Annotated in this window: 55 protein-coding genes and 1 tRNA gene (1 of these 56 running past the window's edge); 29 read left to right on the top strand and 27 right to left on the bottom strand. The window is 48.7% G+C overall.

What is annotated here, in order from left to right; genetic code table 11:
• Positions 1–80: 80 nt before the first annotated feature.
• The 5 genes from NDI33_RS02300 to NDI33_RS02280 all read left to right on the top strand — a co-directional run bounded on the left by NDI33_RS02300 (position 81) and on the right by NDI33_RS02280 (position 8,305).
• Positions 81–251: a hypothetical protein gene (locus tag NDI33_RS02300; RefSeq protein ID WP_190410951.1), complete on the top strand. Its 171-nt coding sequence runs from the start codon at positions 81–83 to the stop codon at positions 249–251.
• A gap of 247 nt (positions 252–498) precedes the next feature.
• The gene (locus NDI33_RS02295) at positions 499–792 is read left to right on the top strand and encodes a hypothetical protein (protein ID WP_190529254.1); all 294 of its coding nucleotides are present in this window, start codon (positions 499–501) and stop codon (positions 790–792) included.
• A gap of 27 nt (positions 793–819) precedes the next feature.
• Complete coding sequence (locus tag NDI33_RS02290) at positions 820–1,254, top strand: heavy metal-responsive transcriptional regulator (protein ID WP_190410953.1); 435 nt, start codon at positions 820–822, stop codon at positions 1,252–1,254.
• A complete protein-coding gene (locus NDI33_RS02285) occupies positions 1,251–2,345 on the top strand; it encodes a WD40 repeat domain-containing protein (RefSeq protein WP_190678525.1) in 1,095 nt (364 codons plus the stop codon). Before NDI33_RS02290 ends, NDI33_RS02285 begins: the two co-directional genes overlap by 4 nt.
• 92 nt (positions 2,346–2,437) lie before the next feature.
• A complete protein-coding gene (locus NDI33_RS02280; RefSeq protein WP_190678523.1) occupies positions 2,438–8,305 on the top strand; it encodes a PAS domain S-box protein in 5,868 nt (1,955 codons plus the stop codon).
• 6 nt (positions 8,306–8,311) lie between these two features.
• Here NDI33_RS02280 and NDI33_RS02275 read toward each other — a convergent pair whose 3' ends face one another.
• From NDI33_RS02275 to NDI33_RS02260, 4 genes are all read right to left on the bottom strand, one after another.
• A complete protein-coding gene (locus tag NDI33_RS02275; protein ID WP_190426623.1) occupies positions 8,312–8,512 on the bottom strand; it encodes a hypothetical protein in 201 nt (66 codons plus the stop codon).
• Between the two features lie 22 nt (positions 8,513–8,534).
• Positions 8,535–8,618, bottom strand: a tRNA-Leu gene (locus tag NDI33_RS02270).
• A complete protein-coding gene (locus NDI33_RS02265; protein WP_190410957.1) occupies positions 8,597–9,472 on the bottom strand; it encodes a M48 family metallopeptidase in 876 nt (291 codons plus the stop codon). Before NDI33_RS02265 ends, NDI33_RS02270 begins: the two co-directional genes overlap by 22 nt.
• A gap of 363 nt (positions 9,473–9,835) precedes the next feature.
• Positions 9,836–10,255 carry a hypothetical protein gene (locus tag NDI33_RS02260; RefSeq protein WP_190410958.1) on the bottom strand — a complete coding sequence of 140 codons (420 nt, stop codon included), beginning with the start codon at positions 10,253–10,255 and terminating at the stop codon, positions 9,836–9,838.
• A gap of 9 nt (positions 10,256–10,264) precedes the next feature.
• On the opposite strand from NDI33_RS02260, the gene NDI33_RS02255 reads away from it, so the two are divergent.
• On the top strand, positions 10,265–10,435 hold the full coding sequence (locus tag NDI33_RS02255; protein WP_190678521.1) for a hypothetical protein: 171 nt from the start codon (positions 10,265–10,267) through the stop codon (positions 10,433–10,435).
• A gap of 24 nt (positions 10,436–10,459) precedes the next feature.
• On the opposite strand, the gene NDI33_RS02250 is transcribed toward NDI33_RS02255, so the two are convergent.
• Positions 10,460–10,816 carry an iron-sulfur cluster assembly accessory protein gene (locus NDI33_RS02250; protein ID WP_190426631.1) on the bottom strand — a complete coding sequence of 119 codons (357 nt, stop codon included), beginning with the start codon at positions 10,814–10,816 and terminating at the stop codon, positions 10,460–10,462.
• 298 nt (positions 10,817–11,114) lie between these two features.
• Here NDI33_RS02250 and NDI33_RS02245 point away from each other — a divergent pair, with 298 nt between their 5' ends.
• From NDI33_RS02245 to NDI33_RS02235, 3 genes are all read left to right on the top strand, one after another.
• Positions 11,115–12,767 carry a hypothetical protein gene (locus tag NDI33_RS02245; protein ID WP_190678520.1) on the top strand — a complete coding sequence of 551 codons (1,653 nt, stop codon included), beginning with the start codon at positions 11,115–11,117 and terminating at the stop codon, positions 12,765–12,767.
• Between the two features lie 137 nt (positions 12,768–12,904).
• Positions 12,905–14,374 carry a 9,9'-di-cis-zeta-carotene desaturase gene (gene zds / locus NDI33_RS02240; protein ID WP_190678518.1) on the top strand — a complete coding sequence of 490 codons (1,470 nt, stop codon included), beginning with the start codon at positions 12,905–12,907 and terminating at the stop codon, positions 14,372–14,374.
• A 49-nt stretch (positions 14,375–14,423) separates the two neighbouring features.
• A complete protein-coding gene (locus NDI33_RS02235) occupies positions 14,424–14,870 on the top strand; it encodes an SRPBCC family protein (RefSeq protein WP_190678516.1) in 447 nt (148 codons plus the stop codon).
• 93 nt (positions 14,871–14,963) lie between these two features.
• Here NDI33_RS02235 and NDI33_RS02230 read toward each other — a convergent pair whose 3' ends face one another.
• From NDI33_RS02230 to NDI33_RS02215, 4 genes are all read right to left on the bottom strand, one after another.
• Positions 14,964–16,619 (bottom strand): site-2 protease family protein, encoded by a 1,656-nt coding sequence (locus NDI33_RS02230; protein ID WP_190678514.1) that lies wholly within the window; start codon positions 16,617–16,619, stop codon positions 14,964–14,966.
• 27 nt (positions 16,620–16,646) lie between these two features.
• Complete coding sequence (locus NDI33_RS02225; protein ID WP_190678512.1) at positions 16,647–16,886, bottom strand: 2Fe-2S iron-sulfur cluster-binding protein; 240 nt, start codon at positions 16,884–16,886, stop codon at positions 16,647–16,649.
• Positions 16,887–16,959: 73 nt separating this feature from the next.
• A complete protein-coding gene (cobQ, locus tag NDI33_RS02220; protein ID WP_190410966.1) occupies positions 16,960–18,465 on the bottom strand; it encodes a cobyric acid synthase CobQ in 1,506 nt (501 codons plus the stop codon).
• 171 nt (positions 18,466–18,636) lie between these two features.
• Positions 18,637–19,044 (bottom strand): Npun_F0494 family protein, encoded by a 408-nt coding sequence (locus NDI33_RS02215; protein WP_190426582.1) that lies wholly within the window; start codon positions 19,042–19,044, stop codon positions 18,637–18,639.
• A 248-nt stretch (positions 19,045–19,292) separates the two neighbouring features.
• Here NDI33_RS02215 and NDI33_RS02210 point away from each other — a divergent pair, with 248 nt between their 5' ends.
• Complete coding sequence (locus tag NDI33_RS02210) at positions 19,293–19,733, top strand: peroxiredoxin (RefSeq protein WP_190426580.1); 441 nt, start codon at positions 19,293–19,295, stop codon at positions 19,731–19,733.
• A gap of 95 nt (positions 19,734–19,828) precedes the next feature.
• Here NDI33_RS02210 and NDI33_RS02205 read toward each other — a convergent pair whose 3' ends face one another.
• From NDI33_RS02205 to NDI33_RS02190, 4 genes are all read right to left on the bottom strand, one after another.
• On the bottom strand, positions 19,829–20,218 hold the full coding sequence (locus tag NDI33_RS02205) for a hypothetical protein (protein ID WP_190678510.1): 390 nt from the start codon (positions 20,216–20,218) through the stop codon (positions 19,829–19,831).
• Positions 20,219–20,360: 142 nt separating this feature from the next.
• The gene (locus NDI33_RS02200) at positions 20,361–21,257 is read right to left on the bottom strand and encodes an ABC transporter permease (RefSeq protein ID WP_190678509.1); all 897 of its coding nucleotides are present in this window, start codon (positions 21,255–21,257) and stop codon (positions 20,361–20,363) included.
• 62 nt (positions 21,258–21,319) lie between these two features.
• Positions 21,320–22,339 (bottom strand): ATP-binding cassette domain-containing protein, encoded by a 1,020-nt coding sequence (locus NDI33_RS02195; RefSeq protein ID WP_190435082.1) that lies wholly within the window; start codon positions 22,337–22,339, stop codon positions 21,320–21,322.
• Between the two features lie 242 nt (positions 22,340–22,581).
• Positions 22,582–23,343, bottom strand: coding sequence for an exonuclease domain-containing protein (locus tag NDI33_RS02190; protein ID WP_190678507.1), 762 nt, complete (start codon positions 23,341–23,343; stop codon positions 22,582–22,584).
• Between the two features lie 226 nt (positions 23,344–23,569).
• Between NDI33_RS02190 and NDI33_RS02185 the strand changes: the two genes are divergently transcribed.
• Positions 23,570–24,763, top strand: a complete 1,194-nt coding sequence (locus NDI33_RS02185) for a pentapeptide repeat-containing protein (protein ID WP_190678505.1) — start codon at positions 23,570–23,572, stop codon at positions 24,761–24,763.
• Positions 24,764–24,933: 170 nt separating this feature from the next.
• On the opposite strand, the gene NDI33_RS02180 is transcribed toward NDI33_RS02185, so the two are convergent.
• Positions 24,934–25,920 carry a heme o synthase gene (locus NDI33_RS02180; RefSeq protein WP_190678503.1) on the bottom strand — a complete coding sequence of 329 codons (987 nt, stop codon included), beginning with the start codon at positions 25,918–25,920 and terminating at the stop codon, positions 24,934–24,936.
• A 112-nt stretch (positions 25,921–26,032) separates the two neighbouring features.
• Entirely contained in the window at positions 26,033–26,959 is a 927-nt protein-coding gene (locus tag NDI33_RS02175; RefSeq protein ID WP_190678501.1) for a heme A synthase, read from the bottom strand.
• A gap of 609 nt (positions 26,960–27,568) precedes the next feature.
• Between NDI33_RS02175 and NDI33_RS02170 the strand changes: the two genes are divergently transcribed.
• The 4 genes from NDI33_RS02170 (at position 27,569) to NDI33_RS02155 (ending at position 32,303) form a co-directional block, all read left to right on the top strand.
• A complete protein-coding gene (locus NDI33_RS02170) occupies positions 27,569–28,660 on the top strand; it encodes a cytochrome c oxidase subunit II (RefSeq protein ID WP_190678499.1) in 1,092 nt (363 codons plus the stop codon).
• Positions 28,661–28,791: 131 nt separating this feature from the next.
• Positions 28,792–30,555, top strand: coding sequence for a cytochrome c oxidase subunit I (gene ctaD, locus NDI33_RS02165; protein WP_190410977.1), 1,764 nt, complete (start codon positions 28,792–28,794; stop codon positions 30,553–30,555).
• A gap of 89 nt (positions 30,556–30,644) precedes the next feature.
• The gene (locus tag NDI33_RS02160) at positions 30,645–31,274 is read left to right on the top strand and encodes a heme-copper oxidase subunit III (protein ID WP_190410978.1); all 630 of its coding nucleotides are present in this window, start codon (positions 30,645–30,647) and stop codon (positions 31,272–31,274) included.
• A gap of 201 nt (positions 31,275–31,475) precedes the next feature.
• A complete protein-coding gene (locus NDI33_RS02155) occupies positions 31,476–32,303 on the top strand; it encodes a pentapeptide repeat-containing protein (RefSeq protein WP_190410979.1) in 828 nt (275 codons plus the stop codon).
• Between the two features lie 65 nt (positions 32,304–32,368).
• Here NDI33_RS02155 and NDI33_RS02150 read toward each other — a convergent pair whose 3' ends face one another.
• Positions 32,369–34,264, bottom strand: a complete 1,896-nt coding sequence (locus tag NDI33_RS02150) for a DnaJ domain-containing protein (protein WP_190678497.1) — start codon at positions 34,262–34,264, stop codon at positions 32,369–32,371.
• Positions 34,265–34,704: 440 nt separating this feature from the next.
• On the opposite strand from NDI33_RS02150, the gene NDI33_RS02145 reads away from it, so the two are divergent.
• Positions 34,705–35,001 (top strand): HNH endonuclease, encoded by a 297-nt coding sequence (locus NDI33_RS02145; protein WP_190678495.1) that lies wholly within the window; start codon positions 34,705–34,707, stop codon positions 34,999–35,001.
• 11 nt (positions 35,002–35,012) lie between these two features.
• On the opposite strand, the gene NDI33_RS02140 is transcribed toward NDI33_RS02145, so the two are convergent.
• Entirely contained in the window at positions 35,013–35,891 is an 879-nt protein-coding gene (locus NDI33_RS02140) for a tetratricopeptide repeat protein (protein ID WP_347275946.1), read from the bottom strand.
• Positions 35,892–36,267: 376 nt separating this feature from the next.
• Between NDI33_RS02140 and NDI33_RS02135 the strand changes: the two genes are divergently transcribed.
• Together NDI33_RS02135 and NDI33_RS02130 are read left to right on the top strand one after the other, a co-directional pair.
• Complete coding sequence (locus NDI33_RS02135) at positions 36,268–38,313, top strand: elongation factor G (RefSeq protein ID WP_190678491.1); 2,046 nt, start codon at positions 36,268–36,270, stop codon at positions 38,311–38,313.
• 106 nt (positions 38,314–38,419) lie between these two features.
• Positions 38,420–38,608 (top strand): DDE transposase family protein, encoded by a 189-nt coding sequence (locus NDI33_RS02130; protein ID WP_190430219.1) that lies wholly within the window; start codon positions 38,420–38,422, stop codon positions 38,606–38,608.
• 49 nt (positions 38,609–38,657) lie between these two features.
• Here NDI33_RS02130 and ctpC read toward each other — a convergent pair whose 3' ends face one another.
• The 4 genes from ctpC to NDI33_RS02110 form a co-directional block, all read right to left on the bottom strand.
• Positions 38,658–39,941 (bottom strand): carboxyl-terminal processing protease CtpC, encoded by a 1,284-nt coding sequence (gene ctpC / locus NDI33_RS02125; protein WP_190410985.1) that lies wholly within the window; start codon positions 39,939–39,941, stop codon positions 38,658–38,660.
• 256 nt (positions 39,942–40,197) lie between these two features.
• The gene (ispG, locus tag NDI33_RS02120; protein ID WP_190678489.1) at positions 40,198–41,424 is read right to left on the bottom strand and encodes a (E)-4-hydroxy-3-methylbut-2-enyl-diphosphate synthase; all 1,227 of its coding nucleotides are present in this window, start codon (positions 41,422–41,424) and stop codon (positions 40,198–40,200) included.
• 410 nt (positions 41,425–41,834) lie between these two features.
• Complete coding sequence (locus NDI33_RS02115) at positions 41,835–43,280, bottom strand: phosphoglucomutase/phosphomannomutase family protein (protein ID WP_190678487.1); 1,446 nt, start codon at positions 43,278–43,280, stop codon at positions 41,835–41,837.
• Between the two features lie 147 nt (positions 43,281–43,427).
• Positions 43,428–43,787 carry a hypothetical protein gene (locus NDI33_RS02110; protein ID WP_190411053.1) on the bottom strand — a complete coding sequence of 120 codons (360 nt, stop codon included), beginning with the start codon at positions 43,785–43,787 and terminating at the stop codon, positions 43,428–43,430.
• 241 nt (positions 43,788–44,028) lie between these two features.
• Between NDI33_RS02110 and NDI33_RS02105 the strand changes: the two genes are divergently transcribed.
• The 7 genes from NDI33_RS02105 (at position 44,029) to psaI (ending at position 52,432) form a co-directional block, all read left to right on the top strand.
• Positions 44,029–44,868 (top strand): photosystem II manganese-stabilizing polypeptide, encoded by an 840-nt coding sequence (locus NDI33_RS02105; RefSeq protein WP_190410988.1) that lies wholly within the window; start codon positions 44,029–44,031, stop codon positions 44,866–44,868.
• Positions 44,869–45,285: 417 nt separating this feature from the next.
• Complete coding sequence (locus tag NDI33_RS02100; protein ID WP_190410989.1) at positions 45,286–46,062, top strand: RNA polymerase sigma factor SigF; 777 nt, start codon at positions 45,286–45,288, stop codon at positions 46,060–46,062.
• A gap of 211 nt (positions 46,063–46,273) precedes the next feature.
• A complete protein-coding gene (locus NDI33_RS02095) occupies positions 46,274–47,251 on the top strand; it encodes a hypothetical protein (protein ID WP_190678485.1) in 978 nt (325 codons plus the stop codon).
• A gap of 38 nt (positions 47,252–47,289) precedes the next feature.
• Positions 47,290–47,571 (top strand): hypothetical protein, encoded by a 282-nt coding sequence (locus NDI33_RS02090; protein ID WP_190678483.1) that lies wholly within the window; start codon positions 47,290–47,292, stop codon positions 47,569–47,571.
• A gap of 153 nt (positions 47,572–47,724) precedes the next feature.
• A complete protein-coding gene (hisS, locus tag NDI33_RS02085) occupies positions 47,725–49,008 on the top strand; it encodes a histidine--tRNA ligase (protein WP_190678481.1) in 1,284 nt (427 codons plus the stop codon).
• Positions 49,009–49,130: 122 nt separating this feature from the next.
• On the top strand, positions 49,131–52,220 hold the full coding sequence (locus tag NDI33_RS02080; protein ID WP_199302585.1) for a hypothetical protein: 3,090 nt from the start codon (positions 49,131–49,133) through the stop codon (positions 52,218–52,220).
• 95 nt (positions 52,221–52,315) lie between these two features.
• Positions 52,316–52,432: a photosystem I reaction center subunit VIII gene (gene psaI, locus NDI33_RS02075; protein WP_190410993.1), complete on the top strand. Its 117-nt coding sequence runs from the start codon at positions 52,316–52,318 to the stop codon at positions 52,430–52,432.
• Positions 52,433–52,548: 116 nt separating this feature from the next.
• On the opposite strand, the gene NDI33_RS02070 is transcribed toward psaI, so the two are convergent.
• From NDI33_RS02070 to NDI33_RS02045, 6 genes are all read right to left on the bottom strand, one after another.
• Complete coding sequence (locus NDI33_RS02070; RefSeq protein WP_190410994.1) at positions 52,549–52,668, bottom strand: photosystem II reaction center protein J; 120 nt, start codon at positions 52,666–52,668, stop codon at positions 52,549–52,551.
• 47 nt (positions 52,669–52,715) lie between these two features.
• The gene (locus tag NDI33_RS02065; RefSeq protein WP_190410995.1) at positions 52,716–52,838 is read right to left on the bottom strand and encodes a photosystem II reaction center protein L; all 123 of its coding nucleotides are present in this window, start codon (positions 52,836–52,838) and stop codon (positions 52,716–52,718) included.
• A 13-nt stretch (positions 52,839–52,851) separates the two neighbouring features.
• Complete coding sequence (gene psbF / locus NDI33_RS02060; RefSeq protein WP_190410996.1) at positions 52,852–52,986, bottom strand: cytochrome b559 subunit beta; 135 nt, start codon at positions 52,984–52,986, stop codon at positions 52,852–52,854.
• A 369-nt stretch (positions 52,987–53,355) separates the two neighbouring features.
• Positions 53,356–53,601 (bottom strand): cytochrome b559 subunit alpha, encoded by a 246-nt coding sequence (gene psbE, locus NDI33_RS02055; protein ID WP_190410997.1) that lies wholly within the window; start codon positions 53,599–53,601, stop codon positions 53,356–53,358.
• A 110-nt stretch (positions 53,602–53,711) separates the two neighbouring features.
• The gene (locus tag NDI33_RS02050; RefSeq protein WP_190410998.1) at positions 53,712–54,716 is read right to left on the bottom strand and encodes a photosynthesis system II assembly factor Ycf48; all 1,005 of its coding nucleotides are present in this window, start codon (positions 54,714–54,716) and stop codon (positions 53,712–53,714) included.
• A gap of 99 nt (positions 54,717–54,815) precedes the next feature.
• On the bottom strand, positions 54,816–55,151 hold the full coding sequence (locus NDI33_RS02045; RefSeq protein ID WP_190410999.1) for a rubredoxin: 336 nt from the start codon (positions 55,149–55,151) through the stop codon (positions 54,816–54,818).
• 319 nt (positions 55,152–55,470) lie between these two features.
• On the opposite strand from NDI33_RS02045, the gene ndhC reads away from it, so the two are divergent.
• The 4 genes from ndhC to NDI33_RS02025 form a co-directional block, all read left to right on the top strand.
• Complete coding sequence (gene ndhC / locus NDI33_RS02040; RefSeq protein WP_190411000.1) at positions 55,471–55,833, top strand: photosynthetic/respiratory NAD(P)H-quinone oxidoreductase subunit C; 363 nt, start codon at positions 55,471–55,473, stop codon at positions 55,831–55,833.
• Positions 55,830–56,576 (top strand): NADH dehydrogenase subunit K, encoded by a 747-nt coding sequence (locus NDI33_RS02035; protein WP_206753379.1) that lies wholly within the window; start codon positions 55,830–55,832, stop codon positions 56,574–56,576. Before ndhC ends, NDI33_RS02035 begins: the two co-directional genes overlap by 4 nt.
• A complete protein-coding gene (locus NDI33_RS02030; RefSeq protein WP_190411002.1) occupies positions 56,569–57,108 on the top strand; it encodes an NAD(P)H-quinone oxidoreductase subunit J in 540 nt (179 codons plus the stop codon). Before NDI33_RS02035 ends, NDI33_RS02030 begins: the two co-directional genes overlap by 8 nt.
• 470 nt (positions 57,109–57,578) lie before the next feature.
• A protein-coding gene (locus NDI33_RS02025; RefSeq protein WP_199302594.1) for a DNA phosphorothioation system restriction enzyme crosses the window boundary here: on the top strand, positions 57,579–57,671 show its start. The gene runs 1,305 nt beyond the window's last position; the window shows 93 of its 1,398 coding nt (coding positions 1–93); the start codon lies at positions 57,579–57,581; its stop codon lies beyond the right edge, outside the window.

Below are 57,671 nucleotides of genomic sequence, written 5' to 3'. Positions count from 1 at the left end.
CTCAAGGCTTAGCACCTCTACAATAGAAGACAATCTATAACGAATTGTAAACCTCTGAAGGGGCAAGGATTGCCAAAGCCATGACACAACTTCAACCTACGACCACTCCTAAGCTGGAAGAACCCAAGTTAGGCTTCAATGATTACGCAGAGCGATTGAATGGTCGAGCCGCAATGATCGGCTTTTTGCTAATGGTGCTCATTGAATATGTCACGGGTCAAGGAGTGCTATCCTGGCTGGGCTTGCAATAAAAAAGCGCTCTTCTTTTGCCTAGTCCTTCGGAATCGGCAACCCGTACAGGCTTTCCTCGGTCTAGCACAACAAGTACAAGAATTTGTCTCAGGATACAGGATGTAGGGTTCTGCCCTTGCCGAAGGGTGGGATGAAGGATGAAGTTTAGAATCCAAAAATGATTCTGACTTCTGCCGCCTGACTCCTGACTCCTGAATGAGATAACCTGAAATTAGATTAAAGAATAACGGAATAGAGCAAGTCGTGATGAATGCTTTGTGGCCTAGATTTTTAAAGTCAGCCTATCGTAAAGAGCCAATTTCCAGCTTTGTGGTAATCGTTGGTACTGTAGATGCAGTGATTGGCGGCGTAGATGAAAGCTGGGGTTTGTTTAGTTTCGGAGTGTTGACAGTAGGGGCAGCGATCGCTCTGCGTTGGTGGCAAACCCAGGGTAAAGAAGTCGAACCAATCCCCCAAACGGCAAAACACTTTCTTCCCCCCCCAACCTCTCGTCCTGTCCTGCCCATGCTAAGTAACTCCAAACACCATCCAAAACCGTAACCCTTTGGGTGGGAGCTTCCGAAAACCATGATTGGCACTTCTGTTTCAATTGAATGGCTTAAAATCGGTGAAGTTGCCGCTCGGAGTGGTCTGCCTGTCAAAACCATTCGCTATTACGAAGATATTGGTCTGTTAGCACCGACGGTGAAGCGGACACCTTCCGGCTATCGTCTTTTTAATCGTGAGATTGTTAATCGACTGGCATTCATCAAGCGATCGCAAGCACTCGGACTCACTCTCAGCGAGATTCAAGAAATTTTAACAGTTCACGATCGGGGGCAGTTACCCTGCGGTGCCTTGAAGCAGCTTCTGCACGCGAAAGTAGAGGCGATCGCAGAACAAATTGAATCGTTAGAAATCCTCAAGAGCGAACTAGAAGGGTTAATCTCTGGTTGGCAAGACCGACCGCCCGCTCACCACATCGATCATACTATCTGCCCCAATATTCAATCAGCACCATGAAACCTCCGGCTCGGAAGGCAAAAGTCAAAAGGCATTTATACAAAGAAAAAATTCTGAGTTTTGCATTTTTATCTTTTAGCTTTTATTGTTTCGCCCTTCCCAGTCAGCCTCTCCCAGCCGCCGCCAAAACAATAATCCAGGAAGCTGAAGCTGTTCCGTCTGAGGCCCCCCAAAACCTGCCTCCTGAAGCTTGGAGAAACGTTCAACTCCTCCGCACTCTCAAGGGTCACAACGCGACAATTGATTCCTTGACCTTCACCCCTGATGGAAAATTTCTGATCAGCGGGGGGAGCGACAATGACGGCAGAATAAAATTTTGGTGGGTGAGAAGTTGGAAAGAAGTGGGTAGCCTCAGGGCGCATAGTCAGGCAGTGATGACCCTTGCGATGAGTCCTAATTCAGAAATTCTGGCGAGTTGCAGCAATGACTCCTCGCTGAATTTATGGAATTGGAAGACTGGAAAATATACCCGGACTTTTCTGGATCATACGAGTAATATTCTGTCAGCGGCGATTACCTCGGATAGTGAAATGCTGGTGACGGGTGCTTTGGATGGGATTCGAGTCTGGAATTTGAGAACGCAGCGCCCGATTTACAACCTGGTGCGTTTCGATAACCAAACTTATGCAGTTGCCCCAAATCCCAATGGGGAGATTCTAGCAAGCGGCGGCAAAGATACTGCGATTAAGGTCTGGGATCTCCAGAATGGAAGATTTCTTGACTCATTGTCGGGACATAGCGGTGCAATCAGTACTTTAGCGTTCACGCCGGATGGAAGTAGGCTGATCAGTGGCAGCTACGATCGCACCATCAAAGTCTGGGATTTTAATAGCGGACGATTGCTTTACACCCTTTCAGGGCATACAGGTTGGATTCGGGCGATCGCGATCGCTCCTTCTGGACAAGTTATGGCTACCGCGAGTCAGGATGGCGTCCGCTTGTGGAACTTGAGAACGGGCGAACTGATTGCTTTGCTGGTCGGACATTCCGATTGGGTGAAATCGGTTGCCTTTAGTCCTGATGGGCGAACTCTGGCGAGTGGGGGGTTTGACAGAACCATTAAAATTTGGCAAGTCGGCTCTGTTCCCTAAACATTCATTAAGTGTGCGATCGCGGCAACTTTTAGTTCGGTTTATGGGAAAACTAAGTTCAGTTCCATCTGAGACGAAGGAAGTAAACCAAAGTGTTGACTCACAATCGCGACAAAGGAAAGAGCCTAAACGGATACGAGTGGGCAGAGGCGGGTTTCTTCAATCTCTCGCTGGATCTGCTTTGTATCGCCGGACTTGATGGCTACTTCAAGCACCTGAACCCTGCCTGGGAAAAAACTCTGGGTTTTACGAAGGAAGAACTCTTAAGCCAATCGTTTATGGAGTTGGTTCACCCGGAAGATTGGGAAGCAACCATCACCGAAGCGCAGAAGCTTGCTACAGGCGCGGAAACAATCTCTTTTGAGAACCGCTACCGATGCAAAGACGGCTCCTATAAATGGCTATTATGGACTTCTGCTGTCTCCACTGAAGAAGGTTTGCTGTATGCAGTGGCTCGTGACATTAGCGATCGCAAAGCTGCTGAAGAAAAACTCCTCAATTTAAGAGCTGTCTTGGAGAATGCCGTCGAAGGAATTTCCCGGCTAGACACTCAAGGGCGCTACGTTACCGTTAATAAAGCCTACGCCAATGCAGCGGGTTACGAACCTGAAGAAATGATTGGCATGGAATGGCAGCGAACGGTTCATCCGGAAGAGATCGACAAGCTGATCGCTGCTTACCACAAAATGTTGGTGGATGGCAAGGTAGAAGCTGAAACGAGAGGCATCCGTAAAGATGGCTCTATTTTTTATAAGCAAGTGGTGATGATCTGCGATTACGACCAAGAGCAGCGATTTATCGGTCATCACTGTTTTATGAAAGACATCACCGAACGTCACCGAACCGAACAAGAGCGATCGCAATTAGCTAATCACATCCAATTGCTGCTGCAATCGACCGGGGAAGGCATCTACGGCATAGATTTACAGGGACGTTGTACCTTCATCAACAAAGCGGCGGCTCAGATGCTGGGATACCAGCCGGATGAAGTGATGGACAAGGATATGCACGAGTTAATCCATCACAGTCGCCCCGATGGCTCCTTCTATCCCAGTGTTGAGTCTCCGATTTTTTGTGCTGTTCGCAACAGGAACAGTTGCCGAATCGACAACGAAGTTCTATGGCGGCGGGATGGAGCTGCTTTTGCTGCCGAATATTCGGCTTATCCGATTTTTGAGGGAGAGGAAATCAAAGGGGCTGTTGTCACCTTCGTTGATATCAGCGATCGCAAGTTAGCAGAGTCAGCACTCAAACAGGCGAATGAAGCCCTCGAAATCCGAGTCGAGGAACGCACCGCCCAATTAAGGCATACCCTCCAGCAGCTAGAAGACGAAATAACTGAGCGCCAGCGGGCAGAGAAAGCTTTATACAAAGAAAGAGAATTCTTAAATGCATTGCTGAATAACTTGGCAGACGGCATTGTCGCTTGTGACGCCAATGGAGTTTTAACGCTATTTAATCGAGCGACACAAGAGTTTCATGGGTTGCCGGAACAAGCTCTTCCTGCCGAGCAATGGGCTGAACATTTCGATTTATATCTGCCTGATGGGAAAACACTGATGAAAACGGAAGATATTCCGTTGTTTAGAGCGTTTCGGGGAGAGACGGTTCGGGAAGTAGAAATGATCATCGCCCCGAAGCAAGGAAAAATCCGCACCCTCCTCGCTAGTGGACAAGCGATCGTTGATGCTCAGGGAAAAAAACTAGGTGCAGTTGTGGCGATGCACGACATCACCGAGCGCAAGGAAGTAGAAGCGGCTTTACAACAGAGTGAGTTACGACTCAACAGTATTCTAAATTGCCTTAAAGATTTGGTGTGGTCTATTTCAGCCACCACCTATAAAACGCTGTTTATGAACCCAGTGGCTGAGAAGTTTTATGGGCGGTCTTACTCGGAGTTCTTCAACAACTCCAACCTCTGGCTGGAGGTTATTCATCCAGAAGATCGCGAACTCGCCCTTGCCTATAACCACAGGGTTATGCAAGAGGGCAATGGTGAACTGGAGTACCGAATTATCCGACCCGATGGCGAAGTGCGATGGGTTTACAGTCGAGCCTGGATGATTTATGACGAGTACGGTACTGCTACCCGCATGGATGGTCTGTCCACCGATATCACAGATCGCAAGCAAGCCGAGGCAGCTCTGAGCGAAAGCGAGTCGCGGCTCAACAGCATCCTAAATTCGCTGAAAGACGTGGTGTGGTCTGTTTCAGCCAGCACCTTTGAAGTGCTTTACCTCAACCCAGCGACCGAGAGTGTTTATCAACGCCCAAGACAAGATTTCTTTGACAACCCCCAAGTGTGGTTTGATAGCATTCACCCCGAAGATCGCGATCGCGCCTTTGAATACAACCGTCAGGTTATAGTCGAGGGCAGCGGTGACATAGAGTACCGAATTCTCCGACCCGATGGCGAAGTTCGTTGGGTTCGTGACAAGAGCCGGGTGATTTACGATGAAACCGGGAAAGCTATTCGTATAGATGGTTTAACTTCTGACATTACCGAGCGTAAACAGGCAGAAAAAGCTCAGGCAAGACTGACCGCAATCTTAGAAGCAACACCTGACTTCGTAGGCATCGCCAATGCAGAAGGACGCGCCTTATACGTCAACAAGGCCGGTCGCCAAATGATAGGAATTGGCGAGAATGAGGATATTACAACGATGTATATCCCCGATTTCATGGCAGCTTCAGTCATCGACGGGATTCTGAACGAAGGGTGGCAGGCTGTTGTCAGAGAAGGTATTTGGAGTGGCGAATCAGCGTTGCAGCACCGGGATGGCAGAGAGGTTCCTATCTCCCAGGTATGGATGAGCCATAAATTAGAAAATGGGGAGGTTGAATTTTTCTCTACGATCGCCCGCGATATCACTCCTACTAAGCGGGCAGAGGAAGCCATCCGCCAAAGCGAAACTAGACTTGCAGAAGCTCAAAAAATTGCCCATATCGGCAGTTGGGAATTCGATCTGGCGACTGGAGAAATCGCTTGGTCGGAGGAACTATTCCGCGTGTGGGGTATGGAGCCGAACCAACCCGTACCGACTTACGAAGAGTTGGTGCAAAAAATTTATCCGGATGACCGGGAAGTTTTTGTAAAAGCAGTTGAGCTAGCAATTACTGAAGGCAAGCCCTACGAATTCGACAATCGCACTTTGCGCCCTGATGGTTCGATTGGATATATGTTCTCCAAAGGGCAACCGATTATCAACTCTGAGGGTCGGGTCATCAAGCTATTTGGAACAGGACTAGACATCACCCAGCGCAAGCAACAAGAAGAAGCCCTACGACAAAGCGAAGAACTATACCGCGCCCTTGCCCGAAATTTCCCCGACGGTTCGGTGGCTTTATTTGATAAGGACTTGCGCTACCTGCTGGCAGATGGAAGCGAATTAGCCGCCATCGGGCTTTCCAAAGAACTTATGGAAGGAAAAACCCTATGGGAGGTTTTTCCTCCAGACACCTGCGAAACTGTGGAACCGATGTATCAAGCAGCATTAGCTGGTGCCATGACGGTTTCTGAAATCCCCTATGGCGATCGCACCTATCTGTTGCAAATTCTGCCTGTCACCAACCAGCAGGGAGAAATCTTTGCGGGGATGACGTTGACGCAAAATATCAGCGATCGCAAACAGGCAGAGGAGGCGTTGCGGCAGCGGGAAGAACAATTGCGCCAGATTCTTCAGAATATGCCAGTTATGATGACTGCCTTCGATGCAGACGGAAACATCACTGTCTGGAACCGCGAGTGCGAAAGGGTTGCAGGCTACAGTGCTGCGGAAATTGTTGGCAATCCCAAAGCACTGGAGTGGGTGTATCCAGATCCCGCCTATCGCACATCAATGCTGACCATATGGGCTGAACTTGGCAATAACTACCGTAACTGGGAATGGGAAATCACGGCTAAAGATGGAAGTGTCAAAACAGTAGCATGGTCGAATATCTCCGAGGGATTCCCCATTCCCGGCTGGACCACTTGGGGCATTGGTGTGGACGTAACCGAACGCAAAGCCGCTGAAGAAGCTCTAGCAGAGAAAGCTTGCTTAGCCGCGTTTCGTGCGGATGTAGACACTGCGCTGACTCAGGGCGATCGCTTGCAGGTGATACTGCAACGCTGCACCGAGGCTGTAGTCCAACATCTCGATGCCGCGTTTGCAAGGCTATGGACGCTTAACAGAGAGGAGAATGTATTGGAGTTGCAAGCGAGTGCGGGGATGTATACCCACCTTAATGGCTCTCATAGCCGCGTACCCGTTGGTCAATTCAAGATCGGCCTAATTGCCCAAGAGTGCCAGCCCCACCTGACCAACTCTGTGATTGACGATCCTCGTGTTGCTGATAAAGATTGGGCAAAAAGAGAGGGCTTGATCTCCTTCGCTGGTTATCCCCTGATTATCGAAAACCAGATATTAGGGGTTATCGCCATGTTTGCCCGGAAACCGCTTACCGAAGCTACGCTGGGGGCGCTAGAATTTGCAGCGGACGAGATTGCTTTAGGTGTTAAGCGCCTACAGGCAGAGGAGGCGTTGCGACACTCGGAAGCACGATTTAGACAACTCGCTCAACGCGAGGCACTGCTCAACCGTTTGTCCAGCGATATCAGGAACTCCCTTGATGTCAGTACCATATTAGGAACGGCTGTGCAGGAGATCCGCAATTTGTTGCAGATTGACCGATGCCTGTTTCTTTGGTATCGACCATCAGCAGAACAACCAGTCTGGGAAGTGGTAAAAGAAGCGAAGATACCTACCCTGCCTAGCTTGCTGGGTCAATACCCAGCCCCAGCAAGTTCGCTAACTCAGAAGTTCACCAACTTGGAAATCCTCCAAGTTGACGATCTTGCAAACGCCAGCGATCCAGCCGAACAGGAACTCTATAGTGCTTCGGGCTACAATGCTATCCTATCGCTGCCAATTCAAGCTCCTTCTGGTGAGATTGGTGTGGTCAGTTGCATCCATCATCGTGGTTCTCGGTCTTGGAGTGGCTCGGAGGTGGAACTGCTGCAAGCGGTAACTGACCAACTCGCGATCGCGCTTTTCCAAGCCGAACTCTACACGCAAGCTCAAGACTCTGCACAGCAAGCTCAAGAAAAAGCTCACCAGCTACAGCAAACTTTGCACCAGTTGCAACAAACTCAAAGTCATCTGATTCAAAGTGAAAAGATGTCCAGCCTCGGTCAGATGGTTGCTGGTGTTGCCCACGAAATCAATAATCCTGTCAACTTCATCCACGGCAACCTCACCCACGCAAATCAATACAGCCAAGATTTACTGAATCTCCTCCAACTCTACAAGCAGCACTATCCCAATCCAGTTCCGGAAATTCAAGATGAAATCGAGGCGATTGACCTTGATTTTGTGGTAGAAGACCTCCCGAAAATCCTGGGTTCGATGAAGATGGGGACTGACCGCATCCGTCAGATTGTTCTGTCGCTGCGGAATTTCTCGCGCTTGGATGAAGCCGCCATGAAGGCAGTGGATATTCATGAAGGGATTGATAGCACCCTCCTGATCTTGCAAAATCGACTGAGAGCCGCCCCCAACTATCCCAGCATTGAAATTGTTAAAGAGTATGGCAATCTACCGCTGGTGGAATGCTACGCGGGACAGCTCAATCAAGTGTTTATGAACCTGCTCAACAATGGGATTGATGCCCTAGAAACGCAGCCCGAACCGAGAATCATTACCATTCGGACTGAAGTGGGACGTGGGAAATCCCTTCCTGACCCTTATGTTTTGATTCGGATTGCTGATAACGGCCCAGGGATGACCGAGCCAGTAAAAGCTCGCCTATTTGATCCCTTCTTTACGACTAAACCTGTAGGGAAAGGTACAGGTCTGGGATTATCCATCAGTTATCAAATTGTGGTGGAAAAGCACGGTGGCACTTTAAAATGTGTCTCCAAACCAGGACAAGGAGCGGAGTTTTGGATTGAGATTCCCATTTCTCAAGGTCTAACTTAACTGGAATTATGCATAAAAAAAGAGAGGGAAGTTAATCTTCCCTCTCCTCGAATCTTTACTATTTTCAGATTCACCCTGGTCTTTTAGCTTCTTCCGCAACATCTTCTGTTGCTTTCTAATCTGTCTCGCCCTAGCGGAGCCACCTTTCCCTTTGTCGTTTCGTCCCTCTCGGCGGGGAGATTCCCACCGCTTGAGTCGTTGAGTCATGGTCGTTCTCTTGTGTAAAGAGTGGGCAGGGAGAGAATCGAACTCTCACGATCTCACGATCGTCAGATTTTGAGTCTGATGCGTCTACCAATTTCGCCACCCGCCCTTGGGTTTAGCTTCACTATTATAGCCTATCGAATGCTGTTGTAGCAAGGCTTGATATTCTTGACTGCTAGCCCAACGGTCAATTTCCCGCGCCCGCAGGACGGGTACTGGGTGGCTGAGTTGGGCTGTCTGCGCTTGTTTGAGCATTTCACCCAGCTGATTTTTACTGATATCGTCGTAAGCTCTGGCTTGATCTAAAAAGGCTTCCAGATTCAGCTGCGGCGCAAGAATGGGTGAACCTCCAGCCAGTTTCATTAAGACGGAACTGACGACTTTAGAGTCTTGAGTGGCGAGAAGTGCAGCGCGGTCGCAAGTAAATTCTGCACATCGCAGCCACTGTAGCATCTGTCCCCTCAAAGTTTCAGCGATCGCTGCACCCCAAGTCGGAATTAATCCTGCTGCTAACACCATAATATTGACGGGTGTTAGGTACACTCCATGCTCGCATTTTAGGTGTCCCAGTTCGTGGGCGATGACTGCCTGAATCTCTTCGGGTGTCAACAAATCGATTAATGAGGTGTGCAACACAATAAATGGCTGCTTTCCTCGCATGGCAAAGGTGTAGGCGTTTGGCGTGGGTGAGGAACGGACGTACAGTTGCGGGGGTTCCAAATCTAATATTTGGCAAGCTTCTAACAGCAGTTTATGCAGATGAGGTAGCTGTTGTTCGCCTACGAGGACGCCCGCCGCTATATTTTCCAAATAAAAAAACTGTTCTGCGAGGGGACCAAGCAGATTTCTGACCAGGATATCCATTCCCGGCAGTTGTTTTAAGGCGTTAGTCGCTTCTAAATCTAAGGGATGGCGAAATTTATCTGCCGAGAGACCAATTAAGGGTGTCCTTGAAGGCAACATGGAGGAAATCTCAAAAAAAAGAACTAAAACAAAAGAATTGATTGATGCGGTGCTAATCTCAGGGCGATCGTGAGATTAGATATCCCAAATTAGTATAGCGAGGGCGCTTTGTTTTTGTTTCCAAACGGCGCACCTAACTATGTTTTATTAATGCGATTTACAAAACATTGTACCTATTTTATCTTCCTCTTCGTCCACAAATGGTATACTTTTATAATGAAACATTTCTGCTTTTTTCTAGTAGCTAATATTCCATTATTTAAAATATATTATTCAGATATAATTAAATAATTATATCCTGAAAAGCCCTAACTTCTTCAATATTTTACTTTCAAAGTTAGGGATTCTGAGGACAATTTCCAATTAGGTAAACAACCAGTTTTTTACCCGATTTAAACCCTTCCAGTCGGGTTTTCTCGCTAATCCATCCTCAATACTTTCTTGGATATCGGGGCGTAATTCTGGATTAATCGCCAGAGATCGCTGAGCCTCTTCAATGTGTTGCCGGACGCCGGTTTTCCCTTCTTCAAGCATTGCCAGAACTAGGTTAATGTGAGCCTGGGGATCTTGGGGATTTAACTTAACAGCTTTTTGAGCGGCTTTGTAGGCCAGAGTGGCTTGATCGTCCAACAGATACAGCCACGACAGGCAAATCCAGGCAGCAGTGAGTTTAGGGGCGCGATCGCAAATATCCTTGAAAACAGGAAGCAAAGTATCCGGGCCTTCTCCCGCTTTATAGCGTTCTAGGCCATTGTCAAAAAGGTCGTTAATTGGCTCGGTCATTTCTGAAAGATGAAAGATGTTAGCGATCGCGTAGCGGATGGCGGGCTAGATAGCGACGCTCTCTTCGCCGGATGCGTTATTTTACGGGGCAATGGGGGGTTGAATCCACCCTTATCTGGAAAGCAGGCGGGATACCTGCTTTCCAATCAGAAGTTCTTACAAACTGTACGCCAAGCTTGAACTTAGACACCAAATGCAAATGACTTAGACTCCAAATGACTTACCGCAGCCACAGCTTTGAGCAGCATTGGGGTTTGTAAATTGGAAGCCACCGCCAATCATGGCATCGCTATAGTCCAGCATCAGACCATAGAGGTATAGCATACTCTTGGGATCGCAGACAATTTTGAAGCCATCGTAGTCATAGACTTCATCGTTTTCCCGAATTTGACTAGGCTCTTCAAAATCCATCATGTACGACATTCCAGAGCAGCCACCTTGGCGGACGCCAACTCGCAGGCACAGATCCTTGCCTTGTTTCTCCCGCAGAGAGAGAACGTGTTTGAGGGCAGATTCGCTTAACTGGATGCCGCGTTTTTGCGATTGAGTAGCTTGTGTCATGGCGCTCTCGACTCCTAATTTGGTGTTTTATCTAGACGACTTGAGGAAGCCAGTCCACTAGGTCAATTTTATCGAAGATTCTTAACTTAACCGCAGACCGGCGAAGCGAAAAGCTTTTTATTATTTATGTTAACGATTAGGCGTTGGGGTTAGATAGAGCGATCGCGCAAGGATTGTATTGTGGTGCTTTCATCACTGCCAAGCATTAGTTTATAGGAGGACGGCAGAGGGGCGATTAGTATTTAAAATGAGGATCTGCAAAGCGCACGGTGTGTTGTTCCCCCAGTTGGCATAGTCTATGTCTGTTCTCACTCGCTCCACGTCTCGTCGGCTGCAAACTTTACAACAAATTCCTAGCGTCTGGGAAGGCGATCGCCGTCGATTATCTGCTGGGATGGCGCAAAGCTTAGAGTCGGATACTCAGACAGACAGCGAATGCATTGTTTGGGTGGATGGCGTCGAAGGAATGGTTCGAGCGATGGATGTCGTGACTTCCGAGACTGGGCCGGAAGCCGTTGTTCGCGCCCTGCTGCGAGCAATGGAACATCCCCACAGCCCTGCCAAGCCATCCCGTCCTCAGAAAATTGTAGTCCGACACAGAGAACTTCAGTTCTACCTGCGGGGTGTTCTTCAGGATCTAGACATTGCTGTTGATTATGTACCAGAACTGCCCCTGATTGACGAACTATTTCGCGGGTTCCAAGAAATCACCAGCACTCGCCCCCCCAAACTACCGCCTGAATATGCCGAGTTACTGGTGCAAAAAGCTTATGAGATTTGGGACGATGCACCTTGGGAACTGCTTGCCGATCACCAGATTATCTCAATTGAGCTAAATCAGTGGGATGTGGAGACGCTGTACGCCTCGGTGATGGGGATGCTGGGCATGGAGTACGGCATTTTGTTGTATCGCTCTCTGGACTCTCTGAAACGGTTTCGCTCGTCGGTTTTGGCAAAAGAGTCTTTTGAGGAGCTAGAAGAAGCATTTTTAGGGCAAGATTGCTTGTTTGTCACCTTCGAGCAGGCTGAAGATTCCTTAGACGAAGATGAAGAGGACGAAGGCATTGATTTAGCTGACTTGCCGCTTTCAGAAATTCAACCCAATTTCGGAAATGTGCATCCGTTAGAGGGGATGCGACCCTTTTTATATGAGGAAGAAGCGATCGCAGTTTACGTGGCACTCGAAGCCCTCCATCGCTTTTTCCGAGCATCCAATCGCCAGCTGGCAGCAGAGAAATTCCCTACCTTGAGCAAACGCTACCGCATCGCCGCGCCGCTAGAGGCGGATCTGCAAAAATCGATTCCTGTTAAGGTGGCAACGGTTCCCGATGTGGCGACGGAACTGTTTGACATGGCAGAGGTGGCAGGGTTGGCAGAGGAGGAAGACAGCGATCTCGAAGAGATGATGCTGCCCCTGCGGGATGACTTAGTGCCCAAAGATTCTTTCCTCAGCTTGGGGATGATGACTTGGGAGAAAGTAGAGTTGCTGCGTAAAACCGTTGATTGCTATCAAGCGAAGGAAGCGATCGCGGCGGGAGAGGGAATGCCAGTGGTTTTGATTCAAACTTCCCGTCCCAAGGCAAAGGAATTGATTGAGCAAATCCAAAGCGCGGGAGGGTTGAAGGGAATTTGCTTTAATCCGGGAGAAGATCCTTTTGAAGGCGATCGCTATGACTTGGGGATTCTCCAAACAGAAAATGGCAATATGTACCTGTTTGGTGAATTTCAAGAAGACGATCCGATTCATAGCGAAGCTCGTCGCAAATGGGATCAGCGTTGTAAGAAAACCAAAGGCTACTGCGGCTTGATTGTGGCTAGGGGGCTAAAAGGCGCATCTAGGGGAAATCCTCAGCTAGGCGACATGATGGCTTTATTTGAAGCGCGATCGCTCTCTAGTAAAGATTTAGGATTGGGGTTGCTCCAGCTGATGCCTCAGTTTGAATTCGAGTAAAGCGGCAAAGGGCTAGAGGAGATGGGGACGCCATGAGCGATCGCCAATACCCAATTCCTTAATCCAGGCGATGAAAATCGGTAATCTTCTGCTGTCACCTGTTAAACTTTGTAAAGAAATTGAGAAGGACAGATGGCATGCGGGTTGCAATCGTCGGGGCAGGATTGGCTGGAATGGCAGCGGCAGTCGATTTAGTCGATGCCGGTTGCGAAGTCGAAATCTTTGAGTCTCGTCCGTTTGTGGGGGGTAAGGTCGGCAGTTGGGTGGATGCCGACGGCAATCACGTTGAGATGGGATTGCACGTCTTTTTTGGGAACTACTACCAGCTATTTGAATTGATGAAGAAGGTGGGGGCAGGTGACAATTTGCGCCTGAAAGAACATATCCACACCTTTATCAATCAAGGAGGCGTCACAGGTGCCTTGGATTTTCGCTTTATCACGGGTGCGCCTTTCAACGGATTAAAAGCATTTTTTACAACATCGCAGCTGTCATTGCAGGATAAAGTACAGAATGCGATCGCCCTTGGCAGCAGTACCATCGTGCGCGGCTTGGTAGACTTCGAGGGTTCGATGAAAACAATTCGCGCTCTCGATAAAGTTAGCTTTGCCGATTGGTTTCGCAGTCACGGTGGCAGTAATGGCAGCATCAAGCGGATGTGGAACCCGATTGCTTATGCACTTGGATTTATTGATTGCGAAAATATTTCTGCTCGTTGTATGCTGACCATCTTTCAGATGTTTGCTGCTAGAACCGAGGCATCGGTGCTGCGAATGCTGGAAGGTTCTCCCTCCGAGTATCTGCACAAGCCGATTATTGAATACATAGAAGCCCGAGGCGCGAAAATTCATACTCGTCGCCGGGTACGAGAAATTCAATATACTGGCGAAGGCAACGAGACGCGAGTGACTGGCTTACTGGTTGTTAAAGGCGAAACTGAAGAAACCATCACCGCCGATGCTTATGTCTGCGCCTGCGACGTGCCCGGAATTCAGCGCGTTTTGCCGCAAGCATGGCGTCAATGGTCGGAATTTGACAATATTTATAAGCTGGATACAGTGCCCGTCGCGACAGTGCAGCTGCGGTTTGATGGCTGGGTGACTGAGTTGCACGATGCCGAAGAAAGACACCAAGTGCATCATGCTGCCGGAATTGATAATCTGCTTTATACAGCAGATGCCGACTTTTCCTGCTTTGCTGACTTAGCTTTAACGAGTCCCTCTGATTATTACCGCGAAGGACAAGGTTCGCTGTTGCAGTTGGTGCTGACGCCGGGAGATCCGTTTATCAAGGAAAGTAACGAAGCGATCGCTCAACACGTCCTCAACCAAGTACACGAGCTATTCCCTTCCTCCCGCGACTTGAACATGACTTGGTACAGTGTGGTGAAGCTGGCTCAGTCTCTCTATCGCGAAGCCCCTGGCATGGACCCCTATCGTCCTCCTCAGAAGACGCCGATTGCAAATTTCTTCCTTGCGGGTAGCTATACGCAGCAAGATTACATCGATAGTATGGAAGGGGCAACTCTGTCTGGGCGTCAGGCAGCAAAAGCGATTTTAGAAAATGTGCAGGAAATAAAGGGTAAGAGCCAGCTGTCGGCGGTTTAGACGAATAAACCGCAAAAACGCGGCTATAGCGAAGGAAGAAAAGAAGTAAATGGCTGAGTGGCTAGAGCATAGCGTGCAGGTAGAGGTGCCGGTTCCCATTGACGAGGTGTGGAAACTCTGGTCCGATCTGGAGCAAATGCCTCGATGGATGAAGTGGATTGACTCGGTTACAGTTCAGGATAATGACCCAACCTTGTCGCGCTGGAAACTTGCCACGGGTGGCTTAGAATTCACTTGGCTTGCCCGTATCGTGAAAAAGGTGCCTAACCAGATTATCCAATGGGAATCTGTTGGTGGATTACCCAATCGGGGTGCGATTCGCTTTTATGACCGGCACGGCAGTAGCATTGTTAAGCTAACGGTGGCTTACGCCATTCCAGGCTGGCTGGGCAGATTAATGGATAATCTCTTCCTGGGGCGCGTAGTCGAATCCACGATTCAAGCTGATTTGGATCGGTTTCGAGAATACGCGATTAAATCCCAAGGGAATACTTAGTAGTAATCACCCCTTCTTAAAAGCTGAGAGAGATTTTAGAGGGAGATATTAAGAAAAAGACGCAAATGCGATCGCATTTTCCATCTTCGCGGTTCAAGAACTTTGCGGTAGCAGCGTGACAAACGCAATCACCAATCCGCCAAATAAGCACATCAAATACACGCCTAACAACAACAGCCTGGTTCCCCAACTGGAATGGGATTCCCGACAGCGTTGGGCAATATCTTTGACCATTCTGTACTTCTGAGCAAAGGGTAGGGAACTGTAACCAGACTTGTTAAGCGTATGGAAAATAGCCATCAGTACGCTATCAGAATCGTCAGTTGATTGGGGCAGTTCTCGCCGCAGGATCTTCAGAATCTTGGCACTGCGAAAGCTAGCAGGGATGCTAAACGCAATTAAAAATCCGAGGAAAAGAAAAATACCAGTCCCCGGACTCATGCCGATAAAAACTAGCAACCCGACGGCGAAAAGTTTGAACAAAACATCGGTGTAGGGATGGCGGGAAAATATTAATAAATCTAGGATGCGTCCTCCATCCAAGGGCAAGATAGGAAGTAGATTGAAGTAGTTAATAATGACCAGAAAGCTGATTACTTCTTGCAACCCTAGGGAACGCTGGAGAGAATCGGGAATTGCCAGCGCGATCGCAACTCCTAAGATTATCCCTGGAACCGGCCCCGCCAGCAAAACTAGAAATTTTTCCCGAATCGTAGCATTTTCTTTGCGTCCGGAAGCCGCAGCACCAAATAAGGGCAAGAAGAAAATCGACGTATCTTTATAGCCGCATCCTCTCATTGTCAAAAAGTGTCCTAGTTCGTGCAAAAACAGGACGCCGACGAGAATCAGCAGTGTCTGCAAGTCGAAAAATGGCGTGAACGAGATAGCAAACACGACCAAACTGCCAAGCAATAACCACGACTTTATCCCCTTCCTGGCGCGTCCCCGTTCGATTCGTTCCATCCGGCGGAATCCCTCCACTTCTACCGCCGAAGGAATCTCCACATACCGATAGGGTTCTGTTTTTGCCTTTTGCGTCCACTTTTTGACCAGAGTTGTATACTTGCCGCTATCCCGTCCCAGCTGAATCGCTGTTTTCATCGCAGCACCGAGCTTAAGTTCTAGCAGTTCCGTTCCTTTAATCGGTGACAGCTGCCCTGATTTCACCAGGCTGTCTATGTAGGTGACATGATGCGATCGCAATGTCTCAATAAATGCCTTTGATGACATCGCGACGGGCATTTTTGTAAGCGCCAAATGCTCAAGCTTGTCTTGATGGACTTGCCACTGTTCCTGGGTTTCCACCGCGTAAGGATCTTGGAGAATGGTATTGGGTATTTTCCCAATCACGCCGTAAACTTGTCCATTCATCGTGTGTAACAGAACACCATCCTCAAAGAAAGTAAGAAACTCGATTGTAAACAGCCTCACCGATTCCGGTAGGCTACGAATGTTTACATTAGCGAATGTTTTAAATGCCTCGTTGTATAGCACCATCCCCCAGCTTTTCGAGGCATCCAGGTAAATGTCATTAAAGCTGAAATAGGAATGGAACTGAAACCCTAGCTTTTCAAGTTCTGGTAACGGAATCTCAAATAACTCTTTGATATAAGCAGGGATTTCCTCGCCGCTCCGAATTTCGTAATTGATGTACTGTAGAGTCAAGCCTAAAAGTCGCTGAAAAAAAATCAAGTAGCGGCACGCTACTAGCAACCCATAGACTGCTAATCCGTAAAGCAAATATTCCATTAACGGCCCAACCCTGTGTATAGTTTGCTACCAGGTGGGGTCAACGTAGAGATTGATTGTTAATTGTTCGCACCCTGCCGGTACTGCTGTGATACAAGCACAGATGGTATGTCCGTCCGCTACCTCCACTTCGCAGGCGTGACACGAACCCATCAGGCACCCGGTGGGAATGAACACCCCAGCCCGTTCTGCTACCTGTAATAACGCTTCTCCTACCTCAGCGTCAACCGCAATCTCGTCAGGTAAAAAAAGTACACTTACGCTCATCAGTAGTTGGTAATGGGTAATGGGTATTTGGTAATGGGTAATGGGTGAAAAGCAATGACCCATTACCCATGCCTTAAGACAAAATAGGGTTTAAATCCAGGTGAGCTTCCACCGTATCTGCCAGCGAATCCAGAATGGTTTCTCGGTGTTCGCGGTAGTTGGCAACGCCTGTGGGGAGAGATGGAAGCCCCCGTTGCTGCCGTAGGTGATTTAACCAAGCTCTTCGCCAAGGGCCATTATCAAAAAGACCGTGGAGATAAGTACCCACAACGGATTGAGTAGCATCGACAATCCCTAAACTTGGGTCGTCAAATAGGGTTTTGTAGGAGTATTGCTTGGGTGCGTGTCCGGATGCTCCCATTCCTTCCTCTGAATCCAACAGCCGCGTGCGCCCTTGATGGATTTCATAACCGGCGACGGGTAAACCAGTTTGAGGATAGTTAGACGTTACGAGTCGTTGGCGGGCAATTTTTTGGGCGGTAATTACGGTTTTTACGGGTAACAGTTCCAGACCTTTGTAACGTCCGGTTTCACCTTCAATTCCTTCAGGATCGGCTAAAAATTTGCCTAGCATCTGGAAACCGCCGCAGATTCCCAGAATAGTCCCGCCTGCTGCCGCGTAATTTTGAATTGCCTGCGCCATGCCGGTTTTTTGCAGCAGCATCAAGTCAGCGATGGTGGTTTTGGAACCTGGAATAATCACGGCATCCGGATGTCCCAAGGGCTCTCTGGGGCTAATGTATTTCACCGTAACGCTGGATTCTGCTTCTAGGGGGTCAAAATCGGTGAAGTTAGAAATCCGGGGAAGGCGGATGATGGCAATGGTGAGATCGCTGTGAGATTTGGTCGTGCGACGCTCAAACAAATCTAGGGAATCTTCGGCGGGCAAAGCTTGATCGATCCAGGGAATGACACCTGCAACGGGAATGCCTGTGCGTTCTTCTAGCCAGGTGATGCCGGAGTCTAAGAGCGATCGCTGTCCTCGGAATTTATTAATGACAATCCCTTTGATCAGCGCCCGTTCTTCCTTCTCCAGCAACTCCAAAGTACCCACTACATGGGCAAAAGCGCCCCCCCGGTCGATATCCACGACCAGCAACGTTGAGGCATTTAAATGCTTCGCGACCCGCATATTCGCCATGTCGCGGTGCTTAAGGTTAATCTCCGCTGGGCTACCCGCTCCCTCACAGACCAGTAAATCAAATTCTTCGGAAAGACGTTGCAGCGATTCTTCAATTGCCTGCCAACCTATATCAAAATACTGCTCGTAGTACTCCGCAGCACCCACTTGCCCGACGGATCTGCCCTTGATAATCACCTGGGAAGTCATGTCCCCTTGGGGCTTAAGTAAAATTGGGTTCATCTCCACCCAGGGCGTGACTCCCGCAGCCCAAGCTTGGACTGCCTGGGCATAACCAATTTCTCCTCCAGTGGGCGTTACGTAAGCATTCAGCGCCATATTCTGCGCTTTAAAGGGAGATACTCGCCAGCCGCGCCGAGATAGAATCCGGCAAAGTGCTGCGGTTAGTAGAGATTTTCCTGCGTGGGATGTGGTTCCCACGACCATAATCGCTTTCATTTTAATAGTTTGGGGTTATAGGGAAGAGCAGGCAAGCAGGCAAGCAGGCGAAAGGCACAAAACAGGAGGGCAGGGAAAAATTCTTACTCAGTCCTCAGTCCTCAGTCCTCAGTCCTCAGTCCTCAGTCCTCAGTCCTCAGTCCTCAGTCCTCAGTCCTCAGTCCTCAGTCCTCAAAACAACCGGAACCAACGATTTAAGGCATTATAGAAGCGATCGCTAAGAGAGGGGGCAGGCCACGAACCACCCTGAAGTTCCCATTTTTCAACCAATTGGCGTCCCAAAGGCGTGAGGCGAAAACTATCGGTGATTCCTTGACCATCCACCTCTCGCCGCAGAATGCCTACCTGAATCAGCCACAACAGCGAACTTTCTGCGCCTAGTTCCCGCACAGGATGGCGGGTGTACTGGTGTTGGACGCCTGAAGCACCCGCGATCGCTTGCAGGGGAACGCTGGTTGAGCGCATCGCTGCAAACAAAGGCAGGAGGAAGGGCGAACAGCGCATCGCTCGTTCGGCACGGGATACACTGCCAGGGGAATATTGAATCGACTGGGAGTTTTTTGCCTCAACAGAATTCATCTCTTCATCTAATTTCAGGAAACAGCAGAGGATTAAAAATTGCCATCTAGTCAATATCGATTATTTATTAACCGACTTTTAGCGATCGCACCCACAAGCTTTATGGTTTTAGCTGTAGACGCTCTCCGGCGCGTCTCGTTAGGAGACTGACTGCCGTCATCCACCTTAGCTTAGCCCAAGCGGAATTTTAAAATATTGTAAAATTTGATTTTCACCAAACAATCATAACTGAGCAGGAAATAGAATTTATGGCTCTAGCAGTCGGTACAACGGCACCCACTTTCACCGCCAAAGATACCAATGGGAACACTGTCTCGTTGTCTAATTTGGCAGGAAAAACTGTGATTTTGTATTTTTATCCCAAAGATGATACACCCGGCTGTACCAAACAAGCTTGTAGCTTTCGAGATGCCTATGCAGACTATCAAGGCAAAGATATTGTAGTCTTGGGCGTTAGCAAGGATGATGAAGCGTCTCACCAGAAATTCACCGAGAAGTTCAATTTGCCTTTTCCCCTACTGGCAGATGTCGATGGCAGCATTATCAAAGCTTATGACGTTGAAGGAAGTAGCGGTTATGCCCAGCGCGTAACTTACGTGATTGATGGCACTGGCAAGATCGTTCACGTTGATTCCAGCGTCAACACGGGTAGTCATGCTCAGGATATCTTAGCGGCACTGGCTTCTTGAGCCGACGACTTTAGTCTCTAGAAATAATCCGAGAAGCCCGGTTTCCTTAAGGAAATCGGGCTTCTCAATCACAGGACTATTTGAATACTGATTAGTTATGGCGTCGAAGAGGCGGGTGTAACTGAGTTTGCTGGAGTGACAGGTGCTACAGGTGCTGCCTGATTTGGAGTACCAAGAAGTTGTAGTTGTTGACGCCGGAACTGATCGGCGGCAGTATTGAGATTATTCTTCTGGTCGTTATTAAACTCGTCCATACTGCGAATGTTGCCCAAGGTGGCTCGATGCATCAAGTCAAAGACACCGGAAGCACCACCATTATTCGTCCGAGAAAATGGATCTGTATTTTGCTCTTGGAAAGTGTCTGCGGGATTGACCTCTCCTGGTTGCGACAGGGTTGATTGAGCCAGAGTCAATTGAGGCAGCAAGCAGGAGGCGAATCCCATACCAGCCAGGACACCGAGAACCAGTTTAGTTTTTTTATTCATGACAATTTGGGGCGAAACGCACTAAGAAAGTTTTGACGGTTGAATTTTGAGTTTTGAATAAAGACGAAAAAATTTATCTCTATGTTCAACTTTATAACTCAAAACTCACTCAAGACTCCGTACTCATCACTCAAGACGATTCTTAAGCAAACCGACGACGCAGCAGTGGCTGAATTGCTAATAATATTACTGCATCAAAACCGAGAAGCACCAATATCGCAGTGCCGAAAGTTACAGCACCCCCAGGCGCTTGCATGACGACACTACTGAGTGCCCAATCACTGTGGAGATACAGATAACGAATTGGCTCAATCGCATAGCTTAGAGGATTAAGCGTTGCGACAACCTGCAACCAATTGGGCATGAAAGATAGAGGGGCGAGGGCTGTGCTGGCAAACAGTAAAGGCAGGTTGGTAACAAAAATTACAGCAATCAGCTCGACGTGACCGGGCAAAGCAAAAGCTAAACCCAAGCTCAAAGCGGTGACACCCAGAACCAGTAACAGAACAATCAATGCGATCGCGCCCAAGCCTAAAAGATTGGGTAAACCGGCTCCCAGAAAAGCGCTGGCTGCAACAATCACTGCCGCTTGGATTAAGCTCAGCGTCACAATATAGATAGCTGAGGCAGCAACAATCGAAAATCGGGATGCCAGCGGAGCGACTAATAAGCGGTTGAGAAAGCCAAATTCCCGGTCAAACATCACCGGCAATCCAGCATTCAGTGCCCCGGCAAAAGCGGTAAAAACAATCACCCCGGCACCGAGAAATTGTCCGTAGCTCAAGTCATTCCCAAAAATGCCTTGAGGAGCATTTTGAAACAGCGCCCCGAATAGAACCAGCCACATCAAAGGCTGGATAATTCCCGCCACGAGCGTCGAGGGACGCCGTTGCAATTGAATGAATAAGCGCTTCGTTAAAGCCAGAGTTTCTTGAATAAAGTCGCTGACGAGGCTGGATGCAGCACCGGCATTAGATTTACCATCTGCCTCTGGCTGCAACCGGATATCAGGTTTAGGAGGCGTTATCGTACTGCTCATATTAATTTCAGATGTTGATGTTGGATGTAAGATTTTGGTCGCTTGGTGGTGTAAAAGCTGGCTTACCGCATATTCTGCTTTTTCTCTGCCTTCGGATCGCGGCTACCCGCTGCTGCAAGTTCTGCATCCATCAGGGTTCTACCCGTAGCCGCGAGGTAAACATCATCTAAGCTAGGTCTAGCTTGGGCAATGCCAAAAATCGGTAAATTAGCGGCTTGTAGAGATTGCTGTATCGTCATCAGCGCGTCGCTTTGGGGCGTCACTACTAAATTAAGGGAATTCCCCTGAGCGTTATTGATGATCGCTTCTTGGACAAAGGGCAGAGATTGCAGCATATTTTTCGCTTTCTCTGCTTCCTCAATGGGAGAAAATTCGCGGATACGCAGGGTGATGCGATCGCCTCCTACCCGATCCTTCAACTCAGAAGGCGTCCCAGCCGCAATCACTACCCCTCGGTCGATAATCGCCACCCGGTCGGCTAAAGCATCAATTTCTTCTAAATAGTGGCTGGTGATCAGCACCGTTGTCCCCGATGCTCGCAACTGGCGTAAGAAATCCCACACGACGACACGGCTTTCAATATCCAACCCTACCGTTGGTTCATCTAGAACTAAGACATCTGGCTGATGCAGCAACCCAGCAGCTAAGTCGAGGCGCTTGCGTAAACCGCCAGAGTAGGTGCCAGTTTTTTTATCAGCGTATTCTTGCAATCCCAAGATGCTCAGCACCGCCTCAATTCTCTGTTTTGCTACCGCACGGGGGAGGTGATACAGTGCGGCTTGCAGTTGCAAGAGTTCCCGCCCCGTCAGCACCTTATCTAAGGCTACCTCCTGAGCCACATAGCCTAAGCGTTGCCGTGCCCCCCTAGGGTTATCCACAACGGAGATTCCAGAAACTTCAATTTTGCCAGCATCAGGTGTTGTCAGGGTACACAAGACCCGCAGGGTTGTTGTTTTCCCGGCACCATTGGGTCCCAATAGACCAAAAATTTCACCAGGTTCGACCTGAAAGGAAACATTTTTAACGGCTTCTACTGAGCCGTACCGTTTCTGAAGCTTTTCGATTAAAACAGCGGGAGCCATAAATGTCCCAAATTAACAAATCTAAACACTATTTGTTTCTATTGTATTTCAATCCCTCATCAGGATTTATACCCCTACCGTGCTGGACTTCTCTACTTGAAAGGCGAAAAGTCCGTACAGTGACATCTCAGGACGATACAGCGCCAGACAATTATACGGATAAGCGATCGCGACCGTCCCCATATCTGAGATAGAGAAAGCGCGATCGCTTGATTTAACTAGATTGGGAAACTCTAGCCGGATTAGTGACAGAGTGCTATTTGCGTGACAGAGAAAGGAAGTTCTTTGCTATCATCCACAGCCATTCTTCGTTCCCAGCTCTTTCGCTCAGAAATCCACCTGAAACCCGCCTGTTTTGCCTGTTCACGATTGTCATAGGTTACAAGAGCTTTAAAAAGAGCTTTGGGTCTTAAAGCTTTCTCAAACATAGCTTGCAAGTTTTCCATGCGATCAAAAAGAGCTGCGATTAACTGGCAATCAGTTAGTGCCCTATGCGTTCCAAAAACTCCAATGTCATGAGCTGCTGCCAATTCGAGCAAAGATTGACCGGAACGGGTTTGACGAGGCCATTTGAAATCGTTACAAGTACATACCCAAGGAAGCGGTTCCCCTTTAAAGTTCAATAAAGTAGGTAATATGCTTTTCCCATTTTTTGAGAGACCAAACCACTTCTTATCAAACTCGGCATTGTGCGCCACAACAACTTGCGCCATTTTTGCCATCTCAACGAGCATCCGCACTCCCCGATCAGCTTGTTCTGCTGTCATTTCCATTAGCGATGCTGGTTTAATTCGGTTTATATGCTCTGCCAGATTACTCTGTGCAGGCAAAATTATTGAAAATTGCTCGATGGTGGTTTGGTGCTTCACCGAATAAAGGATTGCTCCAATTTCTATCACCTGGCCCGCGTTTACTTCCAGATGTGTTGTCTCTGTATCGACGATTAAAACCTGATCGGGCGTGTGAAGCCGTTGCTGAGGTACAGCTAATGGATTGTGGTTCATAATGGAGATAACAAATTAACTACAGGCCCCCAGCCTTAGAGCTGGCGGGCTTTTTTTTGGCAATTCTGCCCTTGACATCCACAGCATAACTTTGCCAATATCGCCCTGTCAACTATTTAAGTAGCTAGTTCTTTTGTAATAATGTTCATAAGCGTGAGTAGTATCCGATATCATGAGTATAGTGAGACATGTCCTGATTAAGTCTCAAGTGGTAAACAAAGCGCTTATGAAAAAAATTCGCTGTAAGTTAAAGGATTTGATGGAAAAACGGGAGCTATCCCAGTACAAACTAGCAAAAGAGACGGGTCTTAGTATCAATGCCATCAGCAGGCTTTACAAAGGTGAGTTTGATCGAATTGACTGCAATACATCTGAAGTTTTATGCGACTACTTTGGCTGCGACTTATGCGAACTTTTTCCTCTAGAGGCTGATTCCTCAGAACGGATGGGAGAGGATGAGCTTCGGAAGCGATATGCAGCAGGAGAGAGGGATTTTTCAGGAGTAAACCTCAGCACTGCCAGCTTAATTGGGGAAAATCTGAGTGGGGCTATTCTAACTGGGGCTATGCTGACCTCAGCTATCTTGACTAGCGCAAACCTAAGCAAGGCAAACTTGGATCAGGCAGATCTGACAGGAGCATATCTGAAAAAAACAAACCTGAATGCAGCCACCCTAAGAGGAGCAAAGCTCCGTTTAGCAAGACTAGATGCGGCAAAACTTGTCTATGCAGAACTAACTGACGCAGACCTCAGCCAAACTTCTTTAGAAGATGCGGAGCTTCGTTGGGCAAACCTAAGTGGGGCAGTTTTAAGAGGAGCAAACTTAAATAACGCACAAATGGCTAGAGCGAACCTGAGAAAAGCCGACTTGACCAATGCAGAACTAACGGGAGCGCATTTAATGTGGGCAGACCTGAGTGAAGTAAAGGCGATTAGTGCTGCTCCTGAGGTGAGTAGTGCAAATTTTAGTAGTGCCGACTTGAGCGGTGCTAACCTCAGCAGTGCCAACCTGAGTGGTGTTGATCTAACAAATGTCAACCTCACAAATGCAAATTTGAGTAGTAGCAATCTGAGTCGTGCCATTCTGAATGGTGCTGACCTAACTGGTGCCATTCTAAATAGTGCCAATATGACCAATAGTATTTTAGAAAAAAGCTATCGGGGAAACACTACTGTGGTAGTAGCTTTGAGTGGTGCTGACTTGAGTGGTGCTGACTTGAGTGGTGCTGACTTGAGTGATGCTGACTTGAGTGGTGCTAACTTGAGTGGTGCTGACTTGACCCATACCAATCTGAGTGGTGTCAACTTAAGAAATGCTAATCTACAGAATGCTTCCTTGAACAAGGCTAAATTTAGGGGATCAACAATGCCTGATGGCAAAATATTTAGCAGTTCAGAAGAGGAGTTTTCCGAGTTCTAGCTGTTAGATTTAGATGGATTTTGCCGGTTGAGCGATCGCGCTAATTGTTGATAGAAATGCGATCGCATTCCCAATCCTTTCCGCAAGAGTTTAAACAGAGCGACCGCTTTCAATGCAAAAAACCCGCCAAGGCGGGTTTTTTTGTTTAGATGCGATTTCTAATCGCGGGATCATTGCAAAATTGCGATCGCGCTAATGAATGTCTGGAGATGTTCGCCAACAAATGCGGTGAATTGATGCGTTACTGGTAAACTATCGACGACAATGCCGGTGCAGAGCAGCATCATGTAGAGGATGGAGTATTTAAACAGCGATCGCGCGACCTGTTTATCTCCAGGTGACTGCAACATCTGCCATGCTTTCTTAATAAAGAGACTCCCCAGGATTGAGGCAACAATCCCATAAACGATACCAGACGCGCCCAAAGGATAAACCAGCAACAACGTCATCGGTACCATAATCAGCGTGTAAAGCCAAATTTGCCGAGTCGTGACCACTTCCCCTTCAACCACTGGCAGCATCGGAATCCCGACCTTGGCGTAGTCATCTCGAATCATTAAAGCTAACGCCCAGAAATGGGGAGGCGTCCACACAAACACAATCGCAAAAAGCAGCCAAGCTGCCCAGCTTAAGGTGCCGGTAACAGCTGCCCAACCCACAAGCGCCGGAATCGCCCCGGCTGCACCGCCAATCACGATGTTTTGCGTGGTGTGGCGTTTTAGCAAGTGGGTGTAGATGCCCATGTAGAAGACAACGCCTGAGATTGCTAAGAGGGCGGACAGCAGGTTGGCGAAGACTGTCAGCAAGGTAAAAGAAAGACAAGCCAGGACAATTGCAAAAATCAGCGCATCGCGGGACTGCACCCGACCAGAAGGAATCGGGCGGTGGCGGGTACGCTCCATTGCATAATCGATATCGCGATCGTATATGCAGTTAAGGGTTTGAGCAGATGCAGCAGCGAGAGTTCCGCCTGCCATCGTCACCAATAACAACAGGGGGTCTACCTGACCATCTGATGCCATCCACATACTCGCTGCCGTTGTGATCAATAGCAGAGGGATAATTCGGGGCTTTGTCAGCTGATAGTAACTTTGAATGACCTCTAGGAAGTTTTGGTGTCTGCGGGAGACATCGGTTCCAACTATCATTTCCTGCATTATTTATTTTTTCCTAAATTACTTAGCCTGCCGCAACCCGATCGCGCAAGGGTAAACGAGCGCAGGCTTTGTTTGTGGAGTCCCACCCGAAGGGGTGCAGATCGATGAAGAGCTATACGGAGGGGTTTGGAATGACACTGGCGCGATCGCGCAACGCCAAAACACTAAAAGCAACGAGCGTTCCGAGTAAGGCGGCTCCGACTGCCTGGTGGGCGACTGTCAAGGGTTCTACTTGGAGGTGTAAACGGAAGGTCGCCACCCCGAGAATCACTTGTAACACCAGTAAACCACCACCCAGATTAGCCAGACGGCGCAGCATCGGGTGCAGTGCGGGTGTGCGCCATGCCAAAAGCACGACAGCGACGATCGCTAAAGTTGGAGGAACGACACCCGCAATGTGGCTATTCATCACCGTACACAACTCTTGCGCCCCAAAGCACTGATGGAGCGCCCAGCGAGAACCCACTAATCCACCCAGGAGGCTTTGTAAATAGACCAAAATGGCAGCCGTTAAGCTCACCCAAGGCAATTTTCCAACCGTGCCCGTGCCTTGATAAGGCAAGAGTGCCGCGCCGATGGTCAGTAGGGTGATAAAAAACAACAGTGCTGTTCCCAGGTGAGCGGTGACAATGTCAAAACGCAGCAGTTGCGTGACCGTCAGTCCCCCCAAGACGCCCTGAAATACCACTAAAAAGAGTGCGAAGGTGGACGCCCAAGGCAACCATTTAGGGAGCGATCGCCGATGCCACCAGGAAAGAACCGCCAGCGCGATCGCGCCGAAGCCGATTGCTGCCGCGTCCAACCTGTGAAACCACTCCAGAAACACCTGAAGATTCATCTGCGAAGAAGGCACCAGTTGACCGTAGCATAGAGGCCAATCCGGGCACGCCAGCCCAGCATTCATCACCCTCGTGGCACTCCCAATCGCCATCAAAACCAGCGTAGCTACGCCCAACCGAAACACCAAGCGACGGATCTTGTCCCTAGGGTGGGAATCCTCCGGAGTGCGAACATCCTGATGAAGGACGGATTCTGTCATAGCGTTCAAAAAGCTAATTTTTCACCAATCAAATCAGAGTATCCGCTCAATTCCAACCTAGCATCTGAATGGAGGAAGATGACCGGCTCTAGCTACCACTCTAATGACCCCGTTGCATCATCAGCCACCGCTTTAGGAATTTCTTCCAATTGCCGAGATTTGGCGGAAATTGAGGCGAATTAGGGCAATGCAATAACCTCTGCGGCTAAAATTTTTAGATTTCTTCTAAATCAAGTATTTCATTGTAAAAAAGAATACTGGTATTCAAAGAGAAAACCGCTAGAATCCAGAAGCAATCTTCTAGCTCTAAATCCCGAATCCCTGACAGGGTGGGAGACGCCTCCCAGGATTCATCCTAGCGGAAATGGCTTTGTCTGCTGGTACCTTTCCTGAAAATGGCGGCGATCCCAAAAAAATTCCAAAAGATAACTCAGATTGGCTCACCTTTATGGGATCTCTGCCTTACCGTGGTTAATGAGGCTCTTACTGATTTCCTAAGATCGAACACAAAGGCAGCTTCACTTCGAGGCAGTCTAGATAGACCAAATCGGTCTGGGCATCAGCCCACACTGTTTTGTTTAGAATTGCACCAAATCCAAGACAAAGCCCGTGAAAATCCCAAGCTCGATATTAACTTTACTGGTTGGCATTGTGCTGACCCTTGTCAGCCTGTGGTACGGTCAAAACCACGGTCTTTTGCCGATAGCAGCCTCTGAGGAAGCAACCCTAATCGACAGGCTGTTTAACGCGATGATGACCATTTCCACAGGTCTGTTCCTGCTGGTTCAGGGAATAATTATCATTGCGGCAATTAGATTTCGGCAACGTCCTGGCGATGATACGGACGGGCCACCCGTGCATGGCAACGTTCCCTTAGAAATTTTGTGGACGGCGATTCCAGCGGTGATCGTCCTGGGAATCTCGATCTACAGTTTTGAGGTTTATGGTCAAATCGGCGGACTGAATCCGATGGATCATTCGGTTGCTCACGCTCCGAGTCATCAGCAGGTTGCCAAAATGCCTGGAGCGGCGATTGCAGCTACCTTAACAGAGGCTGAAAACGCCACGGACACTGAAAATCGCAATCAGCAGCTGCAAGATAAAGTCTTAGAAGACCCCGCTACGGCAAAAGTCCGCAAGGAGCTTCCTCAACTGCGGGATTCAGCCGATGTAGGCGTAACTTCCGGTCGCATTGGTCCCACACCTGACAAGCAAGGTCAAGATCCAGAATTTTATGTGAATGTTACGGGTCTACAGTTTGCTTGGCTTTTTAGCTACCCCGGAACCGATGTGACAGCGGGCGAATTGCATCTTCCGCTTGGACGGGAAGTGAAATTGAACATCTCGGCAAATGATGTTATACACGCTTTTTGGGTGCCTGAGTTTCGCCTCAAGCAGGATGCGGTTCCAGGACGCCAAACTGAGCTGCGGTTTACACCCAACAGACTCGGTGAGTATCCGCTCATTTGTGCGGAACTCTGTGGTGCTTATCATGGAGTCATGAAGACAACGGTCATTGTTCAGACCCCCGAAGATTTCCAGAATTGGCTTGCCGAGCAGCAAGAAGTTGCCAGTTCGGAGGCTCTCGATCGGGCGGTGGCAATAAACCCCGCAGAACGCTCAGATGCTGAGTTTTTGGCTCCCTACGCCAGTGAAATGGGGATCGATGCCGAAACTCTACACCCTCTCCACCACCACTGAGTAAGAGAGTGATGAGTGATGAGTGTTGAGTTGTGAGTTAAAAAAGTCCTCGTAAAAATCTTTTATTTAATTCAAAACTCAAAATTCAAAACTCAAAACTCTTCTGACCCCCCTTAACTTCTGAATTTGAGATGACACAAGTAGAGCTTCAAGAAAAAGCAAATCTACCAGCCCACGGTGAACAACCGAAGGTAACGCATTGGCGAGAATACTTTAGCTTTAGTACCGACCACAAAGTGATTGGGATTCAATACCTGGTCACGACGTTTATCTTTTATTTGATTGGTGGAGTCCTGGCAACAGCCGTTCGCACGGAACTGGCAACCCCAGAGTCCGATTTTGTCGCCCCAGATGTTTACAACAGCTTATTTACGGTTCACGCGACGGTGATGATCTTCTTGTGGATCGTGCCTGCGGGAACCGGCGGCTTTGGGAATTACCTGGTGCCCTTGCTGATTGGAGCAAGGGATATGGCGTTTCCGAGACTGAATGCGATCGCCTTCTGGATCATCCCACCGGCCGGGTTGCTGCTGTTGAGCAGTTTCTTGGTCGGGGCACCCGGTGCGGGTTGGACTTCTTATCCCCCCTTGAGCGTTGTTAGTGGCAAACCCGGTGAAGCGATTTGGATTCTCAGCGTCCTGATCCTGGGAACCTCTTCGATCCTGGCAGCAATCAACTTTCTCGTCACCATCTGGAAGATGCGGACGCCAGGGATGGGGTGGAATCAAATGCCCTTGTTCTGCTGGGCAATGCTCGCCACTTCTGCATTGGCTCTCATCGCTACGCCAGTCTTAGCAGGGGCACTGATTCTATTATCCTTTGACCTGCTGGTGGGTACGTCCTTCTTTAACCCGACCGGGGGGGGCGATCCCATCGTGTATCAGCACCTATTCTGGTTTTACTCCCACCCGGCGGTCTACATCATGATCCTCCCCTTCTTCGGGATGATCTCAGAAATTTTGCCGGTTCACGCCCGCAAGCCGATTTTTGGTTATAAGGCGATCGCTTATTCCAGTCTGGCGATCAGCTTTTTGGGGCTAATCGTCTGGGCGCACCATATGTTTACCAGCGGCACCCCTGCCTGGCTGCGGATGTTTTTCATGATCACCACAATGGTGATTGCTGTCCCTACCGGGATCAAAGTATTTAGCTGGTTGGCAACCATTTGGGGCGGCAAACTGCGCCTGAACAGCGCCATGCTGTTCGCAATGGGCTTCATCTCCATGTTTGTCATCGGCGGCATCAGTGGCGTCATGGTGGCAGCTGTGCCCTTTGATATCCACGTTCACGACACCTACTTTGTCGTGGCTCACCTGCACTACGTCCTCTTTGGCGGCAGTGTTTTCGGCATTTATGCCGGATTCTATCACTGGTTCCCCAAGATGACGGGGCGGATGCTGAACGAAACTTGGGGCAAAGTTCACTTTGTCCTGATGTTGGTTGGCTTCAATATGGCATTCCTGCCGATGCACAAGCTAGGTCTAGAAGGGATGAACCGACGGATTGCTTCGTATGACCCGAAATTTACCACTCTCAACGTGATCTGCACGATTGGAGCATACATCCTCGCCGTCTCCACCATTCCTTTCATTGTTAATGCCTGCTGGAGTTGGATAGCGGGTCCCAAGGCACCTGATAACCCCTGGCAAGGACTGACCCTAGAGTGGATGACAACCTCGCCCCCGCCACCGGAAAACTTTGAAAAAGACCCAGTGTTAGCCACTGGGCCTTATGACTATGGTATGGGCGATCGCCGCACTCAAGTAGAGGTGCCCTTTGACGAGCCTCGAAATCCAGTCTTGGCTGCTGGCCCTGACTCGGCTCTCCGTGCCGATCCCGATCCCGCAGTGGCGGTGAATCCCGATGACCGCCAAGGAGAAAGTCACAATCGGTAATGGTAATCGGTAATCGGGATCGGGAAACGATGACCCATTACCGATTCTCCACTACCCATTACGTATCCAACTCTTTCTAGAGGAGATTCATGCAAGGTTCAACGATTGACCCAGCGAAAACTGCCCTCAACTATCACCACAACTCAGAAGCGACTGTGGAAGCCCACGGCGTAGAACATCATGATTTCCGCATCCAGGGGCTGATTGTGTTTCTGATTGCGGAAGGCATGATCTTTGTCGGCTTATTTACCGCCTATCTCGCCTTTCGCGCTGTGGCACCCAGTTGGCCCCCGGAAGGAACGCCAAAGTTAGAGCTATTACTGCCCGGAATCAACACACTGATTCTGATTTCTAGCAGTTTCGTGATCCACAATGCGGATACTGCCATCAAAAAGAACGATGTGGCAGGTTTAAGGACTTGGTTTGCCGCAACTGCCTTAATGGGAGCGATTTTCCTGGGGGGTCAGGTTTACGAGTATACCCATTTGGAATTTGGCCTCAGCACTAACTTGTTTGCCAGCACGTTTTATGTTCTGACTGGTTTCCACGGTCTCCACGTTCTTTTAGGACTAGGGGCGATGATTGCTGTTTTGTGGCGCAGTTTAAAACCCGGTCACTACAGCAGCGAACACCACTTTGGCGTTGAAGCCGCAGAGATTTATTGGCACTTCGTCGATATTGTGTGGATTATTTTGTTCACCATCCTCTATCTGATTTGAATCTTTGTTTTTGCTTTTTTGACAAAGCTTGCCCCCAATTGGGGGCTTTTTTATGAGGAAAAGTTACTCTACTGATTGGAGGCGGGAAGGAGTCCTAAAATTTTAGATTTGGGGTTTGGGATTTTGAGTTGAAAATCTTAGACAGTCAGCGACTTTCCCGATTGAAAATCATGCAACTGTTCCGCAAATTGGTATGAATCGATGGACGCAGATGAACTACTGAGGAAATATGTAGAGGGCGAAAGAGATTTTTGTCTAGCCGACCTAAGTGGAGCCGACCTGAGTGGGGTAAATCTCAGTCAGGCGGATTTTAGTGGGGCCAACTTAAAAAAAGCTACCTTGAGTCGAGCGATTCTGAGCCGATGCACCCTAGCCGCAACCCACATGGAGGAAGCGGACTTGTGTGAGGCAGACTTGCGTAGAGCCGATTTGAGTGGAGCTGAAATGTTTGGAGCCTTCTTAATTGCAGCCAACCTGAGTTTAGCCGACTTGATTGGCACCGACTTGACGAAAGCCAATTTGAGTTTAACCGACTTGATTGGAGCTGACTTGATTGGAACTGACTTGAGTGAAGCTAACTTGAGTTTAGCCGACCTGCGGGGAGCTGACCTGAGTGGAGCTAATCTCAATGAGGCTAATCTGAGTGCATCCCATCTCTATGAAGCTGACTTGAGTGAGGCCAACTTGGAGGGAACGAACTTCCGGAGAGCGCTCTACAACGAACAAACTAAGTTTCCCGAAGAGTTTGATCCAAAACTAGCAGGAGCATTGTTGATTGCCCCGAATGTATTGCTGGCAGGGCTAGACCTGAGTAGAGCGAACCTTCCTGGGGTTAATCTGCGTGGAGCTAACTTGAGCGGTACTAACTTGAGCAAGGCAGATATGGTTTGGGTAGATTTGAGTGGAGCCAATTTGAGTGGAGCTAATTTGAGTGGAGCCAATTTGAGTGGAGCCAATTTGAGTGGAGCCGACCTCAGCGAAGCTAATTTGAGTGGAGCCATCATGCCGGATGGCAGCCTTCACGACTAGGTCAGATCAAACAGTGAGAGATTAGACAAGACTCGTAGGGCGAATCTCTGAAAGGATTTATGCTGTTAGCGATCGCTCCATTGTTTCTCAAACTGGGCATAAGCTTGATTAATTGCCTGCATTTGAGCTTGGGCATTGGTAGAAGGATTAACATCAGGGTGATACTGCCTTCCCAAACGTCGGTAAGCACGCTTAACATCATCAGCATCAGCGTTCCTTTCCACGCCTAAAACTTCCCACCATTCCCCAGATGGCACTGCGTCAAGTGTAGATTCACTCACGCCAAAGCATTTTTGCCAAATTTTCAGTGTGTTCTTCTCACCGCCACTCACCAGCGTCTGTCCATCGAAACTGAAAGCAACAGGATGACGCCCAGGCAGAGTATCCAGCAGTTCTCCATCTAGGTTCCAAAGTTTGATAGTACCGTCTCGGCTGCCACTGGCGAGGGTTTTTCCATCAGGGTTAATAGCGATAGAAACAACCCCAGATGAATGTCCTGTAAGAGTGCGAAGCAATTCTCCAGTCTGGAAATTCCACAACTTAATTGTCGCGTCTCCACTCCCACTCGCTAGAGTCTTTCCATCCGGGCTGAAGGCGACAGAAGTAACCCAGCCTGAATGTCCGATAAGGATGCGATGCTGTTGTCCACCGCTCAAATTCCAAAGCCTGATAGTTTGATCGGCACTTCCACTAGCAAGAATTTGGCTATCAGGACTAATCGCAACAGACAAAACCGCGTCAGAATGTCCATTAAGAGTGCTTCTTAGTTTTCCCGTATAGGCACCCCAAAGCCTAATCGTTTTATCAGCGCTTCCACTCGCAATAATTTTTCCGTCAGGGCTGAAGGAAACTGAGTAAACAAAGCCCGAATGACTGTAAGAGGAGTTTAAATAAAAAAAGGTGCGGAGAAATTCTTTTTTAGGCAGATTCCAGGTAGTAATTTTTTGGTCAAAACTGCCACTGGCAATCGTTTGACCATCTGGGCTAATTGCCACTGAAGAAACTTCCTGTCCTTGCCCAAAGAAGTTAAAAATCTGTTTTCCAGTCTTCAGGCTCCACAGGGTAACGATTCTATCATCACTCCCACTAGCAATCGTCTGATTATCAGAGCTGATGGCAATTGAATTGACTGCGGCTGAATGCTCTTTTAGGGTGTGTACGCATTTCCAGCCTTGAGGTGTCTGAGACTCAATTTTTGTCAATCCTGGTGCCATCTTAGGCTGAGAAGATTCCGGTTGAGGTAACGGTGTTTGATGAGTAGAAATTTTAGGCGTTACAGAGGGATTTAAACTTGGGTGAAATGTAGAAAATTTGGATGAAATATTTTTATAAGGTGCAGAATAATTTAGATTTAAAACAGTCTTCGCTGGTATTTTTGCTTTTAGCGCCTTCAACTCGTCTTCAATTTCTATAGCGGCAAATTTTTCCTCTAAAACATCACCTGCTAGCTTCTTATCTAGCGCTGCTAATTCTAGCTCTAGAAGAGCATTAGTATAAGCTTCTTGCCATGATACTTTCTCTTCCATCCGCTCGAAAGCTTGATATGCGGTTTCCCCGCTTCCAGAGCCGTCAATCAGCTTCAATAAACCGTAAACTCCCAGCCCAAAAACTGCACCTGTTGCCGCAAAAGAACCCATACCAATTCCAACCGCTGTTCCCTTGAAAGCTAATCCCATGCCGCCAAAAACAGAGGAAAAACCTGCGCCGCCTACTGCACCAATTCCCATCGAACCTAAAGCGAAAGCATCTCCTTCTCCTATCACTTTGAATGCTCCATAAGCAGCAGCACCAGCAACCGCGCCCGCTGCTGTAACGGGTGCCATGCCAATTCCAACTGCTCCGAATCCTCCGACTAATCCCATCCCACCAACTGCTGCGGAAACTCCAGCACCCGCCGCCGCGCCTCCGGTAACAAATGCAGCACCTGAGATAACATCATCTTGTTTATGGGTTTGAAACATTGCTTTTTTTGCTAGATGGCTGGGATAATTTGGCAACTGGAAGTTTCTTTATATACCTAGCACAAGCAAGTTTAGCCTTAAATCGTATTTTTACTGAATTTTAAATTTGTTTACAACAAATCCAATTAGTATTTGTTGCTATCTGAAATTATTTGTGAAGGCAAAAACAGTGTATTGAACCGCAAAGACACAAAGAACACGTTGGCGTTCGCGTAGCGGCGCGGATGTGCTTAGCCTGTGCGTTAGCGAAGCGGCTCTGAAAGAGCTAGCGCTTAGGAAGAGACAAAGAGGAACTGATTGGTTCACGAAGGAAATAGATTGCTATAGTCTCAATTTCATTGACGTTATGTTTTTAGTGAATAGCACATGAAAAGCGCCTCACTTTTTTCATCGACATATAATGATGTTAGATAGTCTTGAGTTATAAGCCTTATCAAAAAATGCAGTGTGAATTGTGTGAAAGAGAAGTGGAGCGGTTGACCGTCCATCACTTGATTCCAAGGCAGAAAACGAAACGGAAAAATGAAGAGCCAGGACCGACTGCAAAGATATGTTCTGCCTGTCATCGGCAAATACATAATTTATTTGACAATACGCGATTAGCCCAGGAACTTAATTCTTTGGATAGGCTGAAGGATGAGCCGCAAATGGAGAAGTTTTTGTCTTGGGTGAAGAAGCAAGACCCGAATAAGCGCGTTAGAGTGCATCGGGGAAACCATCAAAGATTAAAAAACTAATTTTTAATGGTTTAGGGGTTTTGCGATCGCTTTAATAACTCCTCTGCATTAGAAGCCCACTGGGTATTCCCTTGGGCAGTGTAAAGCTGTTTGGCATATTGCAAAACTTGCTGGGCGTCACTGTAACGACCTTGGCGCAGGAAGACTAACCCAGCAGCGTAGTAGGCATTGGGGTAGTTAGAATTAGCCTCTGCTGCCTTGCGAAAGGCGGCGAGAGCTTCGTCTAAATTCCCCTGATTCATCAGGATGGAACCGAGATTATAGTGGGCTTCTGGATATTTAGGGCTGATTTTAATGGCTTGCTGGAATGCCTTTTTTGCTTCGTTCAGGTTGTTTTGTTGTAGATAAGCGAGTCCCAAATGATAAGCAGGTTCTGGTGCGTTGGGACTCAACTGCATCGCTTGTTTAAAAGATGCGATCGCTCGTTCCTCGTCTCCCTGCTGTTCCCTTACCAAACCTAGATTGTAATGAGCAACTCCCAACTGTGGGTTGAGTTCCAGCGCCCGTGACAAATAATCACCCGCCTGCTGCAAGTTGTTTCCCTCAAGCAGTGCTGCACCCAAATTGGCATAGGCGAGAGCAAAGTTAGGATCGGCTTGGACTGCTTGGTAAAAGGCATCCGCTGCTGGCTGCAATTGCCCCACCTGACGCAAAGCCAGCCCCAAGTTGTAATGTGCGGGTGCCAGTTTGGGGTCGAGTTTGGCGGCTTGTCGAAAAGAGGCGATCGCTTCTTGTGTTTTTGCTTGACCGATTAGCTGGAGTCCCTGATTTATCAAGTCCACCGCCGATTGAGCTTGAGCAATTTGTACCGGCGTCGCGGGTGTCCCAGCCACCGCTGGTGTCATCCTCCCACCCAGTAACAGTATTAACCCTCCAGCTATCCATCTCATCTGCTGGTACGTTCTCATTCTCCGTGTCACCTCTTTACAATTGTTACGTTTGTCGCCCACCCATTCAGATTTTCTTCTAACAAATTTGCGGTTATTTGTTGCATATATTCATAAAATTTATAGCTAATTAATACTGATTCATTCAACTTAAGTTTTTGCTGGGTTTGCTTTAAAAGAAATTGCAATTTCTCAGTCATTGCCCCTAGAACGCGCTAACCTCACATTCAGGGATACAAAATTCCATCTAACTGTTAACAGCGATCGCCATCGGCACGGGAGGGCAAAAATTCTCCGGAAGCTGCCAATGGCATCAATCCCGTATACCCATGCGATCGCTCACATCTCTACATCTTTTTTATTTTGTTGGGGGTGAATCATGAACGAAAAAGTCATGTCCGGGGTACGCAATGTTGCAATTGTTGGCCCCTATTTAAGTGGCAAAACTACGTTACTAGAAAGTTTGCTTTTCGTCACGGGTGCGATTTCCCGCAAAGGTCGCACTTCAGACGGTAACACGGTGGGAGATAGTTCCCAAGAGGCACGCGATCGCCACATGAGCGTGGAAGTATCAACTGCTAGCACCGAGTACGACAGTGTCCACTTCACCTTTGTCGATTGTCCCGGATCGGTTGAATTTGCTCAAGAAACTTACAATGCTCTAATTGGCGTTGATGCAGCAATTGTCGTGTGCGAACCCGTAAGCGATCGCGTCATGACTCTCGCGCCGCTATTTAAATTCCTCGACGACTGGGAAATTCCGCACCTAGTCTTCATCAACAAAATGGATCGGGCGAACAACAACTTCATGGACGTGCTGCACGCCCTAAAAACAGTCTCCAGTCGCCCCGTGATCCCACACCAGTATCCCATTGGTCAAGGCGAACAGCTCAGCGGCTTTATCGACCTGGTGAGCGAACAAGCTTATCACTACCATCCTGGTGCCGCCGCCGACCCGGTGCCGATGCCAGATAACCTCAAAGAGCAGGAACAAGCCGCCCGTGCCGAAATGCTGGAGGAATTGGCAAATTTTGACGACCACCTGCTAGAAGAACTGCTAGAAGAAATTAACCCCCCCCAAGAAGAAATTCTCCAAGACTTGAAGATGGAGTTAGGGGCAGATTTGATCGTGCCTGTATTCCTGGGCGTTGCCGAGCAAGATTACGGAGTGCGACCGTTGCTGGAAGCGTTGTTGCGAGAAGCACCCGACCCATCCACCACTGCCGAACGTCGGGGAATTGTTCTCCATGCCGATGCCCCCCTCGCGCAAGCGATTAAAACCTATTACACTCCTCAAGGCGGGAAAATCTCCCTGGTGCGGGTGTGGCAGGGCACCTTGACTGATGGAATTGTCCTCAATGGCGTTCGGACTGGTGGCTTGTATCGTCTGATGGGTCAGCAACAACAGCCGCTGACTTCAGCCGAAGCCGGTGAGATTGTCGTCTTGGGACGCTTAGAGGGAATTAAAACAGGCGATACCTTGACCGCTTCCGGCGACCCACTGGCGACCGAACTCCCCAAAGCCGAGCAAATGGCACCCGTTTTTGCTTTAGCGATTACGCCCGAAAAACGCAACGATGAAGTTAAACTCAGCAGCGCCATCACAAAGCTGCTAGAAGAAGACCCCTCCCTAGCTTGGGAACAACATGGAGACACCCACGAAGTCATCCTTTGGGGTCAAGGTGAAATTCATCTGCAAGTTGCCCTCGACCGACTGCGGCGCAAGTACAACCTGCCAATGACGACTCACCTGCCCCGCGTTCCCTACAAAGAAACCATCCGCAAACCTGCATCCTCGATTCACGGGCGCTACAAGCACCAAAGTGGCGGTCACGGACAGTTTGGTGATGTTTATCTGGATATCAAGCCGCTGTCGCGTGGCGAAGGCGTTAACTTCAGTCAAACAATTGTCGGTGGCGTCGTACCGAGACAGTATATCCCTGGCGTTGAGACGGGTGTTCGGGAGTATTTGGTACATGGCCCCTTGGGCTTCCCCGTGGTCGATGTAGCAGTGACGCTGACGAATGGTTCCTACCATTCGGTTGATAGTTCCGAACAAGCGTTTAAACAGGCAGCCCGGATTGCGATGCAGGAAGGAATGCCCAAGTGCGAACCAACGCTCCTAGAACCGATTACCGCGATTCAGGCGTGTGCCCCAGCCGAATTTACCTCTAAGGTTCTTCAGCTAGTCAGCGGACGTCGGGGACAAATTCTCGGCTACGAAGGGAAGTCGGATTGGCCCGGTTGGGATTGCATTTCTGCTTACTTACCCCAAGCAGAGATGCACAACTTTATTGTGGAATTGCGATCGCTTACAATGGGCGTCGGCTTCTTTCACTGGAAGTACGACCATCTCCAAGAAGTTCCAGACAAGCTGGTTGAACGCGCGATCGCAACTTCTGGAAACGGCAACGGCGCACATTAACTAGAAAAGTTATGAGTTTTGAATTTTGAATTCTGAATTAATTGCTCATCATTCAAAACTCATCACTAAGCTACTCTTCAAGGCGTTTTTTGCGAATCTTCACCGAATGACTGCTACACAAATCTGGTATATTGTCAAGCGTCAAGAAGGAAAATGCGAAATCCTCTCCAGCGAACAAGTCGAAGGAGAGGATAAATCAGCTTTTGTGGAACGATGGGGACCATTTGATTCTCAAGCGGAAGCGATCGCTCGTCGCGTCGGCTTAATTCGCGCTGGAAAGTGCCAACCCCAATAAGTTATGAGTTTTGAGTTTGGAATTTTAACTCAAAACTCATAACTCAAAACTATTTCTGCGCCTGGTTCCCTCGCTGGGCGGCAATCCTCTGATTCAGCACTTCCAGCGCTTTAGCGTATTGAGGATCGTCAGCACTGCCGATTTTATTGCGATCGGCTTGTAATGCCTTGCGCTGCTCTTCCGTCATTTCCAGCACCACATCCGGCTTGATCCCCGCCTGATTAATATCGCGCCCGTTGGGAGTGAAATACTTAGCGATCGTCACCGCTAGTCCCGAACCATCCCCCAGCCCCCGCACCGATTGCACCAAGCCTTTACCAAAGGTTTTTGTCCCTACCAAAACAGCTCGCTTGTTATCCTGCAACGCCCCAGAGAGGATTTCACTAGCACTCGCCGAGCCGCCATCTACCAACACCACCAACGGTTTATCTGTGAGGGCGCGATTATTCGCTTTCTCTCGCTCCCTTTCGCCCTGACGATCCACCGTTGAGACAATTGTGCCGTCTTTTAACCACATCTGGGCAATTTCAATACTGGCGTAGAGTAATCCACCTGGATTAGAACGCAGATCCAGAATGTAGCCATTTACCTTCTGCCGTTCTAAACCCTTAATCGCATCTGCCATTTCCTTAGCAGCATTGGCGCTAAACTGATTCAGGCGAATGTAGCCTATCTCACCCGTAGGACTGTTCTGCTTGCTAGAGCGCACCGGATGGATTTCAATCCGCGCTCGTTTCAGAGGAAATACTAATTCCTTTTCGCCCCGCTGAATGGTCAAGGTTACTTGCGTTCCTGGTTGTCCTCGGATCAGGCGCACAGCATCATTGACATCCATGCCCTCGGTACTCTTGCCATCAATTTTAGTGATAGTGTCCTTTGCCAGAACACCAGCCTTAGACGCTGGTGTATCTTCAATTGGCGCAATAACCGTTAGCTTTTTCGATTTCTCATCTTGAGCGAGTTGAATGCCAACGCCAGTTAATTCCCCAGAAGTATCAATCTGCATGCTCTTGAACTCTTCCGGGTCCATGAAGCGGGTGTAGGGATCGTTCAGCTTTTTCAGCATCTCCCGGATCGCCTCATAGGCTTCCTTCTTGCTGGGGTAAGACCGATTCAGGTAGTCTTTACGAACTGACCGCCAATTGACTTTATTAAAGGTGCCATCTACGTAACTGCGGTCAATAATCTGCCATACTTCATCTACAAGTTCCTTGGGACTTTCACGAAAAAAAGCCTGACCTTGAGACAGATGAATACCAGCGCCCGTAACAGCAACAGTCGATAAAACCAGTGCTGTCGCACCGAGAACGAGCCCGCGTTTTGTAATTACCATGATCCTTTCTGAGCCGGGGGGAAACTACTGCCAAGGAATTACGCTAACTCTAGCACAGGCCATATATGGAAGCCGGAGAGCGCAATTATTTATCCAGCTGCACTAAGTGCAAGTCCGGAAGTAGAGAGTTTTGAGTTTTGAGCTGTAAAAACGCGATTTCTCGCGATTGAGTTTTAAATTAATGCTTTCCTCAACACTTATTATTTTGTGAGTTTTGAATTAACTTTTGTCTCGACACTCACCACTCAGCACTTACTTAAGGATCGATCCAACGTCCATCTGCCTTAATTAAATTAATCAACTCTTCAACTCCTTGAGACTCTGGCACTTTTTTGATTTCTTCTCTGCCACGATACAGAGAGATGTAACCGGGCTGTTTACCAACATAACCATAGTCGGCATCCGCCATTTCTCCGGGACCATTGACAATACATCCCATGACTGCTATGTCCAGACCTGTAAGATGTTTGGTGGCTTCCCGCACTTCGTGCAGCACTTCTTCTAGATTAAACAATGTCCGCCCACATGAGGGGCAGGCGACATATTCCACCATCGTTTTCCGCAATCCCAGTGCTTGCAGAATGCTGTAGCAAACGGGAATCTCTTTTTCCGGTGCTTCAGTGATTGAGACTCGAATCGTATCGCCAATCCCATCAGCGAGCAGAGGCGCAATGCCTGCGGTAGACTTAATCCGTCCGTATTCGCCATCACCCGCTTCAGTGACGCCCAAATGCAAGGGATAATCCATGCCTAGCGCATCCATCCGCTGTGCCATCAGACGATAAGCGGCTAACATCACGGGCACCCGCGAGGCTTTCAGAGAAATTACCAGGTTCCGGAAGTCGAGAGATTCACAAATTTTGATAAATTCTAGGGCAGATTCCACCATCCCTTCGGGGGTGTCGCCGTAGGAAAACAGCATTCTTTCAGCAAGAGAACCGTGATTTACCCCGATTCGCATTGCCTTACCCTGATCTCGCAAGGAAACTACCAGGGGTTCTAAAGTTTCGCGGATTTTTTCGCCAATTTCATCAAATTCAGCTTGGGTATATTCCGTTCTATCCGCTTTTGGCTTTTCAAATACATACAACCCCGGATTAATCCGCACCTTATCAACGTGCTTGGCAACTTCCAAGGCAATCTTCATGCCGTTGTGATGCACATCAGCGACCAGGGGCACTGGTTGATAGGTTTGAGCTAATTTATGCTTGATTTCCGCTAAAGCTTTGGCATGACCGATACTTGGCACGGTAACGCGGACAATTTCGCAGCCAATCTCGTGCAGGCGGCGAATTCCGGCAACCGACCCATCAATATCAAGCGTGTCTTCATTAATCATCGACTGCACTACCACTGGGTAGTTGCCGCCAATCGTGACATTTCCCACCTTGACGGGACGAGTTTTGCGCCGCTTGATAGTGGTTTCAAAGGAGGGTTGACTGGAAGATGCACTGGTAGTGCTTGGATTGGGCAGGGTTTGCATAACCTTTTGTTTAATTTTGGCTTTCCTCTCTGTTTCTCAGATTGCCACAGAAAGGAGCAAATTTGGCTAAGTCCGTTTTTATCTGTTTATATCTGTTTAGTAGTAAGGAGGGATATTGTCAGCAGCAAGCCAACCGTTTTGACAGTCTCTATATCAGTGCTAAAATATACAACTTATATCCGTCTTTATATTGAATAGGAAAACCAAGACTTATATAAGCAAATGATGCAATTCTTTGGCATTCCGCATTCCTAATCATGAACCAAAAGGAGTGTTTAAAGTGTCTGGTTTACTCAGCATTGAAATTTATTTTTGCTTATTCACAAAAAGGAATCGGCTCAAGCTTGAGCCGATTCCTTTTTGTTGCGAAACTACGGGCATTGGGTACCGAGCTAGATACTTTGTAGGGTTTAAACTGAATTCGCCCACTTGTTCGCCCACTCTAAGGTGTGATGAACTTGTTTCAGCGTTGGCGCTTCGCAGTACAACCGCAAAACGGGTTCGGTTCCGCTGAAGCGAATCATCAACCAACTATCATCGGCTAACCGGAACTTATAACCATCAATCGTTAGGCAATCAATTACCGACCGACCGGCAATCTCAGTTAAGGGTGTATTTTGTAATTGTTCTAGCAGGCGCGATCGCACTTCCATACTCGCTAATGGTAGGTCAATGCGGTCGTAGGCAGAATGAAAGCCAGTTTTCTCTTGCAAGCGCTGGTAAAGATCGCTGAGATCCATTCCTGATTGCGCGATCGCTTCTAGCAGATACAGCGCTGACAACAGCCCATCCCGTTCTGGAATATGATTGCCGTAGCCAATCCCTCCCGACTCTTCACCACCGACTAACACCTGAGTCGTTAGCATCCGGTCGGCGATGTACTTGTATCCAATAGGCGTCTCATATACTGGCAGATTGTACAGGGAGGCAACGCGGGGAAACAAGTCGGAACCACTCACTGTTTTAACGACTTCGCCCGTCAATCCCCGCCGAGAGGCCATGTGTTCGATCAAAATCGGGATGAGAATTTGGGAACTGAGGAAATTTCCCTGTCCATCGACAGCCGCAATGCGATCGCTATCTCCATCAAACACAAACCCTACTGCCAACCCATCACCGCTACGGCGTCGGTGAGTCCGCATCTGCCGAAACATCTGGGAAAGGTAACGCGGCAAAGGTTCCGGCGCACCGCCACCAAACAAAGGATCGCGGGAACTATTAATTTCCTGAATTGGCATTTGCAGCAGTTGTTCTAGTCCAGTCGCAGCAGCACCGTGCATCACATCCGCAAAGACAGCCAGCTTCTTTTGGGCGATCGCATCCTGAATGCAAGTAATATCCACTTTCGCCCGTAGCGCTTCGCAGTAATTGGGCCACGGATCGAACATCTCCAAGCTTCCCGCCATCGTCGAGTCAGGTGACGGTTCCTTCTCTAACAACGCTTCAATCTGCTGAGTAATTTCCGGGGGTACCGATCCTCCAAATGCACCCTTGACTTTTAACCCTAAATATGATCCGGGATTATGACTAGCGGTAATCACCAAAGCTCCCAAAGCTCTCCGTTGATAAGCCGCCCAGCTGAATGCCGGTGTGGGGGCATAACTACTGCTCAGCAGCACCTCAAATCCGGCTGCTTGCACGACTTGGGCCGCTTTACGGGCGAACGTTTCCGCCATAAAGCGCCGGTCATAACCCACAATAATTGTGCGGCTCCCCGTCGTCTCGCTATAGACATTTGCCAGGACTTGTGCCGCCAACGGTGCTACCAAAGCCACCCGCTCAAACGTAAAGTCTGCGGCGATGATGCCTCGCCAGCCATCTGTACCAAACTTAATCGGATTAACAGCAACCGGCATAAATTAAGCAGGGGGTTAGTGTTCAGAGATTGCATTAATAACTGGAGGATCTTAGCATTTGTTGTACTCTATAGCCCAATAAAGATTGACAACTTCACACGCCTAGAGCCACGTCAGTGAAAGAGTTTTGCCTTCAACCGTGTAACTTCAACCAGGCTGAGGTGGGTGAGTTTCTGACTCCAGTGGTAGAGGGTGTGAAGAATTGGGCGATTCTGCGGCTGAGAGCTTTTCCAACAGCGATCGCACCTTCATGCGCTCAATATAGGGCCAGCCACCTTCTTCTTCCATATCCTTCAGCAGGGCATATAGAGCCTGACGATTATCCGGTAAAGACGCTTGAAACACAGTATCTCGAATCTCACGATGCCAACTTTCTAACGCCCGCAGCAACGCCAACAGAGCCAGAGTATCCCCCTGGCAAGTCTGTGCCAAAGCGCGAACAGAAGTAGCGATCGCTTGCAGTTCCGGCTTCAAAAGCCCCAATTCTAAATTCTGATCGCTGTTCACGCCATCCCCTTTACTCCGTTTGATCAACTCAACTTTAACCGAGTCTTTCACTGACTGGAATGGTCAATTTACAATGAGCTTCAGGATAAAGGCAACACAAAGCCTTGTAAAATTCACTGTAGAGATTCTGAGCCGAACCATTCCGAGCCTGATTAAGAATTTCACTTTTGTCTGTTGTAACTTAAGCCCAATATCAGATTCTACTGGTAGGGATTCCTAGATTAAATATTTGAGGTTGACCATGAGGTATCGCGCTTTCATTGTTGCCTTCCTAGCTTTGTGCTTGGGAGTATTAACTGCTTGTAGTGAAGGTCCAGCAGCTGCGACCAGTGTTCCCACTCCACTCACTTACGACCAAATTCGAGGTACCGGGCTTGCGAATAACTGCCCGCAACTGTCAGAAACGACACGCGGTGCCATTCCCATTCAGCCTGGACAGTCGTATGCTTTGACAAATCTGTGCTTACAGCCAACCAGCTTCTTTGTCAAAGAAGAATCTACAAACAAACGTCAATCCGCCCAATTCGTTCAGGGTAAGTTGTTGACCCGGTTTACTTCTAGCATCGACCAGGTGCTGGGTAAATTGCAAGTTGATCAAGATCGTCGTTTGACCTTTATTGAACAGGATGGTCTCGACTTCCAAGCCATTACCGTCCAGCTACCGGGTGGTGAGCGAGTACCCTTTCTATTCACGATCAAAAATCTGGTTGCCAAAAGCCAGCCAGGAATGGACAGTATTAACACCTCGACTGACTTTGAAGGCGAGTTTAACGTTCCCTCCTATCGGGGAGCAGCTTTCCTCGATCCCAAGGGTCGCGGTGTTGTCACTGGTTATGACAATGCAGTAGCACTCCCCAGTCAAGCCGATCAGGAAGCACTGACACGTGCCAATGTGAAGCGTGCCGAAACCCTTAAGGGCGAAATTTCTCTTCAAGTCGCTAAAGTGGATAACGCCACAGGTGAAATTGCCGGTACGTTTGAGAGTGAGCAGCCATCCGATACCGATCTAGGCGCTGGCGAAGCTAAAGAAGTGAAAATTCGCGGCATTTTCTATGCTCGGATTTCACCAGACCAGGCTTAAATCTGTTCGTTAGCACCGAGCCACGCTGCTTGGCTTTGCTTGCAGGTGAAGAAAAGGGGTTTGGAACCCCTTTTTTCTTTTCCTTTGCGAGGTCAGCATCTGCTGTTTAATCCTTCTGCCTACACTCCGCAATCATGTGAGTGATTCCCACAAGAGAGTTTCTCGGTGAAAATGCTGTTGTAATTGACCAGGTTCAGAGAATAAACTGAATTTTGAAGCGAGGAAAAGAAAGCAACCGATCGCAATTTGGGGAAAAGGCTACATTCCTGGGCGTTTCCCCAACTGCATTTGTTCGCTTTCCGGCTTGAAGTTTTGTTATCGCAACCTATGTTTAGTGTCACAGCACCCACTTCAAAAACAGAATATAACTGAAACAAACGTTTTTAACCGGGCCACTCTACCAACTGAATTTCGTATATGTATAGCACTGCCACTCCTGAACTGAAGCATGAAAGCTTACGGCTGTTGCGAGAGTACCAGCAAAATCGTTTAGATACTGTTCGCAATCAGCTGGTAAAACTGAATTTTGGATTGGTGAGAAAAGAAGCACATCACTGGACTAATCAGTGTACAGAAAGTTATGAAGACTTGCTTCAAGTCGGCTGTTTAGGCTTAATTCGAGCAATTGAGCGCTTTGACTTGTCCAAGGGTCATGCCTTCAGTTCCTTTGCTATCCCCTACATTCGCGGAGAAATTCAGCACTATTTACGGGATAAAGGCGGCTCATTCCGCATTCCTCGGCGTTGGGAAGCACTGCACTATCAGGCAGTTTCTTTGACGCGGTATTTCCAGCAGAAGTACAACCGACCTCCTACCGATTCAGAGGTGGCAGCAAAGCTAGAAATTTCACAGGCAGAATGGCAGGAAATCAAGTTGGCCTTTCAAAACCGCGAACTTGTAAGCTTAGATGTACCCCTAGGGGATGGTTCGGAAGGTGAAACTTGCTTAGGTGAAATCGTCCCAGACCCGCAATATCGGAGTTTTCAGTTAGCGCAAGAAGACCAGCTTCGCCTACAACAAGCTTTAGTTCAGCTAGAAAAGCGAACCCGCGAAATCTTGGAATTTGTTTTCTTACACGACTTAACGCAAAAAGAAGTTGCAGAACGCTTAGATATCAGTGTTGTGACCGTTTCTCGACGGGTCAAAAAGGGACTGGATGCACTGAAAAAGTCAATGGTAGGGATTGACGATTGATTCTTCCAACAACCGGAAACTGAGATTCCCGATTCTTTGAAGATAAGGAACACAAAAGCGATGGATCGATCTCTGTCCAGTAAACTGAATATATAGATGGGTGTTTTTGCACACATTTAATAAAATAAATTATCCGCATATATTTAGAACTGTTGAAAGCAAACAGGGAATTTCTATGGGCGGATGCAGGTAAAGCTCTGGGAGACTGGTCATGCGTCAACATTCATGGATTGCGTTTTTGGGAATACTTGCTGTGTTAGCGGGGGGCTGTTCTCAGGGAGAGGATACGGCTGTAGCTCCTAGCCCTAGTATTGCTCCAGTTACTGCTCCGTCTGCTGTACCAACTGTTTCACCAACAACCCCGTCATTTCCCGATCCGACAGTTACCCCAAAACCGCCCCTTCCTGGGCTTTCCGGCTTGATTCCATCCACTAACTCTGATGCACGGCTGCGAGGAATTCAGAAAGGGCGGCAAGATCCGTTTGCACTTGTTCCCCTGAAACCAATTGTGGAAGTGACACCAAACGAGACGGGTTCGGGTTCGCCTCCCCCTCCGTTTCCGGGTCCGGGTTTAGCTCCTCCTCAGGGTGTGACTCCTCCTGGGCGTCGAGTGATTCCCGTACCGCCACCCCTGCCCCCTGTCAGACCTCCCAGAACGAATGGAGGCGGAGGCAATATTCGCAGTCAAGGGAGTCCAAACGGAGGGAGGACGATACCACGCGCTCCCGCTCCCAGTAGGCCAAATGGGGTGCCTCCGCGTGGGAGAAACACTACACCTCCAGGGAACAGAAACCGTGTAGCTCCAATCCCGATTGCTACGGCTCCTCGGATTCCGGCTCCCGCGCCACTTCTACCCAAACTGCCACCGCTACCAGAACCAAACTTGGCAAGAAGTGTAGAAGTCACAGGAGTGGTTCAGGTGGGGGGTGAACCTCAGGCAATTGTGAGGGTACCAAACGAGCCAAGTCGCTACGTTGGAGTGGGACAGCGTTTATCTAATGGACAGGTGCTGGTCAAGCGGATTGAAGTCAATAATGGTGCCAGTCCGGTAGTGATTCTGGAGCAATACGGCAGAGAAGTTGCCAGACGGGTTGGGGAAAAACCAGTGGCAACGCCCGATCAACCCGGTACACCAACGGCTGTTGCTCCTGCTAAGAAACCAGGAATCAATGGCTCTCCTCAAGCTTAAACGAGTACCACGATTCAGTTGTTGTAGGAGTTGAAAGGGTGCAGACTACTGGAGGAGAACGCCTGCGGTATGAAATTCGCTTCCCTGGGTTACCCCTGGCGGTATATCGGGAAATTGCTGCCCATTTGCGTCAGGTGGAAGGGATCGACACAGGTTTGGTTCCCCAGCCTTCAGGGCAATCGTTCGACTATTATCAAAGCCAAGTTGGCGGGTTGTGGATTCAGTATGCAGAAGATGCCGATTCATTGAGTCGCCAATGGGTCACGCAGATTTTGGACTACTATAGTCAGCGCTATTGTCCTTGGGAGGAAAACCAATAAATTTTGGATTTTAGATGGGATTGAATCTAAAATCTTCAGTGTCATGAAGTTTTCGCCATTGCAATGACCTAATCCCCAATCCCCGAAGGGGGTAAAGTGAAAATCCTGGGGGTGAAAAACTCATGACACTCACTAAAATCTAAAATCTAAACAATGGGAAGCATTCAAGCGATACGGGGAACGCGGGATATTCTGCCCGAAGAAGTCGGGTACTGGCAATGGGTAGAATCGGTCGCACGGGATATTCTAAGCAGAGCGGCTTATCAAGAAATTCGCACCCCGATTTTTGAGCTGACGACGCTTTTTGAGCGCGGGATTGGCGAAACCACAGATGTGGTAGGGAAGGAAATGTATACCTTCAAGAGTCGGGGGGAAAATCCCTATTCCATGACCTTAAGACCGGAGGGAACGGCTGGGGTTGTGCGCTCTTATATTGAACACGCTCTTGATGTCAAAAGTGGGATTCAGCGCCTCTGGTATTTGGGACCAATGTTTCGTTACGAAGCTCCCCAGAAGGGACGACAGCGGCAATTTCACCAGCTGGGGGTAGAGGTGTTGGGGACTGCCGATCCGAGGGCAGATGCAGAAGTAATTGCGATCGCGACCGATATTCTGCAAACCCTTGGTCTAAAAAATCTCCGCATGGATATTAACTCGGTAGGAAATCCTGAAGATCGACAGCGTTACCGGCAAGCACTGGTAGATTACCTGACTCCCTACAAAGAAGAGTTAGACTCGGATTCGCAGGTACGGCTGAGTCGCAATCCATTACGGATACTGGATAGCAAGGATCGGCGGACGCAAGAAATTGTTCAAGATGCTCCCAGTATCTTGGATTATCTGAGTGCAGATTCTTGTCGCTATTTTGAGCAAATCCAAGCACGTCTGGCTGATTTGGGGATTGCCTACCAACTCAATCCGCGTCTGGTGCGCGGTCTGGATTACTACACTCATATTGCCTTTGAAATTATCTCAGACGACCTAGGAGCGCAAGCAACTGTCTGTGGTGGCGGACGCTACGATGGACTGGTAGCAGAACTAGGGGGACCCAAGACACCAGCAGTGGGTTGGGCAATGGGCTTAGAACGCTTGATCATCCTGCTGCAACAGCTGCAAGAGGCACCCGTCCCGGCGTTGGATTTTTACGTTGTTTCCAGAGGCGAGAAAGCAGAATCCCAAGCTTTACAATTGGCTCAAAAATTACGTCAAGCTGGGTTTAGCGTGGATCTAGACCTGAGTGGAAGTGCTTTTAAAAAGCAGTTCGCTAGGGCTGACCGTAGCGGTGCAGTTGCTTGCTTGGTTTTGGGAGAAGAGGAAGCAGAGAACCGAACTGTCAAGCTGAAGTGGATGGCATCGAAAGAGCAGAGTGCGATCGCTCAAAGTGAATTATTAGGAACGATCGAGGAACTGCGGCAGCAGATTAAAGTAAAAAGGTAACAAGAATATGAAGTATGAAGTGTGAAGTTTGGCGTGTAATAATACGTCACACTGTCTTTCAGCCGCGCCTCTAATAACTTCATCCTTTATACTTCATCCTTTATGCTTGCTGCTTGCCTCCTATGGAATACTGGCAATTTCTAATACAACAAGAGGGTGATTCTTCCTGGCTCTCCCTAGAGACGCCAAGTGTGGAAATCCAAGAAGGTCGGTATCGGGTGGTTGCTCACTCCAGCCGTCCCAACACCGAGGTGGAAATTCGCATCACCTATGACAGCACTGAGGAAGTTCCCCCCAAGCGGCGGTTTCAGAAGCGATCGCGCCGCACCAACGCCGAAGGCTTGATGGTGGTCATTCCCTTCACCTATCTCAAGTCGGGGCGCTGGGAGTTGCGCTGCTCTGGCGATATCATGTCAGATTTCCTCGGCAACACTTGGCAGCAGGCAATTCAATTCCAGGTTTTTCCAACCACCCCGGCAGATGCAGATGTCGATTTAGTTGGACACATGCGACCCGTTTGGAGTGCCCAGGTAGGTGTCGCCACCGAAACCGTCCAAGAATCATCCGCAGGTTCTGCCGCTGACCGCCCCGTTAACCCTGCCCCGACAACCACTGAAACGCTGACCGCCGACGTTGACCTTCCGAATCCAGTGCCTCCTTCCCCAGAGGACGAATCAGTGACAGAGGCGATGACTAATGCTGGCTGGGAAGAAGACGATGATGAGGCAGTCAATGAATTATTCCTCTCTTTCGGGGCATCGGAGGCACAAAGATGGGAGACGGCACTCAACCGCACCCCTCCAAAGGCGGCAGTGCCCGTCAGCCGCCTCGTAGAACACTCGCTACAAATGGTGGACGAAATCTTACAGGAAGTCGTCGATCCCGTCTGGCAAGCGTTTGAGCCGACATCTACGGCTCGTGGAGCTATCCCGCAGAGTGAGTTTTCCCGCGATTCCTTAACGTCTCCCCCTGTCAGTAACTCGTCGGAGCTTTCCTTTGCTGCCGCCGGAAGAAGTTACTCAGCAGAAACTGAGCCACCTGAAATTGATGAAGCACCGATCCGACTGACCCTCGATCGGGAGACGCTGGTCGTGCGTCGAGGAGAGCTGATTGCCTTCAGCGGACAAGTAGAGATTTTAGACAGTTTTAGGGATTTGCATCTTTTGCCGCCAGACGTACTGCGAATTGAAATGCGCGATCCGCAAAACTCACAAATCTTGGTAGATGTCCAGCAGCTGATACCCGAACAGGTGCCGAGTTTTTCTTTTAGCTGTAATTTAGAGCTGCCCGAAAATTGCCAAACCCGTTTGATTTTAGGAGAAGTCACGTTAATCGATGCGGCTGAGACAGTCTTGGTGACTCACGCCTTTACCGTGACAGCCGATTTGGAAGACTTGCTCGATGCGATCGCTCACGATAAACAGCACGCAAATTTATTGAACCCGCCATTAGATTCCCTTTTAGGAGAGACACCCCCGATCGATTCATCTTTCCTCGATCTGGTGGAAACGGCAAAAGATACTCCGCCGCTGCACTTAGAACCTTTACCTAATAAACCCCTACCGGAGCAGATTGCTAAATCCGATCCTGCCATTGCAGCGCTTAAACCCCCGGAACTTCCAGCAATTGCTTCCGATACTGAGGCAACAGGGAACGGGGAGGCAACCGATAGCGATGAGCCTGAGGACATTCTCGCTTTGAGCGATCGCAATACATCAGTGACTTCTGAACCTCCGCTGGTGGTATCCCTTCCCCCGCAACTTTATCGACCCGATCCTGCCAATCCAGTTAATCGATCGCTTAAACTTCCGGTGATTTCTGATGCGATGCCTGCAACCGAGCGCATCGAGAATGGCGACACATCCGCTGCGAAAGAAGAAGATAAATCTTCTTCCCTAAATCCTCCCCAACCTGTTGATACCGCCCCTCCTGAAGGGGCTGCGCCTGATGTAGAGCAGTTATTTGATAATTTATTGAATCACTTAGCTCAGACTTGGCAGCGTCCAGAGGAACCCGATGGAACAGATGCCAGCGCTGATGCCGATACAGATTTGCATAGTCAGCAGGACGTAGGTGTTGAAGATGCTTCTGATATCGAGGGAGCAGAACACTCCGCTGAACACTCCGCCGAACAAAGAGAAGCGCATCCCTCCGCTGACTCTCAAGCATCGCCCTTAGATACGGCTTTTGCGACCCTGAAGCTGCAAGATCGTTTTTTGTCCCGGTTGAACGACCTGGCAACGGATGAGGAATCTTCAGCATGGCTGCAACCGGAAGAGGTATTTGCAACGGAGGAGGAATCTACCGAGGAAGCAGAGCCTTCAGCAGACCTGACCGAGGGCAGCGAAGACACTGACGTTGCGGATGGTGACGTTGCCGATGGTGACGTTGCCGATGGTGACGTTGCCGATGGCACCGAGCCGCAGGGGGAAACGGATGACCGTTTGCCACCAATGCCGACAGACTGGGAACTTGTAGCACTATTGCTTGACCAACAACCTCCCCTCCCAGAGTTGGAGGAAGAATTGGGTGAAGATGGCGGTATTGCCAGCGATGCAACGAACAATTCCCAAGAGGTGGGAGCCGCCTCTAGTCAACTGCCAGCAACTCCGCAGAACCCAGTTGAGATGGCTAAGAACGTTTTATCGATGGCAGAGTCTGCGGTTAACTGGACAGAGCGAGAAATTGTGGTAGACGATGATCCTTCTGAACTCCCTCCCAGCACCAGTGGGCGAGGCGGGTATGGCTCGCGAGAAGCTTCCTCTAGGGGGGTACAACCAGGGCGATCGCGTTTTGCCAATGCGGGGCGGGGGGTTCCCCCAGAACCGCAGCCATCGTCGCTGGACGAGGAACCCGTGCCAGAGCCTGAGCTAGTTTTACCCGAAGGCGAACTGATTGCCGGACAACCGCTGGCTGTCCGCCTGACGTTGCGATCTGAGTCCCCCCGGCTCTATGTCAAGCTGTGGGTGCATGACCGCCAAACGCGATCGCTGCTGGATGGCCCGCGGTGGCTAGTCGATTTTATCCCTACTGGTTTAGAATCCCTAGAGGCAACGACTCAACTAACTGTGCCATTTGGGAGCGTGGAAATCCGTTTTGAAGCTGTCACGGTTGATACTTATACCCAACGAGAGAGCCATAAAGTAACCGTTGACCGTATAGTTATTCCCCCAGATTTGCCCAACTGGTCGCTAGATGAGTTTGCGGATTAGGCGCTTGTTAAAAATTTTTATGATTCGGTTTTTGGCTACCAATTCACTGTAAATTCAATTACGAAAGCTGTTTCATTAAAATAGGAAATTTAAAGATGGGAGCTTCATTCTTACCCTCAATCCTAGTGCCTCTAACTGGCTTGATCTTCCCGGCTGTCGCAATGGCCTTCTTGTTTCTTTACATTGAACACGAAGATCCAACGGGAATTTAACTTTAGCTGGGCATTAGTTGGGCAATGGAAAAAACCGCCTGTTCTAGTCAGAGAGGCGGTTTTTTTGATGATTTGATGAGAGTTCTCTCAAATCTAGTTGATTACCCAGCTTTTCTCTACAAAGAGGAGCCTAGACCAGCGTAGGCACCATAGAAGAAAACACCTAGCACAGCGATCGCGCCCAAACCAGCGACGGTAGCTACAATCCACAACGGGATTCTTCCACTTCCAGACACAGCTTTTCCCTCCTAATTAAACTTAAAAATGATGAAGTCAAGCCCAGTTAGTTAAAGAAATAACTGGAAAACAGGATACCAAGGACAAAAACCAGTAGCAAGCCCAAGTAAAGAGAAGTACGGTTTAACTCAACTGGTTGATTATTGGGATTTGGACTCCGTTCTGGCATAATTAGGTTTCTCCTATCGTTGAATAAATTGCATAGAAGCGATCGCGCCCAAGAAAAAGATTGTTGGGACAGCCAGCGTATGAACCGCTAGCCATCTAACGGTAAAAATGGGATATGAAACTGGCTGATTGGGCGTATTAGTAGTCATGTTTTGCCACCTCTTTTAAACGACTTACTTGTTGACACCCCCAATTCTTTTGATAGAAATGGGGCTTTTCGTACCGTAACGGGAAGGCTTTTCCTGCAAAAAGGGCTTCGTAAACCTATATTGAGCCTACTGACCCTTTGAAGTCTCCTCCAACCAGCTAGAGGTGATTCTTTTTCCAAACACTTCCGTATACCTACGGTACTTCACTACCGATGTATCAAACTGGATTCCCGTTCGCTCTTTAGAGCCGAATTGATGCGGTACTTTTAATCCCTTTTTTGCATCAAATCCAGCCAAAATTGCCCCGGCAAGCCTAACACAAATAGGTGCTTTTATTTTCACACCCAGCGATGTCTAGAGACTGCCCGCTTATTTTATAAAATCCTCGATTTGTTGCTTGGATTCAAAGCGATCTTGAACAATCGGCACTTCCTGCCGAGTTTGGGTGTAATACTCGTTGGGGCGGGGTGTCCCAAAGGCATCGTATGCAAGACCTGTGCTAACAAATAGCCAGCCTGCAATAAATAATGCAGGGATGGTGATGCTGTGAATTACCCAGTAACGAACGCTTGTAATAATGTCCGAAAATGGACGCTCTCCAGTTGTACCAGCCATTCAGATTCCTCCTCTGACAACAATTAAAAGCTAACTTAATTATGATACGAAACTCGGTAGAGAGTCACAAGCAAAGCATTAGTTGTATGACAACAATCTTGCTTTCCTCTTCAAGCCGCTTGCGACGAACCTTCGTATTTCAACAAAACACCTCGCTGACCTATGATAAATCCTTGCTGGGGTGTTAGAAACATAATCCTGTAAAGATTGGAAGGGATATCCTCTATCTCGCGAGCTTTTTCCCAAGTTTTGCCGCCATCCAGACTCCGCAGCAAATTTCCACTGCCTCCTGATACCCAAACTTCCTCAGGTGTCCGGTATGCCAAATCGAGTAAACCCCAACTGGTGGATACCTCTGGATATTGTGCTTCTTCCCACTCGTCTGGCTTTTCAGGACTGCTAAATTGTAGCTGACCGCCCCGCGCCAGCATCCACAGCCGACCATCTTGTGCAAACCCCATATTCTCCACTCTTCGGGAGCTATTCCGATTATGGGGAACCCAGGCATCTAGACCCGGCTCCCAAGTGGAGTAGAAGTTACCTTTGGCAGACACCGCAACATATTTGCCATCGGGAGAGCGAGACATATTGCGGACAACGCCCACCGCTTCCTGCACCATTGCTTTCCAAGTCTGTCCTGCGTCTTGAGTGCGATAAATTGCTCCAACGTTGGTGCTCATCTCAGCGGAGTTCGGACCGAGTGCCACAATTTTATTGGGTGCCCCCGGTAACTTGTTACTCAGCGCGATGCGAGTCCAAGATTTTCCCCCATCTGTGGTGTGGAGCAAGATAGAGGGTTCGCCTGTAATCCAGCCTTCTTGATCGGCAAAACTTACGCCAGTAAAGCGGTATTGCCGATCTCCCAGTTCTAGGTTTCTTGGCTCCCAAGTCTTGCCGCCATCGGTTGTCTCCAAAAGTGTGGAGTCACTCCCCACAACCCAGCCATGATTGGGGTCGCCCGTAAAAGCGAGATCCTGTAAGTTTGCTTGTGTTGGTAGAGAAATGGCGTGCCAGGGGCTGTTGCTCACCGAAGGAACTTGACTGCAACTGGCGCAAAAGAGGACAACTGCCAACAATATTGCAATTTGTTTCAGCTTTCTCACAAATAAATTCATACTATCCAGAACTGGTGCGTGCAAATCTTCTACTATACGAGTGTTAATCCAGCGAATGCGGCGGGGATTCGCTTTAGCTGTTGCAAGCTGAGGCTGGTTTTATTGCAAACCATAGAGACTGATAAAGAACAAGAAGCCCAAGGCTAATGCCCCAAAAATGAGAAGATTCTTCTGTCCTGGGGTTAAACGGTTAACGCCTAGACCATAGCTCAGATTTTCCTTGAATCCAGAGGGTGAGCCTACAACGCCAATGTTTTGAAACTGTGTTTTTCGCACCCCACAAATTGGACAGCGCCAATCTATTGGCAATTCTTCAAAGGATGTCCCTGAGGGAACGTTACTCTTACTATCACCTTTAGTCGGCTCATAAATGTAGCCACAGGCGCGACATTCATAGCGATCTAGTGGTTGGGCATCGACGGCTTGATTGCTCATGGCTCAAGATGAAATTGAGAAGCCAATCTTAAAATGTATGTTAAAAATTATGCCATAAGTAGGGGATTTTCTTAATATTGTTTAGCTTGCCTCTGCCTTGAGGAGAGGACTTCGCTGTCATCCCTCGCTAGCAGTAACGTTGCCCGCTTCAGTAGGAGCCTTGACTAGAAAAGCTGAACGGGTCAATCAGAAAACAGTATCGATGATCGACGTTCGCTGCCCCGCCACTAGCAACTTTGGCAGAGGCAGGCGCTTTATAATGTATAAATGTGAAGAAGTAATAACAGCCGTCCTTTCATCTGAGTGGTAGTACAAGATCGTGTTTGTCCTCAGTGGGTATGAGTATTTTTTAGGCTTCTTGCTAGCTTCCAGTCTGGTGCCGATTTTGGCGCTGACTGCCTCCAAGCTCCTGCGGCCCAGTGGTAGTAGTCCAGAGCGGCGCACCACTTACGAATCTGGCATGGAACCGATTGGGGGAGCCTGGATTCAGTTCAACATCCGCTATTACATGTTTGCGCTGGTTTTCGTCATTTTTGATGTTGAAACTGTTTTCCTGTATCCGTGGGCCGTTGCCTTCAATCGTCTAGGTGTACTGGCGTTTATTGAAGCTTTGGTCTTTATTGCAATTCTTGTAGTTGCTCTTGTTTATGCGTGGCGCAAAGGAGCCTTGGAATGGTCATGAAATCTAACGGTAACAGTGATATTGCTGCCTTTGAGGCGCAGCAGAAAGAGAAGATCCTTAACCCGATTGAGCGACCTTCTGTTACTCAAGAACTTTCTGAAAATGTCATCCTGACAACGGTTGACGACCTTTACAACTGGTCGCGGCTTTCCAGCCTGTGGCCTCTGTTGTTTGGAACCGCCTGCTGCTTCATTGAAGTGGCGGCGATGATTGGCTCCCGATTTGACTTTGACAGATTTGGTCTAGTTCCCCGTTCTAGCCCTCGGCAAGCAGATTTAATTATTACTGCTGGCACGATTAACATGAAGATGGCACCGGCTCTGGTGCGCCTTTATGAGCAGATGCCAGATCCCAAGTACGTGATTGCAATGGGAGCCTGCACGATTACTGGCGGGATGTTCAGCGCTGATTCCCCGACTGCGGTGCGGGGTGTGGATAAGCTGATTCCTGTCGATGTCTATTTGCCTGGATGTCCCCCACGTCCGGAAGCGATCATGGATGCGATCATTAAACTGCGGAAGAAAATCGGGAACGATTCTATCCAAGAGCGGGATCAGTTTCAGCAAATCCATCGCTATTACAGCACCACTCACAAGATGCAAGCTGTAGAAACCATCCACGATGGCAAGTATTTACAGTTGGCAACTCGCCAAACTCCGCCGCAAGAGCTGGCGGCAGCGACGGGTATGCCTGTAGCACCAGCACTGTTGACGGCAGAAAAACAGGAGGAACGTCGTGGCTGAAGCAGAATCTCCAGCAGAATCTTCAGGGGAACCCCAAGCAGAATCCCAAATTGTGGAAGCGGGTAAGGTTTCCCTTTGGTTGAAGGAAAACGGTTTTGAGCATCAGGAACTAGAACGCGATCGCAGTGATGTTGAGATCATCAAAGTTGACCGGGACTTCTTGATTCCGATTGCTACAGCTCTCTACGCTTACGGATTTAACTACCTCCAGTGTCAAGGTGGATATGATGCGGGGCCGGGAGAGGAATTGGTTAGCTTCTATCATCTAATCCAAGTGAGCGACAATGCTGACAGACCGGAGGAACTGCGGCTGAAGGTGTTTTTGCCGCGAGATGACGCTAGAGTTCCTTCGGTGTATTGGATTTGGAAGACGGCAGACTGGCAAGAGCGGGAAGCTTTTGATATGTATGGCATCGTCTATGAAGGACACCCGAACCTGAAGCGGCTTTTGATGCCGGAAGATTGGGTAGGCTATCCGTTGCGGAAGGATTATGTCTCGCCTGATTTCTACGAGTTGCAGGATGCTTATTGATTCAGGCAAAAGGCAATTAGTCAAAGAAAGACTTTTTCCGGGTTGACTTGTGGAAAGCACTCACTTTTGATTTGAAGTGGGTGCTTTTTTTTGGCGTAGGAATTAGGTGTAGACTGTATCAAATATAACTTGATTTCTCCTGCGTATTGACATATACTTGAAGAATGGGAATCTGTGCGCCTAGGTAAATTGATTTTTAAGTTAAGTTTGCAGCTATTTGAGTGTAGTGAATACTTAAATTAGCTGGTTAGATAAATAGCGATCGCACCTAACGACTTCCCTAAACTCATAAAATAAATCAATCGCTGGCATGGCAGGGGTATTGGCGCGTGAAGTTGTCGTCAAAGGGTGTTTATCAAGTCGAAAGTCAGGCAAAAAAGCAATCTTATCCCGTCGCTTCGCCAGTAGAGTATGACCTGCAACCGATTAACAGACTTTTAGCAGTTGCTGCTTCTAAGGGAACCTACCATCTGCATCCTTCAGAAGGGCATGAAATACCCCTAGGATGCCCCAGAATACCAGCGTCTTTACAACTGCGACAGTATCAGCAGGAAGCGGTTGCT

The sequence above is a fragment of the Trichocoleus sp. DQ-A1 genome, assembly GCF_039961955.1.
Lineage (GTDB): Bacteria > Cyanobacteriota > Cyanobacteriia > Cyanobacteriales > FACHB-T130 > FACHB-T130.
The sequence above is the reverse complement of the archived record's forward strand: the minus strand, read 5'-3'. Positions and strand labels throughout refer to the sequence as shown.

Coding starts and splice junctions, on each gene's coding strand:
- NDI33_RS02300 (WP_190410951.1), top strand. CDS start 81: ATGACACAACTTCAACCTACGACCACTCCTAAGCTGGAAGAACCCAAG.
- NDI33_RS02295 (WP_190529254.1), top strand. CDS start 499: ATGAATGCTTTGTGGCCTAGATTTTTAAAGTCAGCCTATCGTAAAGAG.
- NDI33_RS02290 (WP_190410953.1), top strand. CDS start 820: ATGATTGGCACTTCTGTTTCAATTGAATGGCTTAAAATCGGTGAAGTT.
- NDI33_RS02285 (WP_190678525.1), top strand. CDS start 1,251: ATGAAACCTCCGGCTCGGAAGGCAAAAGTCAAAAGGCATTTATACAAA.
- NDI33_RS02275 (WP_190426623.1), bottom strand. CDS start 8,512: ATGACTCAACGACTCAAGCGGTGGGAATCTCCCCGCCGAGAGGGACGA.
- NDI33_RS02265 (WP_190410957.1), bottom strand. CDS start 9,472: ATGTTGCCTTCAAGGACACCCTTAATTGGTCTCTCGGCAGATAAATTT.
- NDI33_RS02260 (WP_190410958.1), bottom strand. CDS start 10,255: ATGACCGAGCCAATTAACGACCTTTTTGACAATGGCCTAGAACGCTAT.
- NDI33_RS02255 (WP_190678521.1), top strand. CDS start 10,265: ATGAAAGATGTTAGCGATCGCGTAGCGGATGGCGGGCTAGATAGCGAC.
- NDI33_RS02250 (WP_190426631.1), bottom strand. CDS start 10,816: ATGACACAAGCTACTCAATCGCAAAAACGCGGCATCCAGTTAAGCGAA.
- NDI33_RS02245 (WP_190678520.1), top strand. CDS start 11,115: ATGTCTGTTCTCACTCGCTCCACGTCTCGTCGGCTGCAAACTTTACAA.
- zds (WP_190678518.1), top strand. CDS start 12,905: ATGCGGGTTGCAATCGTCGGGGCAGGATTGGCTGGAATGGCAGCGGCA.
- NDI33_RS02235 (WP_190678516.1), top strand. CDS start 14,424: ATGGCTGAGTGGCTAGAGCATAGCGTGCAGGTAGAGGTGCCGGTTCCC.
- NDI33_RS02230 (WP_190678514.1), bottom strand. CDS start 16,619: ATGGAATATTTGCTTTACGGATTAGCAGTCTATGGGTTGCTAGTAGCG.
- NDI33_RS02225 (WP_190678512.1), bottom strand. CDS start 16,886: ATGAGCGTAAGTGTACTTTTTTTACCTGACGAGATTGCGGTTGACGCT.
- cobQ (WP_190410966.1), bottom strand. CDS start 18,465: ATGAAAGCGATTATGGTCGTGGGAACCACATCCCACGCAGGAAAATCT.
- NDI33_RS02215 (WP_190426582.1), bottom strand. CDS start 19,044: ATGAATTCTGTTGAGGCAAAAAACTCCCAGTCGATTCAATATTCCCCT.
- NDI33_RS02210 (WP_190426580.1), top strand. CDS start 19,293: ATGGCTCTAGCAGTCGGTACAACGGCACCCACTTTCACCGCCAAAGAT.
- NDI33_RS02205 (WP_190678510.1), bottom strand. CDS start 20,218: ATGAATAAAAAAACTAAACTGGTTCTCGGTGTCCTGGCTGGTATGGGA.
- NDI33_RS02200 (WP_190678509.1), bottom strand. CDS start 21,257: ATGAGCAGTACGATAACGCCTCCTAAACCTGATATCCGGTTGCAGCCA.
- NDI33_RS02195 (WP_190435082.1), bottom strand. CDS start 22,339: ATGGCTCCCGCTGTTTTAATCGAAAAGCTTCAGAAACGGTACGGCTCA.
- NDI33_RS02190 (WP_190678507.1), bottom strand. CDS start 23,343: ATGAACCACAATCCATTAGCTGTACCTCAGCAACGGCTTCACACGCCC.
- NDI33_RS02185 (WP_190678505.1), top strand. CDS start 23,570: ATGAAAAAAATTCGCTGTAAGTTAAAGGATTTGATGGAAAAACGGGAG.
- NDI33_RS02180 (WP_190678503.1), bottom strand. CDS start 25,920: ATGCAGGAAATGATAGTTGGAACCGATGTCTCCCGCAGACACCAAAAC.
- NDI33_RS02175 (WP_190678501.1), bottom strand. CDS start 26,959: ATGACAGAATCCGTCCTTCATCAGGATGTTCGCACTCCGGAGGATTCC.
- ctaD (WP_190410977.1), top strand. CDS start 28,792: ATGACACAAGTAGAGCTTCAAGAAAAAGCAAATCTACCAGCCCACGGT.
- NDI33_RS02160 (WP_190410978.1), top strand. CDS start 30,645: ATGCAAGGTTCAACGATTGACCCAGCGAAAACTGCCCTCAACTATCAC.
- NDI33_RS02155 (WP_190410979.1), top strand. CDS start 31,476: ATGGACGCAGATGAACTACTGAGGAAATATGTAGAGGGCGAAAGAGAT.
- NDI33_RS02150 (WP_190678497.1), bottom strand. CDS start 34,264: ATGTTTCAAACCCATAAACAAGATGATGTTATCTCAGGTGCTGCATTT.
- NDI33_RS02145 (WP_190678495.1), top strand. CDS start 34,705: ATGCAGTGTGAATTGTGTGAAAGAGAAGTGGAGCGGTTGACCGTCCAT.
- NDI33_RS02140 (WP_347275946.1), bottom strand. CDS start 35,891: ATGAGATGGATAGCTGGAGGGTTAATACTGTTACTGGGTGGGAGGATG.
- NDI33_RS02135 (WP_190678491.1), top strand. CDS start 36,268: ATGAACGAAAAAGTCATGTCCGGGGTACGCAATGTTGCAATTGTTGGC.
- NDI33_RS02130 (WP_190430219.1), top strand. CDS start 38,420: ATGACTGCTACACAAATCTGGTATATTGTCAAGCGTCAAGAAGGAAAA.
- ctpC (WP_190410985.1), bottom strand. CDS start 39,941: ATGGTAATTACAAAACGCGGGCTCGTTCTCGGTGCGACAGCACTGGTT.
- ispG (WP_190678489.1), bottom strand. CDS start 41,424: ATGCAAACCCTGCCCAATCCAAGCACTACCAGTGCATCTTCCAGTCAA.
- NDI33_RS02115 (WP_190678487.1), bottom strand. CDS start 43,280: ATGCCGGTTGCTGTTAATCCGATTAAGTTTGGTACAGATGGCTGGCGA.
- NDI33_RS02105 (WP_190410988.1), top strand. CDS start 44,029: ATGAGGTATCGCGCTTTCATTGTTGCCTTCCTAGCTTTGTGCTTGGGA.
- NDI33_RS02100 (WP_190410989.1), top strand. CDS start 45,286: ATGTATAGCACTGCCACTCCTGAACTGAAGCATGAAAGCTTACGGCTG.
- NDI33_RS02095 (WP_190678485.1), top strand. CDS start 46,274: ATGCGTCAACATTCATGGATTGCGTTTTTGGGAATACTTGCTGTGTTA.
- hisS (WP_190678481.1), top strand. CDS start 47,725: ATGGGAAGCATTCAAGCGATACGGGGAACGCGGGATATTCTGCCCGAA.
- NDI33_RS02080 (WP_199302585.1), top strand. CDS start 49,131: ATGGAATACTGGCAATTTCTAATACAACAAGAGGGTGATTCTTCCTGG.
- psaI (WP_190410993.1), top strand. CDS start 52,316: ATGGGAGCTTCATTCTTACCCTCAATCCTAGTGCCTCTAACTGGCTTG.
- NDI33_RS02065 (WP_190410995.1), bottom strand. CDS start 52,838: ATGCCAGAACGGAGTCCAAATCCCAATAATCAACCAGTTGAGTTAAAC.
- psbF (WP_190410996.1), bottom strand. CDS start 52,986: ATGACTACTAATACGCCCAATCAGCCAGTTTCATATCCCATTTTTACC.
- psbE (WP_190410997.1), bottom strand. CDS start 53,601: ATGGCTGGTACAACTGGAGAGCGTCCATTTTCGGACATTATTACAAGC.
- NDI33_RS02050 (WP_190410998.1), bottom strand. CDS start 54,716: ATGAATTTATTTGTGAGAAAGCTGAAACAAATTGCAATATTGTTGGCA.
- NDI33_RS02045 (WP_190410999.1), bottom strand. CDS start 55,151: ATGAGCAATCAAGCCGTCGATGCCCAACCACTAGATCGCTATGAATGT.
- NDI33_RS02035 (WP_206753379.1), top strand. CDS start 55,830: ATGAAATCTAACGGTAACAGTGATATTGCTGCCTTTGAGGCGCAGCAG.